46 protein-coding genes and 3 tRNA genes (1 of these 49 running past the window's edge) are annotated in these 57,671 nt (G+C 71.2%); 20 read left to right on the top strand and 29 right to left on the bottom strand.

Annotated elements, in window-relative coordinates:
- Window positions 1-1,381 carry the 5' portion of a trigger factor gene (gene tig, locus E8D37_RS12705; RefSeq protein ID WP_136570172.1) on the bottom strand. The gene continues 44 nt to the left of window position 1, outside the view, so the window shows 1,381 of its 1,425 coding nt (coding positions 1-1,381); its start codon is at window positions 1,379-1,381; its stop codon lies beyond the left edge, outside the window.
- Between the two features lie 199 nt (window positions 1,382-1,580).
- Window positions 1,581-2,771, bottom strand: coding sequence for a hypothetical protein (locus tag E8D37_RS12700; RefSeq protein ID WP_136570171.1), 1,191 nt, complete (start codon window positions 2,769-2,771; stop codon window positions 1,581-1,583).
- 192 nt (window positions 2,772-2,963) lie between these two features.
- Between E8D37_RS12700 and E8D37_RS12695 the strand changes: the two genes are divergently transcribed.
- The gene (locus tag E8D37_RS12695) at window positions 2,964-3,974 is read left to right on the top strand and encodes an ECF transporter S component (RefSeq protein ID WP_136570170.1); all 1,011 of its coding nucleotides are present in this window, start codon (window positions 2,964-2,966) and stop codon (window positions 3,972-3,974) included.
- Between the two features lie 40 nt (window positions 3,975-4,014).
- On the opposite strand, the gene E8D37_RS12690 is transcribed toward E8D37_RS12695, so the two are convergent.
- The 9 genes from E8D37_RS12690 to metG form a co-directional block, all read right to left on the bottom strand.
- Window positions 4,015-4,087 (bottom strand) — tRNA-Pro (locus tag E8D37_RS12690).
- Window positions 4,088-4,146: 59 nt separating this feature from the next.
- Window positions 4,147-4,217 (bottom strand) — tRNA-Gly (locus E8D37_RS12685).
- A gap of 65 nt (window positions 4,218-4,282) precedes the next feature.
- Window positions 4,283-6,202 carry an alkyl sulfatase dimerization domain-containing protein gene (locus E8D37_RS12680; protein WP_136570169.1) on the bottom strand — a complete coding sequence of 640 codons (1,920 nt, stop codon included), beginning with the start codon at window positions 6,200-6,202 and terminating at the stop codon, window positions 4,283-4,285.
- Window positions 6,203-6,344: 142 nt separating this feature from the next.
- Window positions 6,345-7,505 (bottom strand): PP2C family protein-serine/threonine phosphatase, encoded by a 1,161-nt coding sequence (locus E8D37_RS12675; protein ID WP_136570168.1) that lies wholly within the window; start codon window positions 7,503-7,505, stop codon window positions 6,345-6,347.
- Window positions 7,506-7,563: 58 nt separating this feature from the next.
- Window positions 7,564-8,427, bottom strand: a complete 864-nt coding sequence (locus E8D37_RS12670; protein WP_136570167.1) for a DNA-formamidopyrimidine glycosylase family protein — start codon at window positions 8,425-8,427, stop codon at window positions 7,564-7,566.
- 19 nt (window positions 8,428-8,446) lie between these two features.
- Window positions 8,447-8,956, bottom strand: coding sequence for a ribose-5-phosphate isomerase (locus tag E8D37_RS12665; protein WP_136570166.1), 510 nt, complete (start codon window positions 8,954-8,956; stop codon window positions 8,447-8,449).
- Between the two features lie 107 nt (window positions 8,957-9,063).
- Window positions 9,064-9,969, bottom strand: coding sequence for an alpha/beta hydrolase (locus tag E8D37_RS12660; protein ID WP_136570165.1), 906 nt, complete (start codon window positions 9,967-9,969; stop codon window positions 9,064-9,066).
- A 68-nt stretch (window positions 9,970-10,037) separates the two neighbouring features.
- Window positions 10,038-10,604 (bottom strand): hypothetical protein, encoded by a 567-nt coding sequence (locus tag E8D37_RS12655; RefSeq protein ID WP_240770393.1) that lies wholly within the window; start codon window positions 10,602-10,604, stop codon window positions 10,038-10,040.
- A gap of 84 nt (window positions 10,605-10,688) precedes the next feature.
- Entirely contained in the window at window positions 10,689-12,497 is a 1,809-nt protein-coding gene (gene metG, locus E8D37_RS12650; protein WP_136570164.1) for a methionine--tRNA ligase, read from the bottom strand.
- A 56-nt stretch (window positions 12,498-12,553) separates the two neighbouring features.
- Here metG and E8D37_RS12645 point away from each other — a divergent pair, with 56 nt between their 5' ends.
- A complete protein-coding gene (locus tag E8D37_RS12645) occupies window positions 12,554-13,273 on the top strand; it encodes a GPP34 family phosphoprotein (RefSeq protein WP_136570163.1) in 720 nt (239 codons plus the stop codon).
- A gap of 56 nt (window positions 13,274-13,329) precedes the next feature.
- On the top strand, window positions 13,330-14,688 hold the full coding sequence (locus E8D37_RS12640; protein ID WP_136570162.1) for a DUF2254 domain-containing protein: 1,359 nt from the start codon (window positions 13,330-13,332) through the stop codon (window positions 14,686-14,688).
- On the opposite strand, the gene E8D37_RS12635 is transcribed toward E8D37_RS12640, so the two are convergent.
- Window positions 14,681-15,289 carry a DsbA family protein gene (locus E8D37_RS12635; protein ID WP_136570502.1) on the bottom strand — a complete coding sequence of 203 codons (609 nt, stop codon included), beginning with the start codon at window positions 15,287-15,289 and terminating at the stop codon, window positions 14,681-14,683. The two genes, E8D37_RS12640 and E8D37_RS12635, sit on opposite strands and share 8 nt — an antisense overlap.
- 738 nt (window positions 15,290-16,027) lie before the next feature.
- A complete protein-coding gene (locus E8D37_RS12630; RefSeq protein ID WP_168929748.1) occupies window positions 16,028-17,737 on the bottom strand; it encodes a CHAP domain-containing protein in 1,710 nt (569 codons plus the stop codon).
- Between the two features lie 256 nt (window positions 17,738-17,993).
- On the opposite strand from E8D37_RS12630, the gene pepN reads away from it, so the two are divergent.
- On the top strand, window positions 17,994-20,537 hold the full coding sequence (gene pepN / locus E8D37_RS12625; protein WP_136570160.1) for an aminopeptidase N: 2,544 nt from the start codon (window positions 17,994-17,996) through the stop codon (window positions 20,535-20,537).
- Window positions 20,538-20,667: 130 nt separating this feature from the next.
- On the opposite strand, the gene E8D37_RS12620 is transcribed toward pepN, so the two are convergent.
- Together E8D37_RS12620 and E8D37_RS19890 are read right to left on the bottom strand one after the other, a co-directional pair.
- On the bottom strand, window positions 20,668-21,078 hold the full coding sequence (locus E8D37_RS12620) for a DUF5130 family protein (RefSeq protein ID WP_168929747.1): 411 nt from the start codon (window positions 21,076-21,078) through the stop codon (window positions 20,668-20,670).
- Window positions 21,065-21,427, bottom strand: a complete 363-nt coding sequence (locus tag E8D37_RS19890; protein WP_168929746.1) for a hypothetical protein — start codon at window positions 21,425-21,427, stop codon at window positions 21,065-21,067. The genes E8D37_RS12620 and E8D37_RS19890 overlap by 14 nt, the downstream gene beginning before the upstream one ends.
- 127 nt (window positions 21,428-21,554) lie before the next feature.
- Between E8D37_RS19890 and E8D37_RS12615 the strand changes: the two genes are divergently transcribed.
- Complete coding sequence (locus E8D37_RS12615; RefSeq protein WP_136570158.1) at window positions 21,555-22,604, top strand: mechanosensitive ion channel family protein; 1,050 nt, start codon at window positions 21,555-21,557, stop codon at window positions 22,602-22,604.
- A gap of 86 nt (window positions 22,605-22,690) precedes the next feature.
- Here E8D37_RS12615 and E8D37_RS12610 read toward each other — a convergent pair whose 3' ends face one another.
- Entirely contained in the window at window positions 22,691-23,116 is a 426-nt protein-coding gene (locus E8D37_RS12610) for an OsmC family peroxiredoxin (RefSeq protein ID WP_136570157.1), read from the bottom strand.
- A gap of 144 nt (window positions 23,117-23,260) precedes the next feature.
- On the opposite strand from E8D37_RS12610, the gene E8D37_RS12605 reads away from it, so the two are divergent.
- The 3 genes from E8D37_RS12605 (at window position 23,261) to E8D37_RS12595 (ending at window position 25,345) form a co-directional block, all read left to right on the top strand.
- Window positions 23,261-23,641, top strand: coding sequence for a globin (locus E8D37_RS12605; RefSeq protein ID WP_136570156.1), 381 nt, complete (start codon window positions 23,261-23,263; stop codon window positions 23,639-23,641).
- A 177-nt stretch (window positions 23,642-23,818) separates the two neighbouring features.
- A complete protein-coding gene (locus tag E8D37_RS12600; RefSeq protein ID WP_136570155.1) occupies window positions 23,819-24,775 on the top strand; it encodes a hypothetical protein in 957 nt (318 codons plus the stop codon).
- Between the two features lie 9 nt (window positions 24,776-24,784).
- Window positions 24,785-25,345 carry a sigma-70 family RNA polymerase sigma factor gene (locus E8D37_RS12595; protein WP_136570154.1) on the top strand — a complete coding sequence of 187 codons (561 nt, stop codon included), beginning with the start codon at window positions 24,785-24,787 and terminating at the stop codon, window positions 25,343-25,345.
- A gap of 28 nt (window positions 25,346-25,373) precedes the next feature.
- Here E8D37_RS12595 and E8D37_RS12590 read toward each other — a convergent pair whose 3' ends face one another.
- Window positions 25,374-26,282: a thioesterase family protein gene (locus E8D37_RS12590; RefSeq protein WP_136570153.1), complete on the bottom strand. Its 909-nt coding sequence runs from the start codon at window positions 26,280-26,282 to the stop codon at window positions 25,374-25,376.
- A 160-nt stretch (window positions 26,283-26,442) separates the two neighbouring features.
- On the opposite strand from E8D37_RS12590, the gene E8D37_RS12585 reads away from it, so the two are divergent.
- The gene (locus tag E8D37_RS12585) at window positions 26,443-27,657 is read left to right on the top strand and encodes an acetyl-CoA C-acetyltransferase (protein ID WP_136570152.1); all 1,215 of its coding nucleotides are present in this window, start codon (window positions 26,443-26,445) and stop codon (window positions 27,655-27,657) included.
- A 71-nt stretch (window positions 27,658-27,728) separates the two neighbouring features.
- Window positions 27,729-28,289 carry a MarR family transcriptional regulator gene (locus tag E8D37_RS12580; protein WP_346763591.1) on the top strand — a complete coding sequence of 187 codons (561 nt, stop codon included), beginning with the start codon at window positions 27,729-27,731 and terminating at the stop codon, window positions 28,287-28,289.
- 96 nt (window positions 28,290-28,385) lie between these two features.
- Here the strand turns inward: E8D37_RS12580 and ettA are convergent, their stop codons facing one another.
- The 5 genes from ettA to E8D37_RS12555 form a co-directional block, all read right to left on the bottom strand.
- Window positions 28,386-30,068 carry an energy-dependent translational throttle protein EttA gene (ettA, locus tag E8D37_RS12575; protein WP_136570151.1) on the bottom strand — a complete coding sequence of 561 codons (1,683 nt, stop codon included), beginning with the start codon at window positions 30,066-30,068 and terminating at the stop codon, window positions 28,386-28,388.
- Between the two features lie 69 nt (window positions 30,069-30,137).
- Window positions 30,138-30,611, bottom strand: a complete 474-nt coding sequence (gene ssb, locus E8D37_RS12570; RefSeq protein WP_136570150.1) for a single-stranded DNA-binding protein — start codon at window positions 30,609-30,611, stop codon at window positions 30,138-30,140.
- Between the two features lie 167 nt (window positions 30,612-30,778).
- Complete coding sequence (locus E8D37_RS12565) at window positions 30,779-32,416, bottom strand: GTPase (RefSeq protein WP_136570149.1); 1,638 nt, start codon at window positions 32,414-32,416, stop codon at window positions 30,779-30,781.
- Window positions 32,417-32,560: 144 nt separating this feature from the next.
- Complete coding sequence (locus E8D37_RS12560) at window positions 32,561-34,306, bottom strand: dynamin family protein (RefSeq protein WP_240770392.1); 1,746 nt, start codon at window positions 34,304-34,306, stop codon at window positions 32,561-32,563.
- A complete protein-coding gene (locus tag E8D37_RS12555) occupies window positions 34,303-35,424 on the bottom strand; it encodes a PrsW family intramembrane metalloprotease (RefSeq protein WP_136570148.1) in 1,122 nt (373 codons plus the stop codon). Before E8D37_RS12555 ends, E8D37_RS12560 begins: the two co-directional genes overlap by 4 nt.
- A 128-nt stretch (window positions 35,425-35,552) precedes the next feature.
- Between E8D37_RS12555 and E8D37_RS12550 the strand changes: the two genes are divergently transcribed.
- Window positions 35,553-36,977: an aminopeptidase P family protein gene (locus E8D37_RS12550; protein WP_136570147.1), complete on the top strand. Its 1,425-nt coding sequence runs from the start codon at window positions 35,553-35,555 to the stop codon at window positions 36,975-36,977.
- A gap of 65 nt (window positions 36,978-37,042) precedes the next feature.
- Complete coding sequence (locus E8D37_RS12545; protein ID WP_240770391.1) at window positions 37,043-38,416, top strand: YibE/F family protein; 1,374 nt, start codon at window positions 37,043-37,045, stop codon at window positions 38,414-38,416.
- A gap of 53 nt (window positions 38,417-38,469) precedes the next feature.
- Here the strand turns inward: E8D37_RS12545 and E8D37_RS20570 are convergent, their stop codons facing one another.
- A complete protein-coding gene (locus E8D37_RS20570; RefSeq protein WP_136570146.1) occupies window positions 38,470-40,806 on the bottom strand; it encodes a TPM domain-containing protein in 2,337 nt (778 codons plus the stop codon).
- Between the two features lie 292 nt (window positions 40,807-41,098).
- Here E8D37_RS20570 and E8D37_RS12535 point away from each other — a divergent pair.
- The 4 genes from E8D37_RS12535 (at window position 41,099) to E8D37_RS12515 (ending at window position 43,717) form a co-directional block, all read left to right on the top strand.
- Window positions 41,099-41,172: transfer RNA gene (locus E8D37_RS12535), tRNA-Arg, on the top strand.
- A gap of 719 nt (window positions 41,173-41,891) precedes the next feature.
- Window positions 41,892-42,452, top strand: coding sequence for a hypothetical protein (locus tag E8D37_RS12525; RefSeq protein ID WP_136570144.1), 561 nt, complete (start codon window positions 41,892-41,894; stop codon window positions 42,450-42,452).
- A 76-nt stretch (window positions 42,453-42,528) separates the two neighbouring features.
- On the top strand, window positions 42,529-42,876 hold the full coding sequence (locus tag E8D37_RS12520; RefSeq protein WP_136570143.1) for a hypothetical protein: 348 nt from the start codon (window positions 42,529-42,531) through the stop codon (window positions 42,874-42,876).
- A gap of 640 nt (window positions 42,877-43,516) precedes the next feature.
- On the top strand, window positions 43,517-43,717 hold the full coding sequence (locus E8D37_RS12515; protein WP_136570142.1) for a hypothetical protein: 201 nt from the start codon (window positions 43,517-43,519) through the stop codon (window positions 43,715-43,717).
- A gap of 102 nt (window positions 43,718-43,819) precedes the next feature.
- Here E8D37_RS12515 and E8D37_RS12510 read toward each other — a convergent pair whose 3' ends face one another.
- Complete coding sequence (locus E8D37_RS12510) at window positions 43,820-44,845, bottom strand: site-specific integrase (protein WP_168929745.1); 1,026 nt, start codon at window positions 44,843-44,845, stop codon at window positions 43,820-43,822.
- 134 nt (window positions 44,846-44,979) lie between these two features.
- Window positions 44,980-45,630, bottom strand: a complete 651-nt coding sequence (locus E8D37_RS12505; protein WP_136570140.1) for a hypothetical protein — start codon at window positions 45,628-45,630, stop codon at window positions 44,980-44,982.
- A gap of 157 nt (window positions 45,631-45,787) precedes the next feature.
- Between E8D37_RS12505 and E8D37_RS12500 the strand changes: the two genes are divergently transcribed.
- The 4 genes from E8D37_RS12500 to E8D37_RS12485 all read left to right on the top strand — a co-directional run bounded on the left by E8D37_RS12500 (window position 45,788) and on the right by E8D37_RS12485 (window position 54,109).
- Window positions 45,788-45,970, top strand: a complete 183-nt coding sequence (locus tag E8D37_RS12500; protein WP_136570139.1) for a helix-turn-helix domain-containing protein — start codon at window positions 45,788-45,790, stop codon at window positions 45,968-45,970.
- A complete protein-coding gene (locus E8D37_RS12495) occupies window positions 45,967-51,123 on the top strand; it encodes a hypothetical protein (protein ID WP_136570138.1) in 5,157 nt (1,718 codons plus the stop codon). Before E8D37_RS12500 ends, E8D37_RS12495 begins: the two co-directional genes overlap by 4 nt.
- A complete protein-coding gene (locus E8D37_RS19885) occupies window positions 51,120-52,601 on the top strand; it encodes a hypothetical protein (RefSeq protein ID WP_168929744.1) in 1,482 nt (493 codons plus the stop codon). Before E8D37_RS12495 ends, E8D37_RS19885 begins: the two co-directional genes overlap by 4 nt.
- Before the next feature lie 83 nt (window positions 52,602-52,684).
- Window positions 52,685-54,109, top strand: coding sequence for a DEAD/DEAH box helicase (locus E8D37_RS12485; protein WP_168929743.1), 1,425 nt, complete (start codon window positions 52,685-52,687; stop codon window positions 54,107-54,109).
- Between the two features lie 14 nt (window positions 54,110-54,123).
- Here the strand turns inward: E8D37_RS12485 and E8D37_RS12480 are convergent, their stop codons facing one another.
- The 4 genes from E8D37_RS12480 to E8D37_RS12465 form a co-directional block, all read right to left on the bottom strand.
- The gene (locus E8D37_RS12480; RefSeq protein WP_136570136.1) at window positions 54,124-55,272 is read right to left on the bottom strand and encodes a DUF5677 domain-containing protein; all 1,149 of its coding nucleotides are present in this window, start codon (window positions 55,270-55,272) and stop codon (window positions 54,124-54,126) included.
- Between the two features lie 19 nt (window positions 55,273-55,291).
- Window positions 55,292-55,717: a hypothetical protein gene (locus tag E8D37_RS12475; RefSeq protein ID WP_136570135.1), complete on the bottom strand. Its 426-nt coding sequence runs from the start codon at window positions 55,715-55,717 to the stop codon at window positions 55,292-55,294.
- The gene (locus E8D37_RS12470) at window positions 55,714-56,214 is read right to left on the bottom strand and encodes a hypothetical protein (protein WP_136570134.1); all 501 of its coding nucleotides are present in this window, start codon (window positions 56,212-56,214) and stop codon (window positions 55,714-55,716) included. The genes E8D37_RS12475 and E8D37_RS12470 overlap by 4 nt, the downstream gene beginning before the upstream one ends.
- A 486-nt stretch (window positions 56,215-56,700) precedes the next feature.
- On the bottom strand, window positions 56,701-57,150 hold the full coding sequence (locus E8D37_RS12465; RefSeq protein ID WP_136570133.1) for a hypothetical protein: 450 nt from the start codon (window positions 57,148-57,150) through the stop codon (window positions 56,701-56,703).
- Window positions 57,151-57,671 lie beyond the last annotated feature (521 nt).

Here is a 57,671-nt window from a genome sequence, read left to right as displayed (position 1 = left end):
CCTCGGCAGCGTCGGCCGCCTCGTCCTCGGCGGCCTCCTCCGCGACGGGCTCGGCGATGGTGCCGTCCGCCTGGAGGTTCTTCAGCTCGACCGGGTTGCCCGACTCGTCCGTGACGACGGCGGACTCGACCATGATCGCCAGGGCCTTGCCGCGCAGGATCTCCTGCACGAGCTCCGGGATGTGGTTGTGCTCGAACATGTGGTTGGCGAAGGACTGCGGGTCCTGGCCGGACTGCTGCGCGCGCTGGATGAGGTGCTGGGAGAGCTCGGCCTGGTCGATGCCGATCTCCTCCTTCTTCGCGATCTCGTCGAGCAGGAACTGCGCGGCGACGGCGTCGCGGACCCGACGGTCGAGGTCGGCCTCGAACTCGTCGACGGTCATCTCCTCGTCCTCGAGGTACTTCTCCATGGTGATGCCGGCCATGGCGAGCTGCTGCTCGATGTTCTGGCGGCGCGCGGCGAGCTCCTCGGTCACGAGGGACTCGGGCAGCGGCACGGAGACCTTGTCGAGGAGGGCCTCCAGCACGGCGTCCCGGGCGGCGGCGGCCTGCTCGAGGCGCTTGCCGTTGCCGAGGCGGGTGCGGATGTCCGCCTCGAACTCCTCGGCGGTGTCGAACTCCGAGGCGAGCTGGGCGAACTCGTCGTCGAACTCGGGGAGCTCCTGCTCCTGGACGCCGGTGACCTTGACGGTCACGTCGACGGCCTGGCCGGTCATGTCGCCACCGACCAGCTCGGAGCCGAAGGTCTTCTCCTCGCCGGCCGACAGGCCGACCAGGGCCTCGTCGAGGCCGTCGATCATGCCGCCGCGGCCGACCTGGTAGGAGGTGCCGGAGATCTCGGCGCCCTCGACGGTCTCGCCGTCCTGCTTGGCGACGAGGTCGATGGTCACGAAGTCGTCCTCGGCGGCGGGGCGCTCGACGTCGCGCAGGGTGCCGAAGCGGGCCTGGAGGGCCTTCTTCTGCTCGGCGACGTCCTCGTCGGAGACGACGGCGTCGTCCACGGAGGCCTCGAGGCCCTCGTAGGCGGGCAGGTCGATGGTCGGCTTGACGTCGACCTCGGCGGTGAACTCCAGGAGGTCGTTGTCCTCGAGCTTGGTCACCTCGATGTCGGGCTGGGCCAGCGGCTCCAGCTCGTTCTCGCGGAGGGCCTCGGTGTAGACCTTCGGGAGGGCGTCGTTGATCGCCTGGTCGAGGACCGCACCGCGGCCGACCTGACGGTCGATGACCATCGGCGGGACCTTGCCGCGGCGGAAGCCGGGGATGTTGATCTGCTTGGCGATCGCCTTGTAGGCCGCGTCGAGGCTCGGCTTGAGCTCCTCGAAGGGCACCTCGACGGTCAGCTTGGCCCGGGTCGGGCTCAAGGTCTCGACGGCGCTCTTCACAAAGGTCTCCTCGTGGTTCGTGGTGTCCCGGTGCGCCACTGCGCGCACCGACCCTCGATCGTAGCCGCGAGGCGCCCCGCCGCGCGAAACGGGTCGCCACCGCGGACGGGCCCGCCCCGACCGCTGGGCGGGGCGGGCCCGAGCTGAGGCGTGGGACCCTCGAGACGCGGGACACGCCGGACCGTCAGTAGCCGGACCGTCAGTAGTAGGTGCCGACGGTCACGGTGTGCGCAAGGAACCGGCGGGCATGGACGGTCGCCCGGAAGGTCACGAGGACCTGGACGTTGCCCCACTTCCGCACGTCCTCGCGGGTCAGTCGGTAGGACCTGCCGGTCGCACCGGCGATCCGTTCCGTGACCTCGCGGGAGCGCTCGTCGTCCCAGCGGACGCGCTGCCACCGGTAGGTCGCCTCGAACCCGTAGCGCTGCTGGTTCTCCTCGGACGTGTGCAGGACCGCCCGGACCCGGGCACCCACCCTCGGCTTCGCGGGGGCGTCCACCCCGACCCACCCCGGCTCGGCACCGGACAGCATGTAGCGCGCCCGGTCCTCTCCGGAGGCCACCACGGGGATGCCCCACTGCTCCGCGGGCGCCATCCAGCCCCAGGGGAGCCCCTCCGTCGTCTGTCCGTAGGCCCCGGTGAAGACGTAGGAGCCGACGGCCTTCGCGGGCACCTTGAAGGTGATCCCCTCGTTCGGGTCCCCCTTCCACGCGCCGTCCTCGTCCACCGTGCGTGCGACCAGGCTGCGCGACGACGTGCCGGAGCGCTTCCAGAGCTGGACCGCCGGGAACACCCGGTGGTCCGGACCCCACTCCCCGCGGAAGACGAGCTGGTAGGTCCGACCGGCCACGAAGGCGTGCACGCCGTTGGAGAGCTTCGTGCTGGTGAAGCCCATCGCGTCCGGGTGCTGGCCGTAGGCCGGCGTCCACTCGTAGGGCTCGCTGACGGCCACCGGCTCGCCGTCGAGGTACTTGGTGACCGTGAACGTGTAGGTGGTGCCGAGGAGCAGCCCGTCGCGTCCCACCGCGAACAGCCCGGTCGACTGAGTGCCGCCGTCGGAGACGTAGGGCTGGTAGTACGACTGGGCCTCGACGTCGTCCTCCGGGTCCGGGCTGACGTCGATGCCGTAGGTGTAGAGCGGGAGGTCGCTGTCACGATCCCAGCTGGACCGACCGGGCTCGAGGTCGGCATAGGTGATGGACGTGGCGCCCCACCCCCAGTACAGGCTGGTCCGGGAGAACCCGCCGCACTCGCAGGAGACCGTCACGGAGGTGATGGAGACGGTTCCGGTCGCCTCCTGCTCGGCGTGCGCGGGCACGACGGAGAGGACGGTCATCAGTGTCGTCGACAGCGCGAGCAGGACGCTCGCGAGGGCTCGATGGAGTCGCATGCCCCGAGGCTCGCGACGACAGGGCCGGCCTGACCCCGGAACGAGGCCTCCCGGACGATCCCGGATGTCCTCTCACTGTCTCTCCCGATCGCCCGGACGCGGACCCAGGGGCCCGATATCGTCAGGGCATCCTGCACGCCTCGGCGGTCGAGGCGGTCGGCAGGTTCAGAGCAGGAGAGGACCCGGGCGCAGGTGAGCACGGACAAGGCATCGATCAGCCCCGCACCGACCGACCAGCCCGGCCGGTGGGACCCGCTGGTCCTCGGGCTGCAGGACCTGCGGCGGCGCAGCGGGGAGCCCTCCTTCAACGAGATCGCACGACGCATCGGCCGTGCCCGGGTCGAGGCCGGTGCGGATGCCTACGCCGCGCACGTGGGCAAGTCGACCGTCCACGACGCCTTCCGGCTCGGGCGCACCCGGCTCAACCTGGATCTCGTGCGCGAGGTCGTCACCGTCCTCGGGCACGACCCGGCCCTGGTCGAGGACTGGCTGAACCCGCAGCCTCCCGCTCCCACCGACACCGTGGCCGGACGGGACGAGCCGGCTCCGGGACCCGACACGGACCCGGGGACCCACGCGCAGGAGACCACCGGGCCCGTCAGCGGCATCGACCCGCGGGACGCGGTGGTCCTGATGCTCGCGTGCCTGCTCCTGAACCTTCTGGGCCGCACGTTCGTCGACTTCTTCCGCTTCCCCGTCTACCTCGACATGGTCGGCACCGCGATCGCAGCGATCGCCCTCGGACCGTGGCGCGGGGCCGCGGTCGGGCTGGGCACCAACCTCATCGGCTTCCTGATCAGCGGCTGGGCCTCCGTCCCCCTCGCCGTGGTCAACGTCGCGGGCGCGCTGCTGTGGGGCTACGGCACCCACCGGTTCGGCCTCGGTCGCAGCCTGCCGCGCTACTTCGGCCTGAACGTGGCCACGGCAGTGATGTGCACAGCACTCGCGGTGCCCATCCTGCTGGCGCTCGACGGCCAGCAGCTGCGCGACGGCCACGACATGGTCACCGCCCTCGTGGACGACCGGGTGAACCCGTTCGTCCTGGCCACCACGTTCTCCAACCTGCTGACGTCCCTGGCCGACAAGCTGATCAGCGGGTTCGTGGCCCTGGTCGTGGTCCTCTCGCTCCCCGCGGCCTTCGGCCGCGCGATCGGCCCGGGCCTGGGTGGGGGCCGGCACAGCGGTCGCACCAGCACGGCCTGAGCCACTCGTCCACCTGGTCCTGGCCGGCAGGGGTGAGGGGTCGGGGCGACAGGACTCGAACCTGCGGTCTCCTGCTCCCAAAGCAGGCGCGCTAGCCACTACGCTACGCCCCGTCGACACCCCCGCTGACCAGCCCGTTCGTGACGAACGGGCCGGCCCGTGGCGGCCTCGGAGCGGATGACGGGAATCGAACCCGCGTAGCCAGTTTGGAAGACTGGGGCTCTACCATTGAGCTACATCCGCGTGCCCCGCCGTGGGCGAGTGCGTCGCACATCGTGCCACACGGCGGACGCGGTCACCGCACCGGCTCAGGGCGTCACGATGGCGAAGTCGGGGTCCGGCTCGTCGAGCACCGACGTCAGCCGCGCCAGCACGGCCAGGTCGCCGGTCGCCTCGACGCCGGCGTCCGCGAACCCCTCGGGCGGCAGCATCCCCGAGAAGAGTCGCGCGAGCGTGGGCAGGTCGAGGGTGAGGACGAGGTCGGCGTCCCCCTCCCCCACGTCGTCCACGGGCCGCGCGGAGCCGGACGTGAGCACGCCGTTGCCGAGCGTGAGGACGTAGGCCTCGCCCACGTCGGTGAGCCGCACCGCGAGGGAGAGCCGCAGGTGCCAGGCGCGCGGGCCGTCGACCCGGATGGCGAGCGCCGAGAACCACTGCTCGGGCGTGAGCTGCGCGTACAGGTCCGGCGAAGCGGTGGTCGCCGGGGTGCCGAACACCCCGTGCCGCAGCTCGTGCGCGCCGGAGAGGTAGACGCACCGCCACGTCCCGTTCTCCGAGCCGAAGCCGAGCTGCTCGAAGGTGTCCGCTAGCAGGTCGCGCGCCGGCTGGTGGTCGGGCTGGGCGAAGACGACGTGGCTGACGATCTCCGCGACCCACCGGAAGTCGCCCGCGTCGTACGCCTCCCGGGCCGCGGCCACCACGGCGTCCGCACCACCCATGAGCGCGACGTAGCGGCGGCCCGCCTCGGTGGGCGGGTGCTTCCACAGGTTCGCGGGGTTTCCGTCGTACCAGCCCATGTAGCGCTGGTAGATCGCCTTCACGTTGTGGCTGACCGAGCCGTAGTAGCCGCGGGCGTGCCAGGCGTTCTCCAGGGCCGGCGGCAGGGTGATCACCTCCGCGATCTCGCTGCCCACCAGGCCCGCGTTGAGCATCCGGAGGGTCTGGTCGTGCAGGTAGGCGTACAGGTCGCGCTGCTCGGAGAGGAAGCGGACGGCCTCGTCGTGGCCCCAGGTCGGCCAGTGGTGGCTGGCGAACACGACGTCCGTGTCGTCGGCGAACAGCTCGATGGCCTCGGTGAGGTAGCGGGCCCACTCGTGCGGGTCGCGGACGAGCGCGCCGCGCAGCGTGAGCAGGTTGTGGAGGACGTGGGTGGCGTTCTCGGCCATGCACAGCGCCCGCAGGTCGGGCAGCAGGAAGTGCATCTCGGCGGGCGCCTCGGAGCCGGGCGCCAGCTGGAAGACCATCCGGACGCCGTCGACGACCTCCTCCTGGCCGGTGCGGGTCACGTGCAGCGTCGGCGGCACCAGGGTCATCGACCCGGTCGAGGTGGTCTGGCCGAGGCCGGCCCCCACCTGGCCGAGCGGGCCGCGGTCCAGGGCAGCGCCGTACATGTAGCCCGCCCGGCGGGACATGGCCGTCCCCGCGAACACGTTCTCCGCGACGGCGTGCGCGGTGAAGCCCTCGGGCGCGAGGACGACGACGCGGCCGGCGTCCACGTCCTCCTGGTCGACGATCCCCCGGGCGCCGCCGAAGTGGTCGGCGTGGCTGTGGGTGTAGAGCAGGCCGGTCACCCGGCGCTCACCGCGGTGGGCGCGGTACAGGGCCATCGCGGCGGCGGCGGTCTCCACCGAGATCAGCGGGTCGACCACGACGACACCCTCGGTGCCCTCGATGAAGGACATCACCGAGAGGTCCAGCCCGCGCACCTGGTAGAGCCCGGGGACGACCTCGAACAACCCCTGGATCGCGTTGAGCTGCGACTGCCGCCACAGGCTCGGGTTCACCGTGTCGGGCGCCTCGCCGGCCAGGAAGTCGTAGGAGTCGTTGTCCCACACGACCCTGCCGCCGGCCGCCGTGACGACACCGGGCTCGAGCGCCGCCACGAAGCCCCGGCGGGCGTTCTCGAAGTCGGTGACGTCGTGGAACGGGAGGGTCTCGGTGAGGTGCCGGTGCTGGGCACGCACCGTCTCGCTCGCACCGGACGTCGGGGTGGACAGCACTTCGGTCATGACGGCTTCCTCGCCGCCCGTCGGCCTCTCCAGGCTCGGCCACCTGCCGCGCGCGGGCGGACGGGACGTCTCACGCTCCCGCCGTCGGCACGGCGGCCACGTCACCCGCGGTGGGTGACCCCGGGAAGGACTTCCGGCCCGGTCAGGACCGGTGCAGCCAGACGACGGCGCGGTCGTCGCCCGGCGTCCCGACCCGCTCGACCAGGCGACCGGCGACGCCGGGGACCCCGGACCGCAGGAGGCTCTCGGCCGCGCCGGTCAGCGCGTCCACCCCCAGCGAGATGTCGCGCCGCGGCTCCTCGACCATGCCGTCGGTGTAGAGCACGAGGGAGTCCCCGCGCGCCAGCCGGCCGCGCACCGAGGAGAACTGCGCCTCCTCCAGCAGCCCGAGCACCGGCCCGTCGCCCGTCACCGGCTGCCAGCGGCCGCTGCCCGCCACCCGCAGCAGCGCCGGCGGGTGGCCCGCCGTGGCCAGCTCGAAGGAGCCGTCGTCCAGGTCGACGCGCACGTGGACGGCGGTGGCGAAGCCCTCGCTCCACTGCTGGCGCAGCAGGTAGGCGTTGGCCGCGGGCAGGAAGTCGCAGGACGGCACCGAGCCGAGGATGCCGCCGAAGGCGCCGGAGAGCTGGAGCGCCCGGGTGCCGGCCTGGTCGCCCTTGCCCGAGACGTCCACGAGCACGAGCTCGAGCCGGTCGGGGTCCGCGAGACGGGTGGCCACCAGGAAGTCGCCGGCGAAACGCGTGCCGGACGCCGAGCGCAGGGCCAGCTCGGAGGACCAGCCGGCCGGCAGCGGCGGCACCGTGCCCTGGTTCAGGAGGCGGTCGCGCAGGTCCACGAACATCGCGTCGCCGGACAGGTGCGGGACCCCGAGGCGGGCGCGGCGCAGCGCGGTCGCCAGGACGATCCCGCACATCACCAGCTCGATCACCACGGCGCCCCCGATGCGCACCGTGACCTGGGGCTGCAGCAGCAGCGAGGCCGCCACCATCAGCACCATCCAGGCCACGAACGCCGGGACCTGGCGCGGCGGCAGCACGAGGCTGCCCAGCAGGAGGGGCACCATGAGCGTCGTCATCGGCACGGCGGAGGCGTTGACGCCCACGCCGACGACGAGGGCCAGCGCCGCGAGCGACAGGACGACGAGCCGGGCGACCCGCCGCACCTCCTCGCGGCGTCGCAGCCCGCTCAGCCCGCCGGAGGTCGGGCCGCCGAGGTGGCGTCCCCACCGGGCGAGGCGTGCCCCGCGCGAGCGCGCCGCGGCACCACGAACATCACCGGGCGCGTCACCGGAGGCGATCGTCATCCGTCCCCCTCGGGTGGTTGGCGGGTGGCTGTCTGGGGCTGCTGCGGGGCGGGACGGGTCAGCTGCCGCGCGGGACGAACCTACGCTGGCAGCGGGGGCACCAGAAGAGGTTCCTGCCTGCGAGCTCGATCGTCCTCACCTTGGCCGAGCAGACTAGACAGGGCTGGTCGGCGCGCCGGTAGACGTAGGAGAGCCCGCTGCGCCGCCGGCGACCGCCCTCGTAGAGCCGGGCGGCCTCCCGCGCGGCGTCCTCGTGCTCGGGGCGCACCGTCTCGATGCGGTTCTTCTCGACGCCGAGCGCCATCAGGTCGACGAGGTCGCCCCACATCTCGCTCCAGCGACCGGGGCGCAGGCTGCGGCCCTCCCGGAACGGGTCGATCCGGTGCCGGAACAGCAGCTCCGCCCGGTAGACGTTGCCGATGCCGGCCACCACGTCCTGCTGCATGAGCAGGGCGGCGATCGAGGTCCGGCTCCGTCCGATCCGGTCCCAGGCGCGCTCCGGCTCGGCGTCCTCGCGCAGGGGGTCGGGCCCCAGCCGGGCGACCAGCGACGCGTGCTCCTCGGGCGTGAGCAGCTCGCAGGCCGTGGCACCGCGCAGGTCCGCCCAGGTCAGGACGCCGTCCGCCGACGGCCCCGCGACGAGCCGCAGCCGCACCTGACCGACGGGGCCGGGCAGGTCGTCCGCGTGACGGATCGCCAGCTTGCCGTAGAGGCCGAGGTGCACGTGCAGGCGCAGCTCGGTGCCCTCGAAGGAGCAGAACAGGTGCTTGCCCCATGCGTCGGCGCCGACCAGCACGCGTCCGTCGAGCAGGCCCGCGCCGTCCTCGAAGCGCCCCTGCGGGCTGGAGGCGGCGACGGTGCGCCCGGCGAAGGCGTCGGTGAGGTCGAGCGCGAGGCGGTGGAGGGTGTGGCCCTCGGGCACGTCGGGGTGGTCCCCCGGCTCAGGCGTCGGGGCCGAGGCCCTGCGCGGACTCCGGCAGCGGCGGGAGGGTCCCGTCGGCGTCGTAGACGCTGAGCTGGCCGATGCGGCGGGCGTGGCGCTCGTCCTCGCTGAAGGGCTCGGCCAGGAACAGCTCGACGAAGCGGGTCATGTCGGAGAGCGAGTGCATCCGGCCACCGACGGAGACGACCTGCGCGTCGTTGTGCTGGCGGGCCAGCTTGGCGGTGTCCTCGCTCCAGGCCAGGGCGCAGCGGATGCCCTCGACCTTGTTGGCCGCGATCTGCTCGCCGTTGCCGGAGCCGCCGATGACGACGCCCAGGCTGTCGAGGCCGGCGTCGCGGTCCTTCTTCACGCCCTCGGCCGCCCGCAGGCAGAAGACCGGGTAGTCGTCGAGGGCGTCGTAGACGAACGGGCCGTGGTCGACCGGCTCGTAACCGTGCTCGGTGAGCCAGTCGACGAGGTGGTTCTTGAGGTCGAGGCCGGCGTGGTCGGAACCCAGGTGCACGCGCATGGCCACGATCCTCCCATCCCCGGTGCGACGCCGCTCACCCGGTGCGGCCCCTCCCCCGCAGCCCGTCAGGTGTCAGGGCTCCGGCGTCCGCCGTCCGCCGTCCGGCGTCAGACCAGGGCGCGCGGGCCCCGCAGCTGCTCGGCGAGGAACCCGGCGATCGCGGCGGTGTGCGGCGCGGCGGCGTCGAAGACGTCCCAGTGCCGCCAGTAGCCGTGGACCTGGCCCAGGTACCGCGTGCCCGTCACCGCCACGCCCGCCTCCGCCAGCCGGGTGACCAGGAGCTCCCCCTCGTCGCGCAGCGGGTCGTGCTCGGCGGTGGTGACCAGGGTGGGCGGGAGCGTGTGCAGCGACTCCGAGCGCAGCGGCGCCAGGTCGGGGTGGCGCAGGTCCTCCTCGGAGGCCGCGTACTGCTCCCAGTACCAGCGGGCCTCGGCCTCGTCGAAGCCGTCCGCGGCCGTGCGGTGGCTGGCGCCGGCGCACTCCGGGTCGAGGTACGGGTAGGTGAGCGCGAGGCCGACCAGTGCGCCGGGGTGCCGGAGCGCCGCGACCAGCGCCAGGTTGCCGCCGGCGGAGTCGCCGTGCGCGGCCACGGGGCCGCCCAGGCCCTCGGCGTCACCGTGCGCGGCCAGCCAGGCGAGCACGGTGCTGACGTCGTCCGGCGCCGCGGGGAAGCGGTGCTCGGGCGGACGCCGGTAGTCGACGCTGAGCACGGCGTGGCCGAGCCGGTTGGCCAGGCGCCGCACCGCCGCGTCGTGCACCTCGACGTCGTTGAACACGAACCCGCCGCCGTGCAGGTGCACGACGACCCCGGGCAGGGAGCCCTCGGGCCGGTACAGGCGGCACGGCACGCCCGCGGCGTCCAGGTCGCGCACCTCGGCCACCGCCTCCCGCGGCTGCCCGGCCGCCGCGCGGCGGGCCGCCTCGCGCGCGTCCGCCACGTCGTAGCCCTGCGCGTAGACCTTGGGCTCGTGGGCGTAGGCCTCGACGGCGGCGCGGGCCTGGGGGTGCAGCACGGTGTCTCCTGGTCTGGGTGCGGGTGTGCGGGTGGTGGCCGGGGTGGGGGCGGGACGTCGCGGGCCGCTCAGCGCTGGAGCAGCGCGTCGAGCCCGACCGCCATGGCGGCGGCCACGCGGAAGTCGAGCCGGTCGTCGGGCACGCGGACGACGTAGCGGTCGCGCAGCGTGAGCGTGCGGTCGACGTGCAGGAGCGGGGTGCCCTCGGCGCTGGTGAAGTCGAAGTGGATCGGCAGCGGCAGGGGCAGGACGCGACGCAGCAGCGCGAGGGCCTGGCTGCGCTCGGTGCCGGTCCCCCGGACCCCGGCGCCCTCGAGCTGGTAGGTGGTGCGCAGGAGGCTGGCCCCGAAGTCCTTCTTGAAGTAGCCGAGCGGCCGGCCCGACGCGTCCTGGACGTCGTAGCCGGCCCCGAGGTCGAGCCGCTGACGGGCCGTGAAGGAGAAGACCGGCTGCGTGCGCGCCTGGTCGGAGTAGAAGGTGACGTGCTCCCTGAGGGCGAGCCGCTTCTGCTGCGCGATGCCCATGCTGCGCCCCTCGGAACCGTCGGGGCGCAGCTCGACCAGCTCGTAGCGGTGCGCGGTCGCCGCGAAGCGCTGCTTGAGCACGAACGCGGGCAGGTACATCTGTGCCGTCACGTCCGCGACCCTACCGAGCGGGGCCGTCGCCGGCCCCGCTCCGAGGTGCGCTGCTCCGAGGTGCGCTGCTCCGAGCTGCGCTGCTCAGCTCCCCAGCCGGGCGAGCTCCTCGTCGATGACGGCGGTGTCGAGCTTGCGGAAGACCGGCGTCGGCTTGGCGACGGGCTGCCCGACGGTGATCGGGTGCCGCTGCCAGGACGGCGCGGTGGTGTAGTCGCCGGTGATGATCGGGTAGCCGGCGCCCCCGTCGAGGTCGTCCGCCTCGACGATCTGCGGCATCGGCGCGATCCCGCCGGCGCCACCGAAGGCCTTGTCGACCTCGTTGGCGCTGAACGGCAGGAACGGCGCGAGGACGAGGTTGAGGTCGGCCACGCACTGCGCGACGACGTGCAGCACGGTGCCGAGACGCTCGCGCTGGTCCTCGCCCTTCATCTTCCAGGGCTCGAGGTCGGAGACGTACTTGTTCACCTCGCCGACGGCCCGCATGGCCTCGCCGATCGCGGCCTTCTGCCGGTGGCGGCCGATGAGGTCGCCCACGGTGGTGAACGCGGCCTCCGCCGCGGCGAGCACCGCCTCGTCCTCGGGCTGGAGCGGCCCGGCGGCCGGGATCTCGCCGAAGTTCTTGGCGATCAGGTTCGCGGTGCGGTTGACCAGGTTGCCCCAGCCGGCGACGAGCTCGTCGTTGGTGCGGCGGACGAACTCCGACCAGGTGAAGTCGCTGTCCTGGTTCTCCGGGCCCGCGGAGGCCACGAAGTAGCGGAAGGCGTCCGGCTGGTAGCGGCTCAGCAGGTCGCGCACGTAGATGACGATCTTCTTCGAGGACGAGAACTTCTTGCCCTCCATCGTCAGGAACTCGCTCGAGACGACCTCGGTGGGCAGGTTCAGCACGCCCAGGGAGTGCTCGGTGCCGCCCTTGTCGCCCTTGCCCGAGTAGGCCAGCAGCTCCGCCGGCCAGATCTGGCTGTGGAACGTGATGTTGTCCTTGCCCATGAAGTAGTAGGACAGCGCCTCCTCCCCTCCCTCGGGTGCAGGGTTCCACCACTGGCGCCACGCGTCGGCGTCCCCGGTGCGGCGGGCCCACTCGATGGAGGCCGAGAGGTAGCCGATGACGGCGTCGAACCAGACGTAGAGCTTCTTGGTCGGGTTCTCGCGCCAGCCGTCCAGCGGGACGGCGATGCCCCAGTCGATGTCGCGCGTCATGGCGCGCGGACGGATCTCCTTGAGGATGTTCTGGCTGAACCGGATGACGTTGGGCCGCCACAGGCCGGTCTCGGCCCGCTCGTCCAGCCACACCGTCAGCGCCTCAGCCAGCGCGGGGAGGTCGAGGAAGAAGTGCTGGGTCTCGATGAACTCCGGCGTCTCGCCGTTGATCTTGGAGACCGGGTCGATGAGGTCGGCCGGGTCGAGCTGGTTGCCGCACGCGTCGCACTGGTCGCCGCGGGCGCCGGGGGTCTTGCAGATCGGGCAGGTGCCCTCGATGTAGCGGTCCGGCAGCGTGCGTCCGGTCGAGGGCGAGATGGCGCCGTAGGTCGTCTGCTCGACGAAGTAGCCGTTCTCGTAGACGCCCGTGAACATCTCCTGGACGACGGCGTGGTGGTTGCGCGTCGTCGTGCGGGTGTAGAGGTCGTAGCTGCAGCCCAGCGCGGCCAGGTCCTCGGCGATGACCCGGTGGTTCTTGTCGGCCAGCTGCTGCGGCGTCAGCCCGGCCTCGTCGGCGGCGATGAGGATGGGCGTGCCGTGCTCGTCCGAGCCCGACACCATGAGCACGTCGTGCCCGGCCATCCGCATGTACCGGCTGAAGACGTCGGAGGGCACGCCGAAACCGGCCACGTGGCCGATGTGGCGCGGGCCGTTGGCGTACGGCCAGGCGACTGCGGACAGGACTCTGCTCATGGGGCGATCCTAGAAGGCGCGACAGGTCCTTTACCTTCCGGCTACCGTCCACGGCCATGACCACCCTCCTCGCGGACGACCTGCTCCTGCTGCTGCTCGACCAGGAGCGGGGCACCGTGCCGGTCAGCACCACCGCGGACCTGGCCCTGGGCGGCGCCGTCCTCGTCGACCTCGCGCTCGGCGAGCACGTCGAGGCGCAGCGCAGGGAGGGGGTCTGGCGCACGGACGCCGTCCGGCCGACGGACGCCCCGCCGCCGACCGACCCGCTGCTGGCCGACGCGTTCCGCCTCGTCGCGGAGAAGGAACGGCGTCCTCAGGACGTCGTGGCGCGGCTGAGCAAGGGGCTGCGGCCGCGCCTCGCGGAGCGGCTGGCGGAGCGGGGCCTGGTGGAGCGGGTCGACGAGCGCGTGCTCGGCCTCTTCCCGCGCACCCGGTGGCCCGAGGTCGACTCCCGGCACGAGGAGGAGCTGCGCCGGACGCTGCACGAGGTGCTCGTGGACGGCCGCACCCCTGACCTGCGGACCGGCGCCCTGGTGGCGCTCCTCCACGTCGCCGACCGGGCCCACCGCCTGGTGGACGCCCCCGGGGTCTCCGACCGCGAGCTGCGCCGGCGGGCCAAGGCCGTGTCCGAGGGCCTGGTGGAAGGCGACTGGGCCGTCTCGGCCGCCTCGGCGGCCGTGGCGGCGGCGACCAGTGCCGCGGTCGCCGCCACGACCGCCGCGACCGTGACGGCCGCGACCGCAGCGTCCACGGGAGGCGTTTCCGGCGGCTGCTGAGCGGCCGACCCGGGCAGGTGTGCCGCCCGGCCCACGGGTCCGGGTAGGGAACACAGGTGACCCGCTCCACCACGCACGGCCGCGCCGTCCCCGTCGCCCCGCCGCCCACCCGAGGGCTGCCCAGCCGTGCCCGGCACCTGCTCCGCGTCCTGCTGCGCCCGTTCTGGGTGCTGCCCAGCGCCTGGTGCGCCCTCGCGCTCGCGCTGGGGCTGCTGACGCCGGAGCTGCCGCGGCTGGACACCGACGGCGTCCCCTGGCTCTTCCCCGGGGACGTCGAGGGCGCCCGATCGGTGCTCTCGACGATCGCCGGGGCGATGATCTCGGTGACCGGCCTGGTCTTCTCGAACACGATGGTCGTGCTGCAGCTGGCGTCGAGCCAGTACTCGCCCCGCGTGCTGCGCTCGTTCCTGGAGAACCGGACCACGCAGCACACGCTCGGGCTGTTCGCGGGCTCGTTCGTCTACGCGCTCACGGTGCTGCGCTCGCTCGAGGGCTCGGGCTCGGACGACGTGCCGCAGCTGGCGATCACGCTGGCCTACCTGTGGGTGCTCGCGGCGCTCGGGATGTTCCTGGCGTTCATCGACCACGTGACCGGGGCCGTCGGCGTGGACGCGGTGCTGGAGGAGACCACCCGGCAGACCCGGCGGCTGGTCGACGCGGTGCTCCGGGCGGGTGACGCCGCGGGCGGCACCACCCCGGACTGGGCGCCCGGCCCGTCCTCGCCCGACCCGTCCTCGCGTGGTCACGTCGTCACCGCCGACTGCAGCGGCTACCTCGACGGGCTGCTCCTCGACGAGCTCGTGGCGGCCTCGGCCCGGGCCGGCGTCCTGGTGGAGGTGCTGCACCCCCTGGGCACGTTCGTCGTCGCCGGTGACCCCTTGGCGCTGGTGCACCGCGAGCGCGAGGGAGGGGCGGTGGAGGCCGAGGACCTCGAGGCGCTGGACGCCCTGGTGCGGAAGCGGGCCGTCCTGGGCCGGGAGCGCTCGATGGAGCAGGACCTCGGCTTCGGGCTGCGGCGGCTGGTCGACATCGCCGACAAGGCGCTCTCCCCCGGTGTGAACGACCCGACGACCGCGGTGCAGGTGATCGACCGCCTGCACGAGCTGCTGCGGCCGCTCGTGGTGGCACCGCCGGTCTCGGGGCTGCACGTCGACGACGAGGGCGTCGCCCGGGTGCGGACCCGCGAGCCCGGCCTGGACGGCTGGCTCCGGCTCGCCGTCGAGGAGATCGCCCACTGGGGCGCCGACAGCGTGCAGGTGCCGAGGCGGCTGCGGTCAATGCTGGAGTCGCTGGCGGCGGCCGCCACGCCGGAGAACCGGACCGCGGTCGAGGCCCGACTGGCGGACCTCGACCGTCGGCTCGGGGCCGACCAGGGGGCCGGCCCCGGGGCCGGCCAGCAGGCGGGCGTCAGCTGAAGTCGAGGTCCCCGGTGCGGGTCCGCTTGAGCTCGAAGAAGTACGGGTAGCCGGCCAGCGCGACCGCGCCGTCCCAGACCTTCCCGGCCTCCTCGCCCTTCGGGATGGCGGTCATGACCGGGCCGAAGAACGCGGTGCCGTTGATGGCGATGGTCGGGGTGCCGACCTCGGTGCCCACCTGGTCCATGCCCTCGTGGTGGCTCTTGGCGATGGCCTCGTCGAGGCTCTCGTCGTCGCGGGCGTCCACGAGCTCGGCGGGCAGGCCGACCTCGGCGAGGGCCTCGGCCAGCACCTCGACGTCCTTCCACCCCCGACCCTGGGTGTGGATGCGGGTGCCCATGGCGGTGTAGAGCTCGGCGAGCTTCTCCTGGCCGTGCTCCTGGGAGACCTTCATGGCGATCCGGACCGGGCCCCAGGCACCCTCCAGGTGGGCCCGGTAGTCCTCGGGGAGGTCCTTGTCCTGGTTGAGGTACGCGAGGCTCATGATGTGCCACTCGACCTCGATGTCGCGCACCTTCTCGACCTCGAGGATGAATCGCGAGGTGATCCAGGCGAAGGGACAGAGGGGGTCGAACCAGAAGTCGGCCTTGTCAGCGCTCATGGTCACGACAAGTCCGTGCCGTCCCGGGGTATTCCGTCTGCGGCGGGGTGTTCCGTGCCGCTCTCTGCTGCCGCTGACTGGGCGTGACCCCGCCACACTGCCCGCGTTCGGTCCTCGTCGACACGAGGACCGACACCGCCCCGGCCGTCACCCACGAGGACCGAACGCGTCCCAGCCGACCGCCGCCACCACATCAGCCCAGGTGACAGCCCTGTGCCCCCGGCCGGCCGCTGCGTTCGGTCCTCGTGGGCACGAGGACCGAACGCCCCCCGCAGCCCGCCGCCGCCCCCAGCCACCCGGATCGAGCCGCCTCGCGGCCCCACCCACCGCCGACCGGCCGAGCCTGTCACCCACGAGGACCGAACGCGTCCCAGCCGACCGCCACCACCACATCAGCCCAGGTGACAGCCCTGCTCCGCCGCCGACTGCTGCGTTCGGTCCTCGTGGGCACGAGGACCGAACGCCCCCACAGCCGGCCGCCGCCCCCAGCCACCCGGATCGAGCCGCCTCGCGGCCCCACCGACCGCCGGCCGACCCCGCCCGTCACCCACGAGGACCCAACGCCGGACTCACGACCCACGCCACCGCATCACCGCAGGTCACAGCCCCACAACCACACCGGCCGGTGGCTTCGGTCCTCGTGGGCACGAGGACCGAAGCCACCGGCCGGCAGCAGCAGGAGCCACAGCAGCCACAGGGGCCACAGCAGAAGCAGGAAGCAGAAGGAAGCAGGCAGCCTCAGCTCGCAGGCACCCGCACGGTGGTGCGCGCGGAGCCGGCGGTCACGACGGTGGTGCCGAGGTAGTCGACCTGGACGGTCTGCTTACCGCGCGGGAGGTCGGTGACGGGGAGCCGGAGCTTCCCGTCCACGAGCCGCACGGTGGAGACCTGCTGCTCGCCGTCGGGCTGGGTCAGCGTTACCCGCACGCGTCCGTTGACGGTCCTGCGGCCGTAGGCGGTCACCCCGACGCGCACGATCACCTTCCGCTTCACCACGGTCTTCGTCTTCTTGGTGCCGGCGACCTTGACCGTCCTCGTCGTCACCTTCGGGGTGGCGGTGAGGTCGAGCACCGGCGTCGTGGTCACGATGGACGTCGCGGCGAGGTCCACCGTCCGCGTGGTGTAGCCGGCGCGGGCGATGGTGATGCGCACGCCCATCGTCTTGCCGACGTCCTTCGCGCCCAGCAGGTAGCTGAGGGAGTCGTTGCTCGCACCGGAACCGTCGCTGGAGGTGCTGGCCCGGGCGCCGGAGGCGGTCCCGCCGCGCAGCCACTGGTAGGTGACGGTCGCGTCGGTCGGCCACTCGACGACGCCCTCGCCGATCGCGAGCTTGTCGCCGACGCTGCTGGTGCCGCTCAGCGTGTAGTCCTTGCCGAGGCGGATGACACCGGGAGCGACGTTGGCGGTCGAGGTGGTGAGGGTCTTCTCGGCCTTGTACGCCTCCGTGGTGGCCGTGACCTTCGCGGTGATCTTGGTGTCGACGAGCTCCGGCGTGACCGCGAGCTTCTTCGACGTCTCCCCCTTGATGAGGGTGCCGTCCGCGTACCAGTGGATCGTCTTGTCGCTCACGGCCGGGCTGTAGGTGCCGGTCGTGGTGGTGAGGGTGCCGTCCACCTGCGCGGTGCCGGAGACGACGGGCTGGTTCTTCACCGCGAGCGTGCCCTTGCGCACCGCCACCGTCTTGTCGGTGTCGGTGACGGTGCGGGCGAACCCGCTCGCCTTGGCGGTGACCCGCACGCTCAGCCGCTTCTTCCACTGCTCGGTGGTCGGCTTGTAGGAGGCGCTGGTGGCGCCCTCGATCTTCTTGCCCGCGGCGTACCACTGGATCGAGACCTCGTCGGCGGCCGGCGTGTACGTGCCGGGGTCGACGGTGATCTTCTGGCCGACCGCCGGGGTGGCGGTCACGGTGGGCGCGGTGTCGACGGTGAGCGGGGTGTCGTTGACGTGGATGAAGCCGTCGGGCCAGCCGCTCGTGCCCTTCTCCACCACCCGGTAGTCGAAGTCGCCGCCCCAGTTGTCCTCGGAGACGATGATCTCCGTCGCGGAGACCACCTGCTCCACGTAGGCCACGTGGCCGCTGGAGCCTGCCCAGCCGCCGTTGGCCTTGTACCAGGCCACGGCACCCACGCGCGGGGTGCTGTCGGTGATGTCGCTGAGCTGGACGCCCCAGTTGTAGGCGTTGCCGCTGCCCGTCCACGGTCGCTCGCTGGAGGCGCCGGACTTCACCATCATGTAGGCCACGTAGTTGGTGCAGTTGTGGCCGGAGTACATGCGCCACCACATCTTGGAGCCGGCCTTCTTGTAGCCGTGATGGGTGTAGCCGGCCTGTGCACACGCCACGTACCCCGTGCAGAGGTAGGTGGTCGTGGCCGAGGCCGGAGAGGCGGTCTGGACGCCGACAGCCAGCAGCACTGCGGCCGTGACCAGCGAGATCACGCTCGCGAGCACGGCCGACAGGCGGGGAGCCAGAAGGTGTCGAGGGGGTTGCACGCGGAGCATGTAACCCGATGTCAAGCACCGACACGCCGTATGATCCAAAAATTTCACATTGGTCACATCGGCACCACGCGGGATCAGGACAGTACAACCGTCCCTCCCGTGACAGGACGACGAGGACGGCCGTCAGGATCGCCCGGGCATGCCGCCGCGTCCTCGCTCCTCCACCCGGGGTGGACGCCGGGGACGACGGTGAGAGGATCGCCGCATGCCTGGAACCAACCTCACCCGGGACGAGGCCGCCACCCGAGCCGCCCTCCTGGACGTCACGTCGTACACCATCGACCTGGACCTCACGACGGGCGACAAGACCTTCGCGTCCACCACGACGATCTCGTTCACCGCCACGACCCCCGGCGCCAGCACGTTCGCCGACCTGGTCGGGGCCGTCGTCCACGAGATCACCCTCAACGGCGAGAGCCTCGACCCGAGCACCGTCCACGTCGACGACCGGCTCGAGCTCACCGGCCTCCAGGCCGAGAACACGCTCGTCGTCCGCGCCGACTGCGCCTACTCGCACACGGGCGAGGGCCTGCACCGGTTCGTGGACCCGGCCGACGGCCGTGTCTACCTCTACTCCCAGTTCGAGGTGCCGGACGCCCGCCGCGTGTTCACCACCTTCGAGCAGCCCGACCTCAAGTCGGTCTTCACGTTCAACGTGACGGCGCCCGAGGACTGGAAGGTCGTCTCCAACTCCCCCTCCCCCGCGCCGCAGCCGCTGGGCGACGGCAAGGCCCTCTTCGCCTTCGCGCCGACGCAGCGGATGTCCACCTACATCACCGCGCTCGTCGCCGGCGAGTACCACGAGGTGCAGGACGTCTACGAGGGCAAGTACGGCACCATCCCGCTCGGCCACTACTGCCGGCAGTCGCTCGTCCCCTACCTCGACACCGAGGAGCTGGTGAAGCTCACCCGCCAGGGCTTCGCCTTCTTCGAGGAGGCCTTCGACTACCCCTACCCGTTCGGCAAGTACGACCAGCTCTACGTGCCGGAGTACAACATGGGCGCGATGGAGAACGCGGGCTGCGTGACCCTGCGCGACGAGTACCTGCCCCGCTCCCGCCAGCCCCGCTCGTTCTACGAGTTCCGCTGCTCGGTGATCCTGCACGAGATGGCCCACATGTGGTTCGGCGACCTCGTGACCATGAAGTGGTGGGACGACCTCTGGCTGAACGAGTCGTTCGCCGAGTGGGCCTGCTACCACGCCGAGGTCGAGGCCACCGAGTACACCGACTCCTGGACGGGCTTCGCCAACGCCCGCAAGCAGACCGGCTACCGCCAGGACCAGCTGCCCTCCACGCACCCCATCGCGGCCGACAACTTCGACCTGCACGCCGTCGAGGTCAACTTCGACATGATCACCTACGCCAAGGGCGCGTCGGTGCTCAAGCAGCTGGTGGCCTGGGTCGGCATCGACGACTTCATGGCCGGCCTGCGCCAGTACTTCAAGGACCACGCGTTCGGGAACTCCGAGTTCACCGACCTCCTCTCCGCGCTGGAGAAGGCCTCGGGCCGCGAGCTGGCCGGCTGGGCCGAGGAGTGGCTGCGCACCGCGGGCGTCAACACGCTGGCCCCCGAGTTCGAGCTGGACGCCGAGGGCGCGTACTCGCGCCTCGCGGTCCGCCAGACCGCCCACGCCGACTGGCCGACGCTGCGTCGCCACCGCATCGGCATCGGGCTCTACGACGAGGTGGGCGGCCGCCTCGTCCGCCGCACCTACGTCGAGACGGACGTCGAGGGCGCGCTCACCGAGGTGCCCGAGCTCGTCGGCGAGAAGCAGCCCGACCTGCTCCTCCTCAACGACTCCGACCACACCTACGCCAAGATCCGCCTCGACGAGCGCTCGCTGGCCACCGCTGTCTCCGGCCTGTCCAAGCTCGACGACTCCCTGGCCCGCGCGCTCGTGTGGGGCGCCGCCTGGGACATGACGCGGGACGCCGAGATGGCGGCCACCGACTACGTCGACCTGGTCCTGGCGAACATCGGCGCCGAGACGGACGCCTGGGGCGTGAGCCGCATCCCGTCCACCGCCTCGACAGCCGCCGCGCTCTACACGGCCCCCGAGCACCGCGAGGAGGTCCGCTCCCGCTGGGAGAAGGGGATGCACGCCCTCGCCCTTGCCGCCGAGCCGGGCTCGGACTCGCAGCTCACCTTCGTCCGCACCTGGGCCGCCTCGGCTCGCTCCGAGGAGTCGCTGGCGGCGCTCGAGAGCCTGCTGGACGGCGCGCCCTCGCTCGACGGCCTCGCCGTCGACCAGGACCTGCGCTGGTCGCTCGTCACCGCCCTCGCGGCCGCCGGCCGCGCCGGCACCCGGATCGACGACGAGCTCGCCGCCGACGCGACGATCTCCGGCCAGGAGCACGCCGCGGCCGCGCGGGCCTCGCAGCCGGACGCCGCCGCCAAGGCGGAGGCCTGGCGCGCGGGCATGCTGGACGCGTCCACGCCGAACGAGACGGCCCGCTCGATCGTGCTGGCCTTCATGCGCGCCGGGCAGGACGACGTCCTCGCGCCGTACGTGGCCGAGTACCTCGAGGTCGCCGGCAGCGTCTGGGAGAACCTGGGCACGCACCGCGCCTCGGTGGCGCTCAACTACGCCTTCCCGACGGTGCTGGCCTCCCCCGAGCTCGAGGCGAGCGTCCAGGAGTGGCTGGCCACCACCACCGCCCCGGTGCCGGCCGTCCGCTTCGTCCGCGAGGGCCTGGCCGACGTCCAGCGCGCCCTCGCCGCCCAGGCGCGGGACGCCCAGGCCTGAGCGAGCCCGCGCCGCCGCCGGTCACCGGCCGGCGGCGGCGCGGCCGCCCGACACCCGGGCCAGGACAGGAGAAGACCCCCGGGACCACACGGTCCCGGGGGTCTTGTCGCTCGAGTGCGCCGGCGCGGCCTCAGGCCTGCTCGTCCGCCTCGGGCGTCGCGGTGTGGAGCACGCGCTGGGGCTTGGCGTGCTCGGCCAGCATCGTCACGCAGCGGACGAGGCCGCCGGCGGCGTCCCCGGCCGCGAGGTCGGTGCGCAGGTGGAGCGCCGCGACCTCGATCTCGGTGTCGGTGATGCGCTGGCGCACCCACGACCCGACCACGATCTCGAGCGCCCGGCGGACCGGGTCGACGAGCACCAGGACGCTGCGCGCCGGCAGGGTGAGGTTGCGGTGGAGCAACCGCGCGAACGCGGCGGTGTCGTCGGCGCTGTTGCCGAGGTAGACCGAGAACTCCGCCCGGCTCAGCGTCTCGGCGTGCCGGATGGCCGCGTCGACGTGGGCGCGCTGCGAGGCGGTGAGGTTCAGGTCACCAGTGGGCACTGGTGCCGCCGGCCTCGTCGTCGGCCTTGCCGGCACCCAGCTTCGCGGGCTCGACCTCGGGGCCACCGATCCACTCGTGGTCGCCGGAGGCGGCACCCGGGAGGACGCGCTCACCGCGGGCGAGGGCGGGGCCCAGCACCAGCGCGGCGATCACCAGGGCGATCGCCGCCGGGATGATCAGGATCACGAGGAAGGCGTGCAGCGGGTCGACCGGGGCGGGGTCGGACCAGCCGGTCGGCACCTCGGCCGAGGCCGGGCCGGCGAGCAGGACAGCGGAGGTGCCGGCCACGCCGAGGACGGCGAGCACGGCCGCCGCACGGCGGGCGAGGGGGGCGATCAGCGTCGTCACGCCGACGAGGATACCGGGTGAGGGCCTCCTCACGCCCCACCGGGGCGCGCGTGCGCGCGAGGGCGCGCGAGGCGCGGACCGGACGGGTGGTTCGGCTCCGTGACCGCACCTCTGTTTACTGGGCGCCATGCTTGTCCACGTCTCGTCCTTCCACCTGTCCGCCTGCTCCGACGACTCAGCCGTGTGCGCGTGGCTCGAGGACCGGACCGGCAGCGCCACCGCCGGGAACGTCGGTGAGTGGCTGGTCGGGAAGCCGCTGTCGATCCTGCTGCTGCTGGTGGTCTTCGTGGTCGTCCGGTGGTTCCTGCACCGCGTGGTCGACCGGTTGGTCGCCGGGGCGCAGAACGGCGTCCTGCCCGACCGGGTCCCCCGGTTCGGCTTCGGCAAGGCCGCGCAGCAGGCGCAGGCCCGCGACGTCGCCACGGCCACCCGCCGCGTCCAGCGGGCCCAGACCATGGGCTCGCTGCTGAAGAGCATCGTCACGGGCATCCTCATCGCCGTCATCGGCACCATGGTCCTGAGCGAGATCGGCGTGAACATCGCGCCGATCATCGCCAGCGCGGGCATCGTGGGCGTCGCGGTCGGCTTCGGCGCCCAGTCGTTGGTGAAGGACTTCTTCTCCGGCGTCTTCATGATCTTCGAGGACCAGTTCGGCGTCGGCGACGTGGTCGACGTCGGGGACGCCTCGGGCACCGTCGAGGCGGTCACCCTGCGCGTCACGCGGCTGCGGTCGCTGGACGGCACCGTCTGGTACGTCCCCAACGGCGAGATCCTGCGGGTCGGGAACCTGTCCCAGAACTGGTCACGCGCCGTCGTGGACATCGGCGTGGCCTACGAGTCCGACGTCGACCGCTCCCTGGAGGTGCTGCGCGAGATCGGCGCGGAGCTGTACGCCGACGAGGAGTTCCGCGACCTGATGATCGAGGAGCCCGAGGTGACCGGCGTCGAGGGCCTCGGCGCCGACTCGATCGACCTGCGGATCATGGTCAAGACCGCGCCACTGCAGAACTGGACGATCGCGCGGCAGCTGCGCAAGCGGATCAAGGCCCGCTTCGACGAGGAGGGCATCGAGATCCCGTTCGCCCAGCGGGTCGTGTGGCACCGCAACGAGGAGGCCCGCGACTCCGCCGAGCTCCAGGCGTCCGAGGCCCGCACCGCTGGGGAGGCCACCGACTGAGCCCGGCCCGCGACGCACGACGGCCGCCGTCGCCCCTGGGGGCGGACGGCGGCCGTCGTGCGTGTGGGGCGCCGGGGCGCCCCGGCTCAGGCCAGCGAGGCCGTGAGCGTGATGGTGGTGCCGGCCAGCGCCTGGGAGACCGGGCAGCCCGCCTTGGCGCCCTCGGCGGCCTTGACGAAGTCCTCCTCCGAGATGCCCTCGACGGTGCCGACGACGGTGAGGGCGATGCCGGTGATGCCGGTGCCCGGGGTGAGCTCGACCTCGGCGGAGGTCTCGAGGGTGGTCGGCGGGGTGCCGGCCTTCGACAGGGCCGCGGAGAGGGCCATCGAGAAGCAGCTGGAGTGGGCGGCCGCGATGAGCTCCTCGGGGCTGGTCCGGCCGTTGGGCTCCTCGGCGCGCGAGGGCCAGGACACGTCGAACGTGCCGATGCCGGAGGACTTCATCTCCACCGAGCCGGAGCCCTCCATGAGGCTGCCGGTCCAGGTCGTCGTGGCGAGGCGGGTCGTGGGCATACGCGTTGTCTCCTGTGCGGGTCACTCGGGGTCGCACCCGCGGTCCGTGTCCGCGGGCGGGCGGCTGGGCCGCACCGCCACTCTTCCACGTCCCGCTCACGGGCCGCTCCCCCGACCGAGTGCGGCGCCGGACACCCCGGCACAATGGACGCCGTGACGTTCTACGACGAGATCGGCGGGGAGCAGACCATCCGCGCCGTGGTGGCCCGCTTCTACGAGGGCATCGCGACCGACGACGTCCTGCGCCCCATGTACCCGGAGGCCGACCTCGGCCCCGCCGAGGAGCGCCTGGCCCTGTTCCTCATGCAGTACTGGGGCGGCCCGACCACCTACTCGGACGAGCGCGGCCACCCGCGCCTGCGGATGCGGCACGCACCCTTCGCCGTGGACTCCCTGGCCCGCGACCGCTGGCTGCTGCACTTCCGCGCCGGCCTGGACAGCGTGGACCTCACGCCGGACCAGGACGCGCAGTTCTGGGGCTACGCGCAGCACGCGGCCCAGTTCATGATCAACACCCCCGGCTGACCGGCTCCTCCCGCGCGCCCTGCGCGGTCCGGGACGAGGGGTCGAAGGACGTCGGCGGGCCCGCCCGGTGCGGTAGCGTCGCCCAGGATCTGTGAAGATCGACACCACGCGTAACGCTGGCCGTCTCCGGTGACAGGTGAGCGCCGATCGCCCCCTTCCCCACGGAGACCACACACCATGCCCCAGGCCCCCCGCCGCACGCCGGAGCGCGGCCCCCTGCACGTGGACGTCCCGCCCGTCGAGCCGCCCGAGTGGTTCGTCGAGCAGCTCGCGCAGGTCGCCCGCGAGAGTGCCCCGCCGAGCCGTGCCCGCGCAGGTTGGCGCGTCGGGCTCGTCCTCGCCGGCACCGTCACCGCGGTGTCGGGCCTCGCCTGGGTCGGCAGCGCCGTGCCCGGCGTCCCCAGCCCGCTGGAGCTGCGGCACCGCCACAGCGAGACCTCGGTGAGCTCCTCGCCGACCGCCGGGGCCACCGGCTCCGCCGACGCCAGCGCCGAGGCCACCGGCGACGCCCAGACCTCGACGGACGCCTCGTCGGACGCCTCGACGGACGGCGCCTCCGACAGCGCCTCGGGCAGCCCCACGAGCGGGAGCACCGCCTCCGGCACGGCCGGGGCGGCGGCGACCGGCTCCGACGAGCACGGCACGGGCGACCAGGGTCGGACCACGTCCACGACGGACGCCGAGAGCGGCACGGACGACGACGAGGCCACCGACACCGGGACCGACCCGACGACGGGCGGCTCCTCCGCTCCCGACTCCACCGGCGCGGCCAACGGCAACGGCAACACCGGCAACGCCTCCTCGAACGGCAACGGCGCGAGCAACGGCACCGGGAACGCGAACGGCAACAGCAACGCCGGCGGCAACGGGAACGGGGCCGCTGCCTCGAACGGGAACGGTGCCGCCAACGGCAACGGGAACGCCGGCAACGCCTCCTCGAACGGCAATGGCGCGAGCAACGGCACCGGGAACGCGAACGGCAACAGCAACGCCGGCGGCAACGGGAACGGCAGCAGCAACGCCGGCGGCAACGGGAACGGCAACGGGAACGCGGGCGGCAACGGGAACGGCAACGGCGCCTCGGCGTCCCAGGACGACGTGACGACCGGCGACCTGACCACGACGGCAGGATGATCGGCGCAGGTGACGATCACTCGGGGGGAACGGGGCGAACGCACCCTGGTCCAGCAGGCCGCCGACGGCGACCCGTCGGCGTGGCGTGAGCTCTACCGCCGCCACCACGGACGCTTGGTGGTCTGGCTCAACAACCGGCCCACGGGCGACGCCGCGGTGGCCGCGGAGGACGTCGCGGCGGAAGCCTGGCTGACGGCGGCGCGCACGATCAGCGACTTCAAGGGCGACGACGACGACTTCGCCGGGTGGCTCTTCGGCGTCGCCCGTCGGGTCGGGCTCAACGTGCACCGTCGGGGCCAGCGTCGCCGCACCTCGCCCACCGACGAGATGCCGGAGGCGACGCCCGTCCAGGGTCCCGAGCCCGCGTCGGCCGACCTCGACTGGGCCCTCTCGGTCCTGCGGCACCTGCCCGACCGCGAGCGCGAGGTGCTCACGTGCATGGAGGTGCTCGGGCTCGACACCGCCGGGACCGCGGCCGCGCTGGGGATCAGCAGCACCGCCGTCCGGGTCGCCCGGCACCGTGGGCTGCGCAAGCTCCGGGACGCTCCCGCGGTGGTCCGCCCCGCCTGAGCCGGCGGACGGACGCAGGCCCGGCCCGTCAGCCGGCGCTGTCCAGCGCCGCCACCGACGCCTCGTGCAGCGCCACGAGGGGGGCGAGCTGCTCGGGCGAGGGGACGGTCGAGGCCTGGGTCTCGGTGTCGAAGAAGACGAGCACGCACCGAGCGCGGGCGCACACGACGTCCCCGTCGGTGAACTCCGTCTCCACGACCACGGACGTGCGCCCGACCCGGCTCACCCACGACCACGCGTCGTAGGTGTGCCCGCGGTGCAGGAGCGGGACGCGGTAGTCGACGTCGAGCCGGGCCACCACGACCTGGGCGTCCCCGGCACTCGCCAGGTCCCCGCCCCACAGCCGGGAGAGGACGACGATCCGCGACTCCTGCAGGTACTCCACGTACTTGACGTTGTTGACGTGCCCGTAGACGTCGACGTCGCTGAACCGGACGTGCAGCGGGAACCGGCCCTCGGGCAGGTGCACCGATGGGGTCCAGCGGACGCGCTCGAGGGCGCCGCCGGGCACGCCCAGCACGGGCTCGAGGTAGTCGCGCAGGGAGTCCTTCTCCTCCGCAGTGAGCCGGCGGGGGCGGTCGGCGTCGAAGCGGAACGGTGAGAGCACGGTGGTGGCGCGCAGGTAGACGGTGCGCGTGCCGTCCTCGTGCACGTCGGCGATCTCGTAGCCGAGCGTGAAGGACGCGGCGCGGATCTCCTCGACCCAGACCTCGATGCGCACGGGCCGCATACGGAACAGCAGCGGCGTGACGAACTGCAGGTCGTGGCGGACCACGACGAGCGCCTCGTCGAGGTCGCCCTCCCCCGGCCTGACGGCATGGCGCCGCATGAGGTCGACGCGGGCCTCCTGGAGGTAGTCGACGTAGACCACGTTGTTGACGTGACCCAGGGGGTCCAGGTCGGCCCAGCGCAGGGGGCACTCGTAGACGTGACGCACGGCTCGCACTCTGCCAGCAGACGCCGGACGGCCACGAGCCGGGTTCCGGCGCGGGGACACCGCACGCAGCGCCCACCGGGGACCTACCGGGGAGTAGCGTGTCGCCGTCCCACGCGCCGCGTCCCCCTGCGGCCGCCCACGACCCATCGAGGAGCCACCCATGCCCGAGGCCGTCATCGTCTCCGCCGCCCGCACGCCGATCGGCCGCGCGGGCAAGGGCTCGCTCAAGGACCTGCGTCCGGACGACCTCGCCGCCACCGCCGTGCGCGCGGCGCTGGACAAGGTCCCGGCGCTGGACCCGCACACCATCGACGACCTGCTGCTCGGCTGCGGCCTGCCCGGAGGCGAGTCCGGCCACAACATGGGCCGGGTGGTCGCCGTCCAGCTCGGTCTCGACGACGTGCCGGGCGCCACCGTCACCCGCTACTGCTCCTCCTCGGTGCAGACCACGCGCATGGCCTTCCACGCGATCAAGGCCGGTGAGGGGGACGTGTTCGTCTCGGCGGGCGTGGAGACGGTCTCGCGGTTCGGCCGCGGCACCAGCGACGACCCGGCGACCTACAACCCGGCCTTCGCCGACGCCATGGCCCGCACCGCCACCGCGGCCCAGGGCGGCGTCGACTGGCACGACCCGCGCGAGGACGGCCTGCTCCCCGACGCCTACATCGCGATGGGCCAGACGGCCGAGAACGTCGCCCGTCTGCGCGGCCTGGACCGTCGTGAGCTGGACGAGTTCGGCGTGCGCAGCCAGAACCTCGCCGAGAAGGCCGTGGCCGACGGCTTCTGGGCCCGCGAGATCACCCCGCTGACGCTGCCGGACGGCACGGTGGTCAGCGCGGACGACGGGCCGCGCGCCGGCGTCACCTACGAGGCCGTCAGCACCCTCCAGCCGGTCTTCCGGCCCGACGGCGTGGTGACGGCCGGCAACTGCTGCAGCCTGAACGACGGGGCCGCCGCGGTGGTCGTCATGTCGGACACCCGGGCGGCCGAGCTCGGGCTCCAGCCGCTCGCCCGGATCGTCTCCACCGGCGTCTCCGGGCTCTCGCCCGAGATCATGGGTCTCGGGCCCGTGGAGGCCACCCGTCAGGCCCTGCGCCACGCCGGCATGACCATCGACGACATCGACCTCGTCGAGATCAACGAGGCGTTCGCCGCGCAGGTCGTCCCCTCCTACCAGGACCTCGGCATCGACCTGGACCGGCTCAACGTCAACGGCGGCGCCATCGCCGTCGGCCACCCGTTCGGGATGACCGGCGCCCGCCTCCAGGCCACGATGCTCAACAGCCTCGACTGGCACGACCGCAGCACCGGCCTCATCACCATGTGCGTGGGCGGTGGGCAGGGCATGGCGCTCATCCTGGAGCGGCTGGCCTGAGGCCCGCCCCACACCGGGGCGTCCCGCGGGGCGCCCCGGTCGGGGAACCGCCTCGCCCTAGACTTCCCCGTGTGAGCGCAGGCAGCAGATCGGACCGTGGCCCGGCGCTGAGCGTCGTGCCGGACCTCCCCTCGCCCGAGGAGACCCGCTGGCTGGACGACGACCAGCAGGCGTCCTGGCGCGCGCTCGTGCTGGGCACGCAGCTGCTCATGGACCGCCTGGACGACGAGCTGCACGAGCACGGCCTCTCGCTGGCCGAGTACGAGATCATGGTCCGGCTCTCCGCCTCCGACGAGGGCTGCATGCGCATGGCCCGCCTCGCGGACTCGCTCGCCCACTCCCGCAGCCGTGTCACCCACACGATCGCCCGGATGGAGAAGGCGGGCCTGGTGCAGCGGAGCACGTCGCCGGAGGACGGCCGCGGCATCGTCGCCTCGCTGACGCCGGACGGCTGGGCGAGGCTGCGCGAGGCCGCACCGACCCACGTCACCGGCGTCCGCGGACACCTCGTGGACCTGGTCAGCGCCGAGGACCTGCAGGCCGTCGGCCGCGTCCTCAACGCCGTCGCCGACCACCTCATCGGCGACCACCCGGAGCGCGAGATCCGTCAGGGCTGCGACCAGGAGGCCTGAGCGCCTCCCCTGCACTCCCCGCTCCACCGCGCCACGACGACGCAGCCCCCGCCGGCCGAGGCCGACGGGGGCTGTGTGCTTCCCGGAGGGGGAGGCTCAGTCGCGGGTGAGGCGGCGGTGGGTGACCCGGTGCGGGCGGGCCGCCTCGAGGCCGAGGCGCTCGATCTTGTTCTCCTCGTAGGAGGCGAAGTTGCCCTCGAACCAGAACCAGGCGCCCTCGTCCTCCTCGGTGCCCTCCCAGGCGAGGATGTGGGTGGCGATCCGGTCGAGGAACCACCGGTCGTGGGAGGTCACGACGGCGCAGCCGGGGAAGTCGAGCAGCGCGTCCTCGAGCGAGGAGAGCGTCTCGACGTCCAGGTCGTTGGTCGGCTCGTCGAGCAGGAGCACGTTGCCGCCCTGCTTGAGGGTGAGGGCCAGGTTGAGCCGGTTGCGCTCACCGCCGGAGAGGACGCCGGCCTTCTTCTGCTGGTCCGGGCCCTTGAAGCCGAACGAGGCCACGTAGGCGCGGCTGTTCATCTCGAAGTTCGCGACCTTGATGAAGTCCAGGCCGTCGGAGACGACCTCCCAGACGTTCTTGTTGGGGTCGATGCCGCCGCGGCTCTGGTCGACGTAGGAGAGCTTCACCGTCTGGCCGACGGTGAGGGACCCGGTGTCGGGCACCTCGTTGCCGGTGATCATCCGGAAGAGCGTGGTCTTGCCGACGCCGTTGGGGCCGACGACGCCGACGATGCCCGCGCGGGGCAGCGTGAACGAGATGTCGTTCCACAGCGTCCGCCCCTCGAAGCCCTTGACCAGGCCCTTGGCCTCGAGGACGACGTCACCGAGCCGCGGGCCCGGCGGGATGTTGATGTCGGCGGTGTCGATCTTGCGGGCGCGGTCGGCCTCGGCCGCGAGCTCCTCGTAGCGCGCGAGGCGGGACTTGGACTTGGTCTGCCGCGCCTTGGCGTTGGAGCGGACCCACTCCAGCTCCTTCTCGAGCATCTTGGCGCGCTTGGCGTCCTTCTGCCCCTCGATCTTGAGGCGCTCCTTCTTGGTCTCCAGGTAGGTGGAGTAGTTGCCCTCGTAGGGGTGCGTCTTGCCGCGGTCCAGCTCGAGGATCCACTCGGCGACGTTGTCCAGGAAGTACCGGTCGTGGGTGATCGCCAGGACGGCGCCCGGGTAGGTCTTGAGGTGGCCCTCGAGCCACTGCACGGACTCGGCGTCCAGGTGGTTGGTGGGCTCGTCGAGCAGCAGCAGGTCGGGCTGCTGGAGCAGCAGCTTGCACAGCGCCACGCGGCGGCGCTCACCACCGGAGAGGTTGTCGACGATCGCGTCCGGCGGCGGGCAGCGCAGGGCGTCCATGGCCTGGTCGAGCCGGGAGTCGAGGTCCCACGCGTTCGCGTTGTCGAGGTCGGTCTGGAGGTCACCCATCTCGGCCATGAGGGCGTCGAAGTCGGCGTCGGGGTCGCCCATGAGCTCCCCGATCTCGTTGAACCGGTCCATCTTGGCCTTGATCTCGCCGACCGCCTCCTGGACGTTTTCCAGGACCGTCGCGCCCTCGGTCAGCGGGGGCTCCTGCTGGAGCATCCCGACCGTGGCCTCCGGGTCCTTGATCGCGTCACCGTTGTTGGCCTGGTCGAGGCCCGCCATGATCTTGAGCAGCGAGGACTTGCCGGTGCCGTTGGGACCCACCACGCCGATCTTCGCCCCGTGCAGGAACGACAGCGTGACGTTGTCGAGCACGACCTTGTCGCCGTGGGCCTTCCGCACGTTGCGCAGGGTGAAGACATATTCCGCCATGGTCCCCGAGCCTAGTCGCTCACCGGCCCGGGGACCCTGTCGGGAGCCCCCCTCCCCCGCACGGGCGGCTCAGGCGGCCGGGACGGCCTCCTGCTCGACGTCCCGTTCCCGGCGCTCGCCGGACCCTGCCTCGGACCCGGCCTCGGCCTCGACGGGCCGCTCGGGGGCGGGCGGCGCCGCCCTCCGGGTGCGCGTGAAGACGGCGCTGCCCCAGGTCAGGTCGTGGCCGACGACGGCGGCGTCGACCTCCATGGTCGTGGTCTCCACCCCGGCCATGGTGGTCCAGGTGCTCGACGTGAGCCGGCCGTGCACGAGCACCGGGTCGCCGCGGCGCAGCGAGGCCGAGCACGTCTCGGCCAGCCCGCGCCAGGCACTGACGGTGTACCACTGGGTCTCGCCGTCGCTCCACTCCCCCGTGCGCCGGCTGCGGCGGCGCGGCGTCACCGCCACGCGGAAGCTCGCCACCGCGTCGTCGCCGACGCGGCGGAGGGTGACGTCGCTGCCCAGCCATCCCTGGAGCGTGACGGTCGTGTCGTTGAGCATGGTTCCTCCTGCTGCCCGGCAGGGGCCCGTCGCCCCCGCGTCGCGACCACCCTCGCGGCAGGGGAAGGCGCACGGGGCCGCGCGGCACCGGACGGTGGAGGAGCCGACCCGGAGGGTCGCCTGTGGACGCCAGGTGGCCCCAGGACCAGCCCAGGACCAGCCCGGGATCAGCCCAGGACCTTGTCCACCCCGGCGCGCGTGCGGTGGTGCGCGGCCAGGACCGCGGAGACCGGCTGCGCGACGAGCGTCGACACGGTCTCGTGCACGACGCCGCGCAGGTTCTCCTCCGCCTTGGCCGCCCGGGTGTGAGCGGTGCCGGCCACCAGGCCACGGCACACCAGCCCGAGGACCAGCCCGAGGACCAGGGCGGCGACGAGGAGCACGAGCGGCAGCGCGATGCCCGCGACCTGCGGGGTCTCGTCGAGCGTGCCGGAGGCGGCGGTGAGCACCGTCCAGCCGGCGGCGCCCAGCGCGCCGAGGACGAGCAGCCACTGGAGGACGCCGACGAGCAGCGCCCACGCCGGGACGCGGGTGGCGTTGAGCTGGACGCGGGCCAGGCCGGCGTCCAGCGTGTCCCCGATCTCGCTGGTGCGGGACGTGGCGGCCTCGCGCACCGCGCGCGACCAGCCGGGGCCCATCCCCGAGGAGACCTCGTCGACGAGCGCCCGGACCTCGTGGTCCACGCGGGCACGCTCGACGGCGGCGGTCTCGGGGGCGGCCGTGGACGACCCGCGGAGCTGCTTGCCGGCGGTGCCCAGGTCGAGCTCGAGCTTCTTGGCGGGGTCGGGGCGCAGGCGCGAGACCCAGCTGATCAGCGGCCACCCGGTGGAGCGGGACGCCCGGACCCGGGCGGCGCGCTCGACGCCGTCCACGATGGTGGGGACGCCGGCGGCCTCGGAGACGGCCTGCTCCAGCGCCGTGACCCGGGCCTCGGGCAGCTCGCGGCCCGGGGCGGTGCCCGTCGCGTCGCGCAGCAGCGTGGCCTGGGCGGCCAGGTCGGCCTCGAAGCGGGCGACGGTGGAGTGCTTGTCGGCCACGCGGGCAGCGATCTCGGCGCGCAGGGCGTCGAGGCCCTGGCCCTGCCGGGCGCTGATCGGGATGACCGGCACGTCCGGCAGGCCGTCGTCGGCGAGCAGTCGCCGCACGTCGGCCACCATGGACTCGCGCCGCTCCTCGGGCACCGTGTCGATGTGGTTGAGGGCGACGACCATGATCTCGCTGTGGGTGCGCAGGGGCGCCAGGTAGCGGTCGTGGATCGCGGCGTCCGCGTACTTCTGCGGGTCCAGGACCCACACGAACATGTCCGCGAGCGCGACCAGCCGGTCGACCTCGAGGTGGTGCGCGACCTCGGTGGAGTCGTGGTCGGGCAGGTCCAGGAGGACGACGCCCTCGAGGTCGTGGGACTCACGGCGGGTGTCCAGCATGGAGTCGCGCGTGGTCTGGTGCCGCGGCGGGATGCCGAGCCAGCCGAGCAGCTCGCCGGCGCCGTCGGCGCCCCAGACGCAGGCCGTGGCCCACGAGGTGGTGGGACGCCGCACCCCGACCGCGGAGAGCTCCAGTCCGGTGAGCGCGTTGAAGGTCGAAGACTTGCCCGAGCCCGTCGCGCCGGCGATCGCCACGACGGTGTGCGTCGAGGACAGCCGCAGGCGACCCGCGGCCCTCTCGCAGACCGCCAGGGCGCCGTCGACGACCTCGTCGTCGACCACCCCGCGCGCAGCCTCGGCAGCATCGGAGAGCGCCTCGATGCGTCCGCCGATGTCCGTACCCCGGGTCAGGAGCTGCTTGGCTCCCTCGAGCAACGTCATGTTCTCCCGCTCACCGTGACAACAACTGGCTGTGCGACACCCTAGGGGGTCGCGGTGCGACATGCGCGAACGACGGCAGGACCGAGGGCTCCCTCACGTGACGGGGAGCCTCGGGCCGGCCGCGGTCGTTCATGGACGCCGGCCTCAGTTCTGCGCGGCCGCGAACCGCAGGTCGTCGACCCGGCGGACGGCCTCGCGCACCGCTCCGGCGGCCTCGGCGTCCACCCCGAGCCCGTCGACCAGTGTCGTGTAGCGGGCCTCCTCGGCGCCGAAGAGGTCGGCCACCCGGTCGTCGAGCATCCGCCGGGCCCGCTCGGCGAGGCCGCGGACGGCCTGGTCGCCGAAGACGGCCTCGAGGAGCTTCTGCCCGAGCACCGCGGACCCGCCGGCGATCCCGGCCTCCGCCCCGGTGACCCCGGCCGTCTGGCTGAACACGACGACCATGAGCGCCACGCCGAGCCCGTTCACCCCGAGGGCGAGGAACTTGGCGGTGGTGCGGCGGTCGGCACCTTCGGCACGGACGAGCTCCAGCACGTCGGTCTGCCACTCGCGGACGGCCTGCTCGGCCCGTCGGCGCAGGTCGCGCGAGGCACGGGACAGGTCGGCCGGGGCCGACTCCAGCAGCTCGACGCCCGCCGGCTGCTGCCGCCACGCCTCGGCGGCGCGCTCGGCGGCCTCCTCGGCCCGCTCGAGCACGAGCAGCTCGAGCCCGGACTCGACGGCCACGACCACGCGGTCGGCCTGCTGCGGCTTGCCCTTGACGGCGCTGACGAGCCGGTCGCGCAGGCGTCCGACCTTGTCCTCCAGCGAGCGGAGCAGCTCGCCGGTCCCGACGAACTCCTGCCAGCGGGCGAGCACCTCGCCGCGCATGAGGGTCCCGTCGGCGGTGGCGCGCTGGGTGTCGGCCAGCGCGAGGGCGTAGGCGCGCCTGCTGGTCTCGCGCAGGCCCTCGGCCACCTCCGCCTGCCGCACCACGGCGTCCGCGATGGGGTGGACGTGGTGGGAGATGGCCCGGACGGCGCCGTCGAGGGTCTGCTTGACCACGGCGGTGCGGGCCGCGGTGTCGGAGGCCAGGGACTCCAGCCAGCCACGGATGTCGCCGACGTGACCCGGCGGGAGCAGCCCGTCCTCGTCCACCTGGCCCTCGTGCACGATGAAGAGCGGGCAGTCCTTGAGACCGCGGCTGGAGAGCATCCGGGCGAGGTGGGTGGAGACCGTCTGGACGGCCTCGGCCGCCGTCCTGTCCAGGACGACGGCGACGGCCGTCGAGCGGTCGGCGGCCTGCCGCAGGAACTCCCACGGCACCTGGTCGGCGTAGCGCGCGGCGGAGGTGACGAACACCCACAGGTCCGCCGCGGCCAGCAGCTGCGCGGCGAGCTGGCGGTTGCGCTCCTCGACGGAGTCGACGTCGGGGGCGTCGAGGATCGCCAGGCCCTGGGGCACGGCCTCCGTGGCGACGAGCTGGAGGGAGTCCGGGTCGTCGGTGGCGTGGTCGACGCGCAGCAGGTCGGGCAGCAGCCTGTCCTGGCCGAACCAGTGCGCGTCGTCCGGGTGGTGCACCAGGACGGGCGAGCGGGTCGTCGGGCGCAGCAGCCCGGGCGTCGTCACGCGACTGCCCACCAGGCTGTTGACCAGGGTGGACTTGCCGGCACCGGTCGAGCCGCCGACGACGGCGAGCATCGGCGAGTCCAGCGTCATCACGCGCGGGATGACGTAGTCCTCGAGCTGGTCGAGCATCTGCTGACGCGACGTGCGCAGCTCCTCGCTCCCCGGCAGGTCCAGGGGCAGCGCGGCCTCCTGGAGGGCGCCCCGCAGGCGCACCAGGGCGGTGAGCATCTGCGCGTCCTGCCCACCGGGCACGGGCACGGCGTCGTCTGGCCTGGCTGTCATCGGGTCGGAACCACCTGTCCTGGGAATTCGACGGACGGTCGCACGGCGCCGATCCGTGCGACGTAGGCGCCTCCGCGGGAGGCGAAGTCAGCGGGTGCGGTGCCTCGCAGGTAGCGATGATGCAGGAAGCCCAGCTCGATCGCTGCCTGTTGGTACTCACGCATGCGGTCCTCCGCCTCCGGACCGCCGACGGCGCGGGCGTGCCGGCGGGCCAGCCGGCGGGCCCCGAGGTCGACCACCCAGCCGATGTCGGTGGCCGGGAGGAGCCCCCTGGCCGCCGCGTCCTGGAGGGCCGCGCCGAGCATCCGCCGCTCGGCCGTCCGGGCCCAGAGGCCGAGCCCGGCGACCAGCAGCAGCGCCGGGGCCATGATCAGCACGTAGACGGCGGCGAAGCCGCCGAGGCCGGCGAGGGTCGAGGCGTTCCACAACGCGTGCGCGGTCACGGCCAGCAGGTACCCCACGACGGGGGCGCCCAGCCGGACGAGACCGCTGCGCGAGGAGACCGCGAGGCCCACCCCGATGCCGGTGAAGGCGGTGAAGAAGGGGTGGGCGAAGGGGCTGGCCAGGCAGCGCACGACGAACGTGGCCGTGAGCGAGGTCGTCCCGCCCGGGCCGACCCCGTCCGTGCCGTCGTAGGCCGCGGCCAGGTAGAGGATGTTCTCGGTGAAGGCGAACCCGGTGCCGACCATGCCGGCGTACACGAGGCCGTCCAGGACGCCGTCCAGCTCGGCGCGACGCCACCACAGCAGCGCCACGAGGAAGGCGCCCTTGGCGGCCTCCTCCGTCACCGGCGCGAGGACGGCCAGGCCGCCCGCCGAGGTGACCGGCACCAGCAGGCCGCCGATGCCCTGCAGGAACAGGGCTGCGGCCACCGCGACGGCGGCGCCCCAGCCCAGCCCCAGGAGGAGCAGCGAGCGGGGCTCCGGCTCGTAGCGGTCCAGCCACAGGAAGCAGGAGACGACCGGCACGACCGGCAGCGCGGCCAGCACCGTGGCGAGCAGGACCGTCCCCGGCGCACCGGCGAGGGCGACCACCAGCAGCACCGGCAGGGCGCTCAGGACCACGACGATGCTCACGACCAGCGTGAACACCTTTCCGTCGGGTCCGCGGCGCTTCATGTCAGCACCCTATCCGTCGGGTGGCCCGCAGGTGTGTAGCACGGGGGTCAAGCGGGCGCGTCAGGCCTTCCTGCCGCCCGCCGACAGGCGGGGGCCCGGCGTCCGTGGGCGGGTCTAGAGTGGCCCGCATGAGCGACGCGAAGCCTGCCGACGGCGCCCCCGAGCCGAAGACCGAGTCCCACGACCCGGCCGTCCCGGAGGCCTACGCCGCGTTCATGCGGACGGGCTGGGGCGACCGCGACCTCGACCTGGCCCCGCAGGACGTCGCCGCCTCGGCGGCCGCCCGGCGCGCCCGGCTCGCCGAGGCCTTCCCGGGCGAGCGGCTCGTGCTGCCGGCCGGCACGTACAAGGTCCGCGCCAACGACACCGACTACCGGTTCCGCCCCGACACCGCGCACGCCTACTACTCGGGCAACCTCACCTCGGACGCCGTGCTCGTCGTCGAGGACGGCGACGCCGTGCTCTACGCGCGGCCGCGCTCCTCCCGCGAGACCGACGAGTTCTTCCGGGACCGGCAGTACGGGGAGCTGTGGGCAGGCCGGCGTCCCTCGCTCAAGGAGATCTCCGACTCCCTCGGGGTCGAGACCCGGCACATCGACGACCTCCCGGGCGACCTGGCCGGCACGACCAAGACCCGCGTCCACCGGGGCGTGTCGACGGCCGTCGACGGTCTCGTGGGCGGCGACGAGCAGCGCGACGCCGAGCTCGCGCGCGTCGCCTCGGAGCAGCGGCTGATCAAGGACGCGTGGGAGGTCGGGCAGCTCCAGGCGGCCTGCGACGCCACCACGCTCGGGTTCACCGACGTCGTCGAGGACTGGGAGAACGCCGTCCGCCACGGCGAGCGCTGGATCGAGGGCACCTTCTTCCGGCGCGCACGCACGATGGGCAACGACATCGGCTACGACTCGATCGTCGGCGGCGGCCGGCACGCCACGACCCTGCACTGGATCGAGAACTCCGGGCCCATCACGCCCGGCGAGATGGTCCTGCTGGACATGGGCGTGGAGGGCCACCACCTCTACACCGCCGACGTCACGCGCACGATCCCCGTCAGCGGCACCTACTCCCCCGTCCAGCGCGAGCTCTACGACCTCGTCCTGGCGGCGCAGGACGCCGGCATCGAGGCCGCCCGCCCGGGCGCCGCGTTCGCGGACATCCACGCCGCCTCCATGCGGGTCCTCGCGCACGGCCTCGCCGACCGTGGGCTCCTGCCGGTGAGCGCCGAGGAGGCGCTGCTGCCCGACAGCCGCGTGTACGCCCGCTGGACGCTCCACGGCACCAGCCACATGCTCGGCATGGACGTCCACGACTGCGGCATGGCCGCCCCCGAGTCCTACGCCAAGGGCACCCTTGCCGAGGGCATGGTCCTCACGGTCGAGCCGGGCCTGTACTTCCAGGAGGACGACCTCCTCGTGCCCGAGGAGCTGCGCGGCATCGGCATCCGGATCGAGGACGACGTGCTGATCACCGCGGGCGAGGCGGTCAACCTGTCCGCGGCGCTCCCCCGGGCCTCCGCCGACGTCGAGGCGTGGATGGCGCGGCACCGCCGCTGAGCGGGCCGAGCCGCACCCCGCCCCACCCCATCGCGAGCACCACGCACCACCAGGACGGAGACCACGTGGCCGGTCACCGGGCCGCCCCCCGGCGCCGGGGCGGACGACGGCGCGCCGAGACGACGCCGCAGGAGACGCCGACGCCCGTCGGCCACGGGCACTCGCACGGCCACTCGCACGGCCACTCGCACGGGCACGGACACTCGCACGGGCACGGCCACGGGGGACCAGAGCCGGACATCGCGCTCGGCACCCGGCTGACCATCCTCGGGATCGTCGTCGCGGCGGTGGCCGTCGCCCTGGCCGGCGTCGTCCTCCTCTGGCCGTCGGCCTCCGGGCTGGCGACGCTCGGGGACGTCTCGGGCTCCACGGCCAAGGGCGCCACGTACGTCGACGCGACCGTCACCACGGTCCAGTCGCCGTGCAAGGACCAGTCCGACATCGGCAACGGCTGCGGCGTCATCAAGGTGACCACGACCGGCGAGGACTCCGCCTTCGCCGTGCCGGTCTCCTCCGACGTCCTCACCTCGGGGCTGGCGGCCGGCGACACGGTCGAGCTGCTGCGGGTGCCGCTGTCCTCCACCGGGTCCAGCGACAGCTCCGCGCTCGGCAGCACCGACAAGGCCACCTACTCCTACTACGCCACCGACCGGGACGGCTCGCTGCTCCTGCTGCTCGCGCTGTTCGTCGTCGTCGCGGTCGCCGTGGCCCGGCTGCGCGGGCTCATGGCGCTGGTCGGGCTCGCGGTGAGCGGCGGCGTCCTGTGGGAGTTCACCCTGCCCGCGCTGCTCACCGGTGCGCCCGGCGTCCCCGTCGCCCTGTGCAGCGCCGTCCTGATCCTCGTGGTCGTCCTCTACACCACCCACGGCGTCTCCTGGCGCACGAGCGCGGCCCTGCTCGGCACGTTCGCGGGCGTCGGCCTGGTGACGCTGCTGGGCGAGCTCTGGGTCCACCTGGCCAGCCTGAGCGGCGTCTCCGACGAGTCCGCCTCCCTGCTCGGCGCGTACGCCCCGGACCTCGACTTCCGCGGGCTGCTGGCCTGCGCCCTCGTCATCGCCGGGCTCGGCATCCTCAACGACGTCACCATCACCCAGACCTCGGCCGTCTGGGAGCTGCGGGCCGCAGCCCCCGGCATGCGGCGCTCCGAGCTGTTCACCAGCGGCATGCGCATCGGCCGCGACCACATCGCCTCGACGATCTACACGATCGTCTTCGCCTACGCGGGCGGGGCGCTGGCCGTGCTCATGCTGCTCTACCTCTACGACCGGCCGCTGCTGCAGCTGGCCTCCACCGAGCAGCTGGCCGAGGAGATCGTCCGCACCCTCGTCGGCGCGATCGGCCTGATCCTCGCCGTCCCGGCCACCACCCTGCTGGCCGCGTTCCTGGCGGGCGGGGGCGTCGACCCCCTGGACGACGAGGACGAGCTCGAGCCGCTCTGACGGCCGGCGGCCGGCTCCCGCTGCCGCCACGAGGCCGGCCGGGACGGCCCGGGTCAGTGGCGACCGCCACCGCCGTGGCCGCCACCGAACCCGCCACCACCACCATGGCCGCCGCCGAACCCGCCGCCACCGCCGTGGCCGCCTCCGAACCCGCCACCGCCACCGCCACCGTGGTGGTGGCCTCCGCCCCCACCGAACCCGCTGGAACCTCCGAACCCGCCTCCCGGGCCACCCCGGCGCGACGAGCCGAGGAAGACGCCGGTCGTCACGGCGCTGCGCCGCCGCTGGGCCGCCGCGCGCTCCGAGCGGGCCGCGGAGAGCGCCGCGTCGCCCTGCCGTCGCGCCCGCTCCGCCTCGGCGAGGATCGCGCTCAGCGTCACGGCTGCAGCGGCCCCGGCCAGCGCGGCTGCCGCCTCGTCGGCCCGGGCCCGCGTGCGGGCGCTCACGTCACGCCCCGCGGCCGCGGACCGGGCCGCCGCCACCGTGGCCTCGGCGCGCGCGAGCGCCTCGAGGGCGCGGGTGTGCTCGGCCACCACCTCGTCCACGACGGAACGCAGCGTCCTCAGCCGTTCCACCAGCGGCGACAGAGCCGCCTCCACCGCCAGCAGCGGTGGCCGGGCCGCGGCGAGGTCGGACTCGAGTCGCCGCGCGTCGTCCAGCAGCGGGCCCACCGCGGGCGTCGGCCGAAGGTAGGCCACCGCGTCGACGTGCCCGGCGACGTCCGCCCGCAGGGCCTCGGCACCGGCGAGGACCTCGCGCACCCGGCCCGGCAGGTCGCGGGAGAGCCCGGCCAGCCGCGCCCGGCGCTCCTCCGGAGCCTTGGCCGCCTGCTCGGCCCGCCCGGCGTCCGCGCGGGCCTCGTCCAGCGTGCCCTGGGCCTGGTCGAACGCCTGGACCTCCATCGACGCCTGGTGCTCGCACGCGTCGAGGCGGGCGCCCAGCCCCGCACGGAGGCCGCGGGCCACCTCCAGCTCCGAGCGGACGTCGTCGTGGCAGCCGGGCTCGTAGGCACGCGCGAGCTCGTCGAGCACCGCCGCGGCCTGGGTCAGGTCGCCGTCGAGGGCGCCGAGCGAGGCCCGGAGCAGCGCGGCGTCGGCCAGGATCGCGTCGCGCCGACGGGGCAGCCCCTCCACGGCGTCCGCGTGCGTCGCCAGCCGCTGCTCGGCGGAGTCCAGCAGCGCGGACGCGTCGCCGTGCCGTCGAGCGCCGGCCAGCTCGCGGGCCTCCCCCGCCGACGCGCGCGCCCGCTGCGGCTCCGCCACGCTCTCGGTGCAGCGGAAGCCCTCGTCCTGCCGGGCCCGGACCGCGCGCTCCAGGTCGCCCGCGGCCTCCTCGAGCGTCGCGCACCGGCCGGGCACCGTCGCGGCCGCGGTGTCGAAGGCGTCCAGGAGCGCCGCGACCTCGTCCTGCCGGGCCCCGGCCTCCACCAGCCCGGCCCGCGCCTCCTCGACCGTCCGCTGCTCGGCGGCGGCCGCGGCGACGTCCAACCGGGCCACCGCGCGCGGCGAGAGCCGGTCGCTCACGTCCAGCCAGGTGCGCTCCCCCGCCTCGCGCAGGCGGGCGGCCTCCGCGTCCGTGGCCCGCACCTCGTCGAGCAGGACGTCGCGGGTGCCCGGCAGCGCCGCCACCCGGGCCGCCACGAGCTCGGAGCCCTCCTCGAGCGCCAGCCAGGCCTCGGCGAGGCCGTCGAGGGCCGTCGTGAGCCGGGCGCGCGCCTCGCGGCGGGACCGTCGCCGCCGGACGCCGACCACGGCGAGGTAGCCGCCGCCGGCCAGCGCCACGACGCCGAGGACCACAGCCAGCCCGACGCCGGGGTTGCCGGACTCCTCGGAGCCGTCGAGCGCGTCGGTGCGCCCCGTCCCCGTGCCGTAGCCCGAGGCGTTGCCCGTGCCGTTCGCGCTGCCGTTCGCACTGCCTGCACCGCTGCTCGACGACCGCTCCCGGGGCCAGGCGTCGTCGAACGCCTCGAGGCCCGCGACCATGCCGGCGGTCCAGCGGCCCGCGGCGAAGTGGCTGCGCATCTGCCGCTTCGCGGTGCCGGCGGCGGTGTCGAACGCGCTGATCGCCGCCCCGTCGTAGTGGTAGCGGAACTCCTCGTCCTCGGTCGCCACGGCCAGGAGCAGCAGCGAGCGGCCGCCGCCCCGGGTCCAGCCCCAGTCGTCGCACTCGGCGCGCAGGTCGGCGACCGCGTCCTCGAGCGAGCCCCCGGGCGACTGCTCGACCGCGATCACCTTGACCGTGACGTCGTCCGACTCCAGCGCCTTCGCCGCCTGCTCGACCTTCGCGTCGGCCAGGACGTCCGCCGGGTCGCTCACGACCGCGCGGGTGCACAGCCCGGAGCCGTCCGCGGCCTGCGCCGAGGGTGCGAGCGACGCCCAGACCAGCGCCATCGCCGGCAGGACCGCCGCGAGGGCGAGCGTGCGTCGGCCGGCACGCCCGGCCGGCCGCGCGGCGGGGCTCAGGGCTGGTGTCTGGGCGGGTCTCTGGGCTGGTGTCTGGGCCGGGTCAGCGAGCACGGTGGTCCTCCCGAGGGACGTGTCCGGCCTCGGGCCGGCTCGGGGAGCCGGGAGGCAGGTGGGGTGTCAGCGTCGGTGGGACGGTAGCCCGGACCGTCCGGTTCCGGGCCGGGACGCGTGGACCGGTATCCTCACCGGGCGTCGCGGCCACCGGCCGACGGCTCCCGCCTCCGTAGCTCAGCTGGATAGAGCAGCGGCCTTCTAATCCGCCGGTCGCAGGTTCGAATCCTGCCGGGGGCGCTCGAAGTCTCCGCAGGTCAGGCACTCGCCCTGGCCCGCGGAGCTGCGCCCATCCGCGCCGGCCGGTGCGTCCAGTCCGCAGAGAATCCGCACGCACAGAATTTTCGTGGTGCGCGCACGAAGACGCAGCCCTACTTCGTCAGGCAGAGAGTCGCGCTGTAGGCGATGCCACTCCGCGTGGGCAGGGAAGTGAACCCGACGAAGTGCGCACCGTCTGGACAGCCGAAGTTGGGATCACCGTCGACGGATGCAACGAGGACGTACGTGCCCGCCGGGGTACTCGAACTGGGCTCGAGCGCACTCAAGGCCTCCACCTGAGCGACGAGCCCGTCCAGGGTTTCGGCTTGCTGGGGTGAGAGCTTGCCGGGCGCCCCGGGCGCCCCGGGCGCCCCGGGAGCCCCTGGCGCCCCTGCCGGCCCCGCGCTCCCCGCTGGACCTGGCACTCCAGCGGCTCCCCTTTCTCCCTGCTCGCCTCGCAGTTGACCTCGCAGCAGGAACGCACCACCGGCCCCTCCGGCGAGGCCTGCGACAAGAGCTGTCGCGGCCACGGCAGCGACCATGCCGGCACTCGACTTCTGCACGGTCTCAGACTGTCAGTCCAGCCCTGTCTGGGAGGAGCACGTTTAGACAGGGGCTTGGTTGTTGCCCCTGCCCGATTTCACGACGGGGCACCCTCCCCTTGTGCCTTGGGCCTCGGCGCCGTGAGGCTGTCCGCGAGCATGAGCGAACGCAAGGAGGATGGCGCGGTGAAGGCGAGATACCTCGAGGCCGAGCAGCGGGGAATGCTGGTGGCCATGGCGATCCTCCGTCGGGAGTTCGACTCGGTCGAGGACATTTCCCCGGGCGGTTCGCCCGCTCTCTTCAACCTGGTGGCGTCAGTTTCCGGGGGCACACATTCCGGGGCCGTCTCCGCCGACCTTCTTGCCAGCCGCGGCGACCTACGAGTCGCCGCTGAGGTCAAGTCCCGTGGCGGCTATGGCGACGTCACCTTTGTCGACCGCGAGATGCGGACCGCCGCGGCACTTGGAGACCGGTGGCAGATGCTGTGCGTCTTCAACGTGACGCAGCCGCACCCAGTCGAAGTGTGGCGACTGAACGGACTGTACGGGACGAACTTGACGCTCACACGGGAGGAGACCCGGCCCCTCGGCGTGGCCCGAGGCGTCAGCGATGAGGCCCGGTTCTCGTTGTCCCTGGCCATGGTGCAGGCCCGGGGCCTTCGCTTGGACGTGGGAGGGCTCCTACCGGAACACGCGTGGATGGGCCCTTCGCGGGATTAGCCCATCCGTCGGAACTTCCTGGCACCGCCGCAACATCGGCCCCCCCGAGGGGCCAGCCTCTGATGTCATCTCCCACATGACGCGCGTCCCGCCTCTGCTGCTGCTCGCCCTGGTTCCCTGGGTCGTCAGCTGCGGCGGCAGCGACGAACCTGGAGTGAGTGAGCTGGCTGCCTTCTGCGACGCCGTACACGACCCGACTAATCAGGTTGCCGGGGTCACGGGCGCCGACGGCATTCTCAGCGTTCCGGCCGTTGGTGACGCCCTGACCGCCTTGGAGAACAGCGCGGCCACGGACCCCGAGTGGCAGAACAAGATCGACCTCATGGTGTCGCTTGCGAACGACCCGACCACCGCGACCGCCTTCCGGGACGGCGTCCTCCAAGTCGGATGCGAGAACGACTTCCCGAATCGCTATGGGGACTAGAGATGCGCGGGAGCCTCGCACGCGGCCGGCGCGCTGGTAGCGAAGGACTGGCGGCGAAATAGTGGGGCGTCGACCAAGGTCCAGGTCCCCTGCCTACTTGTTAGATCCACGAACAACGTGCCACTCGGAGACAAGCGCAACGTCCGCAAGCTCAGTCACGCGGCCCTAACGAGGTTTCGCGGACGATTCGACCGGGAGCGCGGGGCACATGTTCCGAGCGCGTCCGTAGCCTGCGGCCGAGGGGATGCCCAGCGAGTACCTGACCGCCGATGGTGAGCCGTTCGCCGCTCGGCTCGCCGGGTCTAGCGAGCCCCCAGTTTCGAGAGGTGGTGCCTCTGATACCCCATCCCTACGGCCAGGGAATGGGCGACAGATTCCGGCAGCACGCTGCTCATCCGGCCAAGCGGCCGAAGCGCCTCGCCGACAAGCCCGCCGTGTGACACCCCGGTATCACAAGTGGTGATGGGGATAGTCGACGCGACCCACCGGGACTCTGCGCCCAAGCGTGACCCGCGCCATAGTGCAACCGGGGAGGCCCAACACGGAGCTCGGGCACCGTCCACACGTGAGCGGCACCTCGAGAGTGTCGCCGCGAGACCCGGCCATCCATCCCTGGCCGACCACCCCGAAAGGTCCCACCATGCCCACCCTGCCCCACCTTCGTATCACCACGCCCAGAGCCGTCTCCGTCGCCGGCATCCTCGTCATGATCGGATGCTTCGCCTTCTTCTTCCACGACGCTCCTCAGACCGCGGAAGACTTCCAGGCCCCCGTCAAGAAGCAGGAGTGCATCGCCACGAACGACGAGCCGGGCTCCAACACCGACTGTCCGTCTGAGTGACGCCCTCCTCGGCCGGAGCCGGCGGGCAACACCTGTCCGCCGGCGCCGCCCGCCGGCCGGGAGCGGCCCCCCAAGCCCCTGACAGGGCACCAGGCGCCGGGCCTAGGAGCCCGGGAAACGCGAGACGGCGACACCACCCACAGCAAGGGCCTGGAGCGCGGCAACGTTCAGCCGCTCCGCGACTTGGTCCAGGTCGTCGTCGAACAGATCGGCGTACACGTCGAGCGTCATCGCTGCCGTCGAGTGCCCCAACATCCTCTGGACGGCCTTCACATTGGCTCCCGACTGCACGGCCAGCGAGGCGGCCGTGTGCCTCAGGTCGTGAATCCGAAGGCCCTCGAGCCCGACAGCCTTGAGAGCCGGGGCGTATCGCCTGGCCCTGAAGTTGCTGTTGCTCCACGGGCCGCCGTTCGGCGCGCTGAAGATGAGGTCGTCTGGGCCCTTGCCCGTCATCTGAGCCTCCAGCTCGGACACGACGAATGCTGGGATCGGAACGCTGCGGGTGGCGTGATTCTTTGGAGTGCTGACGGTCAACTTCCCGCCGATCTCGGAGAACGTCTGCCGCACGTGCAGCCGCGCCCGGAGGAGATCGACGTCCCGCAGGCGCAGGGCGGAGGCCTCGCTCCACCGCAGCCCTCCGTATGCGAGCACCAGGAAGAGCACCCGCGAGTCACCCATGTGACCCGCGAGGGCGTGCACCTGGGCGTGCGTCAGATACACGTGCGTACGGTTCTTGGGCGCCCTGGGAACCATCCCCTTGGTGCTGCCTGCGGCAGACTTGGCTGGGTTGCGGCTGAGCCGACCGTCCTCCACGGCCAGGTCCAGAATCGAGCAGAGAACCTGATAGGCCTGCTTCTTGCGCCCAGCGCTCATCGCACGGCGTTGTGTCGCAGACGCCGCCCCCTTGGCCGGCGCCACGGTGAGCCGAGACACCCAACCCTTGATGTCTGGGTAAGCCAGCCGGTCGAGCCGGACCTTCCCAAACCGCGGGCCGATATGGGTGTCGTACAGCGATCGATACCCGGCCAGCGTCTTCGGCTTCACATTGAGGGAGTCGAACCAAAGGGGCGCGAAGTCATCCAACGTCACGCGCCCACGAGACGGGTCCGTCCAGTCGTTGCTGCGCATCCGCAGCTCCTGCTGCTGAGCCCAGGCTGTCGCCTCGCCCTTCGTCTGGAAGGTACGCGTTCGCTCTCGACCGTCAGGACCCCGATAGCGACCTAGCCACTTTCCTGGACCTCGCTTCGTCGCACTGGCCATCTCTACGCCTCTCCTAGAATCCGTCTCCCGGTCGCCAGCTCAATCAGGTGCGCTCGGAGGGCGCGCGCTTCCGCTGTCAGCCCTCCGGACTTCTCGGCCGCCAGAAGCCCGGCCTTCCTGGCTCGGTTGACCCTTTGCATCGCGGCCGGTTGGCCGATCTGCCGCCGGGCCGCGATCAACTCGAGCGGCGCGACTCCGACGGCACGAGCCGCCGTGTAGTCGGAAGCGTCCTGGAGCATGTGCCATTGCGTCCGCTGAGACGGCGTCAGGCGCCCTGACTCCAGCTCAGCCATCGTCAGGCCGCTAGGCCGATCAAGTAGGGACATGAGCCGGCGGTCAGAGCGGTATTGCTTGGCCGCGGCAAGTGGGACCGAGCGCCAAGTGGATTGCGTGAGCGGGGCGACCTGGCCGAGAGCGAGGCAGTCAGCCAGGTACGCGAGCCTCTCCTTGAGCATCGCCAGTCGCCGCTGATCAAGCGTCGCCAAGTTCGCCCTTGGTTCCACCTCCACCCCGATCACCTCCCACGCGTTCAGTCGGCCGAACCAGATGGCCCCGAATTGCTCGACACCCTCCATCAGCACTGCCTCAACCTCGGGGCTTTCCTCGCTCGAGAGCAGGCCGCTCGGCTTCAGTGCCTCCGCCACACCATTCATGTTCGTACTGTAACAGTAGACAACAGTACGAGCCACTGCTAGCTTGGGCTTTGGAGCCAGAACAGGCAGCACTCGAAGCCAACACAGGAACGCGTCTCACAGAAACAGTTGCGCGGCCCAACCGGACCGCATTGACGCTTCGAGAGAGGTCAGGGCTATGCCCGTTGAACCGTTCGTGGACATCCGTGAAGTTGCCGAGTTCCTCGGCAAGGAACGCGCCTGGATCTATGACAACCAGGCACGACTTGGCATCCCCCGATGCCGGATTGGAAAGCACTACCGCTACCGGCTGACCGAGGTGGCGCGCTGGATGGAGCAGAACCGGGTGGCCGGCTCATGACTTCATTCTGGGAATCGCTCAAGCGCACCAGCAAGGCCCTCGGCGGCACTCTTGCTGCCCCCACTGGCGTGGTCCTCGACCTCGCCCAGATGCCGTTCGACGACAAGGACGACGACTTCGGGTCTGTCGTCAACGCCATCTCCAGCCGTGCGGCCGATGCCGCCGGCCTCATGACACTCCAAAGCACCCGCGCCACGGGCCTCGCGGTGGACGCCCTCAACGGCGCCAACTGGCTCCTAGACATGGGCCTGAACCGCCCGATCTCCACCCTCGCCACGATGAGCACGCACCAGGAGGCGGCTACCGCCGGCCTGGATCGGTTCAGCGCGGACGGCTTGCTTGCGTCTGCGGCTATCGCGGGCCACGTCTGGGCGAGCCCCGACGACTGGGCCGCCGCCTGGAAGCAGTCGGACGACCAGAACGCCGGCCAGTCCCTGGCGAACATGCTCGTCTACAGCAACGCAGACGGGTTCGACCCGCTGGACTACGGCAACGCCTACGACGAGCGCACCTCGCAGGAGCACCCCGGCCAGGCGGCCGGGATCTCCTGGGGCGCCAACATCGCGGGCATCCTGCTGCTCGACCCGACGGGCCTGGCCCTCAAGGCCGGAGGCGTGGCGGTCAACACCGCCCGCTTCGGCGAGCTGACGGCCGGCGAGCGGGCCGGCTTCCTGAAGGCCGTGACGGGCGGGGACTCCACCCTCACGTCGCGGACCGACAACTACCTCGGCTTCATCAACGGTGCCAACAGCCAGTCCCGGGCGCTGACCGCCCCCGAGATCCTGGCAGCCACCCCGGAGCTCAACCGGTACGGCACCAACCCCCAGGTGGTCGCCGGCCTGCTGGCCGACGCCCAGAAGCTGAAGGACCCGGCCCTGGTGCGCGACACCCAGCGCCGCGTGCTCGCCGTGGCGATGGGCGACCGTTCCCAGATCGCTCGGCTGGAGAGCGAGAAGATCGCTCCCGCCGAGATCACCGACGCCCTGAAGAACTACTCCAAGGGCTCGGTCCTCGACCTCACCACCACAACCCTGCGCCCGGAGCTGAAGAGCAACCCGGCATTCATCCAGCACCTCGAGAACCAGATCAAGAACCTCGACAACGAGGGATCGGTCCAGAAGTTCGTGGATGACTGGAACGGTCGCATCGACCTCCAGACCGGCACCGACTCCACCCTGCGCCACGCCCCCGCCTACCACGGCGTGGGTGCGCGTGCGCTCGGGCGCGAGAACAACCAGTCGCTGGCCCAGAAGCTCGCGGCCAAGCACGACGCCGTGGACGCCTGGGCCGCTCGGCGGGCCAAGGACGGCGCCTCTGCCTCCACCGTCTTCCAGAAGTCGGCCGCTCACGTCCCGCTGGTCGTGATGCGGACGGCCGGCGTGCCGATGAAGGTGTACACAAAGGCTCCTGCCACCGTCTCCAAGGCGCTGCGCCAGGCCCACTTCACCGGCGTGGTGAACCTTGATGAGTGGGGCCGGGCAGGCACTGAGCTCGACTCGATGATGCGCCTGTCGAGCGTGGCGGACGACACCCGACGAGCGATGCTCAACCGCGTCTTCCTGGCTCAGAACGAGACCGAGAAGATGAAGCTCATCGAGGAAGTGGAGCACCACTCCCTCCAGAGCCTGGCGGCGGAGTTCAACGCCAAGGCGGGCGAGAAGACCGGCACGATCATCGACTCCGACCTGATCCGTGCGGTGATGGAGAAGGGCTCGCGCACCCGCGCAGCCCGTACCTCCGCCATCCGTGGCCGGGCCTACGCCGCGACGGAGCAGACCCCCGAGCGCCAGGCCGTCCTCAACGACACCATGCGTGCGCGGAACGCGGCCAAGGTCGAGGACTCCACCTCGTCCTGGGGCGCGCCCGCCAAGGACCGCACCTGGCGTGTGGACGAGATCCCGGACGAGTCCGGGATGCCGGTCCACCTCCCGCTGCTGGAGACCCAGCTGGCGAACAAGGTCCCGCTGCTCGACATCCACACGGCCCGCAAGGCGATGGAGCGCGAGTTCGGCACCCTGGGGAAGCTCTCCAAGGCGTGGAAGCGTGACGCTGCCGAGTTCAACCGCCTGTGGCGGATGAAGAACGCCGGCGCCGAAGGGCTCGACCGTGCCATCACGGCTCGAGCCACGGCGATGGACATGCTGGTCGATAGCTTCGCCTCGCTGACCAGGCTGTGGAAGTTTTCCGTCCTGTTCCGCCTCGGCTACCCCGTCCGCGTCTTGATGGACGAGGAGGCCCGCATCTGGGCCCGCCTCGGCACGGCTGGCTTCATGGGACACGTCGGTCGCAACACCGGCGAGGCCCTGGGCAACCTCGGGTACAACGCCGTGGGCCGCAGGGTCGAGGCCGAGCGCGGCCTGCGCCGGCTCCAGACGGAGCACAGCGAGATCAAGGCCATGCTCGACGACGACCTCACCGAGGCGTGGCACGCTCGCTACGCCGACCTCACCAAGCTCCAGCGCTCGGTGGGCGGCATCCGTGGGCAGATCACCAAGTGGCGTGCCGCTGCGGAGGCCGGTGACGCCGGCGCTGCGGCGAAGGCGGACAAGGCTGAGCAGACGCTGGCCCAGAAGGAGGCCCACCTGGCCTACCTCCAGGAGAACCTGGGCGAGTCCCCGGAGCAGCTCACCCGGCGCAAGGCGCAGATCGAGGAAGCCCTCATGGCAGGGCGCAAGGGGCTCCTGGAGCCCAAGCGCCACCTCGGCGAGCAGGACATCACCATCGACGGGCAGACGCTCGAGGGCGCCTACGGCGGCCAGTACGGCGCGCTGACTCGCGATGCTGCTTCGTCGGCCGACACCTACGAGGCGCAGATGCGCGGCGTGGACGACCAGTCCGTGAAGCGCATGATGACCGGGGCCTACCGGACCATCCAGCCCACCGAGGCCGGCTACCTGGACGCCTGGGCGGACACGCTCAACTATCAGGTGCGGAACTCCCCGGCCGCGATGTTCTTCCTCAAGGGCGGCAGTGTCGAGGACTTCGCCGCCTGGGTCCGCTCCCCCGAGCAGGCCGCGCTGCGGCGGAGGCTTCCCCACTTCGCCGCAGACCCCGAGGACTGGGGCCACCGCATCCAGTCCATGCTCCTGGACTACGTGCCCAACGAGGGCGTGAGGGATGCTCTGGTCAAGGGTCGCGTCTCGGCTCGTCAGCTCAACAAGCTGACCGCCGAGGGCCTGCGTCCCGCCGTCCACGGCATGGCCGCTGGCGACACCCTGGGCTCCAACCAGGGTGTGCGGCTGGTGGGCAACGCGCTGAACAACGTCATGCGGTACCTCTCCGAGGTGCCCACCGACCAGCTCTCGCGGCACCCGTACTTCGTGTCGATGTACCGCACCCACGCCCAGGACGTCATGGACGTCCGCAAGGCTGCGGGGCAGACGCTGTTCAACCAGGCCGACCTGGACGACATCGCCCGCATCGCCCGGAAGCGGGCCATGACGGACGTGCGGAACACGCTGTTCGACCTCTCCGCCCACAGCCACGCCGCGCACGTCATGCGGTTCATCAGCCCGTTCTTCGCCGCCCACCAGGAGGCGCTGACGCGCTGGTGGCGGCTGAGCTCGGAGGACCCGTCGATCCTGCGCAAGATCGCTCTCGCCTTCGACGCGCCCCGCTACGCGGGCATCGTCATCGACTCCGAGACCGGCGAGCCGGTGAAGCCCGGCTCCCTGCCGAGCGTGAACCACCGCATCCTGCTCCAGATGCCCGGCAAGGACATCACCGAGGACCAGTCCAACTGGTACATCAACGAGGCTGCCTTCAACCTCATCATGCCCCAGGGGCCGACCAACCCCGGTCTGGGTCCGATTGCTCAGCTGCCCATCGACTACTTCGCCAAGAAGTACGCCGAGGAGCCTGACATTGCCCGGCTGGCAGCGGTCTTCAACCCCTACCCGTCGCAGTCGACGGTGGACTCCCTGATCCCTGCCACGATGAAGCGTGCGCTGGCCTACGGCGAGTCCGACGCAGCGCCGGGCGTGGTGAGCGACGTCCTCAAGACGCTCGACACCACGGGCATCGGGCTCCAGGAGTACAACTCCGCCCTGGCCCAGGAGACCCAGGACATGACTGTGGACTTCTGGGTGAAGAACGGGCGGGAGCCCACGCAGGCCGAGCGCAACCAGATCCTGGACGACGCCGCCAATGAGGCGTCCTCGCGGATGTTCCACCGTGTCCTGTGGAACAGCCTGTCCCCCGCCCCGGCCACCCCGCAGTCGCGGTACGCCGTGGTCCAGCAGGGCTGGTACCAGATCCAGGAGCAGGCCCGTGCCGAGGGCAAGGACTTCGACTGGGCCTACGACAGGTTCAAGTCCAAGTACGGCGAGGCGTACCTGCCCCTGATCTCCTCAGGGGCGGAGAACCCCGCCGGCATCAGCACCGCTGACTCGGCGTGGGTGGAGGCCATCAAGACCTACAAGCCGGTCCTCCAGAACGTCGACCCCGCCCTCACCAGGGCGGTGATCGGCGGGTATGCAGCCGAGATCGAGGCCAACGATCCCGAGTACGCCGAGTACAACCAAGTCGCTCGCAACTGGCTGCGGGACGAGCAGGTGCAGACCGGCTCGTCGGACACCTACTACTCCTACGCCGACCCTCGGGCGGCGATGGAGGACGCACAGGTGGCACGAGGGTGGAGCAAGTACAACGCCCTCACCTCGGGGCTGGAGAACGCTGCCGAGCAGATGGGGTTGTCGTCGTATGAAGACAGTCCCCCGCTTGTCGCCGTTAAGCGACAGGCCGTGGCTCAGCTCCAGGCCGAGAACGATGCCTGGGCGGCGGACTACGGCACGGTCGACTCGACCAAGTTCGACCGCTACATCGCCGACCTCACGACGATGACGCAGACCCCGAGCCTGGCGAACGACCCGACTCGCACGGACATACAGATGCTCGGCTTGTACCTCGCCGTTCGACAGCAGTTCGTGACCTACTTCGAGGCGTCGCTGGCCGCGGGCAACGGAGGACCCGACGCTGCCTCCCAGGCCGGCGTCCGGGCCTTCTACACCGAACTGGTGGACCGCATGGTCCGGGGCGACACTCAGTTCCAGTCGTACCTGTACGACGGGCTGCTCGAGAGAGACCCTCTGCTGCTGCGCTCATATCCACTGGTGACGGCGCCGATCAGCGCAGCACCGGATGGGTCCGAGTGAGCAGCCTGCCCAAGGCCGTGGAGATGGCCGGCGCCTTCGCGCTGGCCGTCTCCCGGTCGGGCGAGGCAATGTTCATCGGCGAAAGCAATAAGCGTCTGGGGTACGCGCCAGTGCACGAGGCTGCCGCGTCGGGGACCGCGTACGGGGTCGTGCCGGTGGACTCCGTCGCGGCGCTCGACCTGGATACCCCGGAGTTGCGCACCTGGGCTGCCCCAGTGCAGGCCTACTTGCAGTCTCAGGGCTGCCGAACTGTTCTGTGCAACAGCGGGCGGCCGGGGCACCAGCACCTATGGGTGCTGATGCCGCCCGGCTGGAGCTACGAGTACCTGAAGGCTCGACTCGAGACCGCTGGTATGACGCCGCCCCGATGGGACGTCGTCCGCGGCGGCATGACGAGACCCCCCTACGCGCCTCACAGACTCGGGGGGCGGTCGGAGATCGTTGATCTCGACCCCGCCGCGGCGCTCCGGTGGTTCCGGGAGCAGCGTCCGGGTCGAATACCGGACAAAGTCGAACAAATGTTGTGGTGGTTAGACCCCCAGCACGTGGTGTCCAAGCGAGGCGTCATCGACCGTGGGCGCACCGTCTACAAGGCGGCGGTCGTGCTGGTGAACCACCGCTGCACCTTCGAGGACTTCACGGGGCTGCTCGCCGCCAAGGAAACAGCGGTGACATCCAAGTTCCACGAGCTGCCACCGGCAAGACGCGCCGACTACGCCGACGAGGTCTGGAGGCGGGCCACCGCCTTCGTGCGAGAGAACCCGCCCTCAGCGGTCTCCCGACCCCGCGTACACGCGCTAAGAGCGCAGATGGGACTCCACGCCTGGAACGCGCGAACAGGCGCCTCGGACCGAGCCGTCTATGCAGCGCTGCTCGGCATCGCCGATGAAGCGTCCAGCCTGCTGGTGGACGCCTCACTACGGCGCCTCTCGGACGCTGCCGGGGTGTCGCCCGGCACCGTCAGCCAGTCGCTGCTCCGCCTCGGTGATCTTGCCCTGATCAGGCGACTCGCCGACAGGAGAACCGAGGCTGGGGCCTCGTTCTCCTATGAGCTTCTACAACCACGGGAAGCGAAATCTTTGCCAGTTACACACACATTGCCTTTACTACGGGGGCCGAAGGCTATGTGTGCAGAAGAGAGCAAGATTCTCGAGGATATCTTCTCGAACGGGAGCGGCCTCGGCCTGTCCTGTCGCGAAACCTGGGAGGCGGCGGCGGAATATCCGGCAACGGCCAAAGCGATATGTCAGATGCGCTGCACCCCAGTCGCTCACGCCACGGTCCTCAAACATCTGCGGACACTAAGAGACTCTGGCCTTGTGGAGAAGCGCGGACATACCTGGACGCGCGTGAACCCCACCCTCGAGCAGATGGATCGTCTCTCCCGGCTCTTGGGCGTGAAGAACAAGGCAGCTCGACGACGAGATCGGCATACCCGCGAGCGAACCGATTTCCGCCAGCGCTTCAACCGGCCCTAATCGGCCCTGCACCAATCAATAGCCAATCCGATTTACCCCTTGAATTGGGGTCAGTTTCGGGTACCCCGAAAGGCCACGCCAGAATGCCCTCTCAGAAGCCCCAGAATCGCCTCTCAGGCGCGAACACGACACTCGATAACCTCCCCTTCACCAGAAGCGCTCAAGGCCCGCAGAACGCGCTACAGGCCCACCAGCGCGATGGGGTGCTGTGGTTGACCAAGCAAGGAAATGAGCGCGCACTGCTGGCCGACGAGGTCGGGCTGGGGAAGACCGCCACGCTGATCGTCTCGATCCAGCTACTCCTGGATTCAGAGGAACTCCCCTTCGCCGGCCGCCACCCTCTGAGTCGTGTCCTGTGGGTGACGGACGTAAGCCTCATCGACCAGACCCTCGACGAGTTCGGACTATTCGCCCCGGGCATGGTCGTCATGACCGCCACCGCGAAGGAGATCGCCAGCAGCCGCTGGCAGCAGGAGATGCGGCGCCTAGGCCCGGCCGATGTGCTCATCGTCGGGTACGAGAGCGCGACCGCAAGGCAGGCCTGGCTCGGGACCCACGACTTCTCCATGCTGGTACTGGACGAGATCGGCAAGCTCCGCGGGGGCGGCAAGACGTGGGAGGCGATCAGAGGCTTCCAGACCGTCGCCACTCGACGAGTCGTCGGGGTAACAGCGACCCCCTTGGAGAATGAGCCCCGCGAGTTGCACCGCATCCTTGCTGCCATCGGGACACCGGGCCTGTGGAACACCCGGGAATTCGAGGACCTCGTCGAGTGGGAGCAGTTCGTGGACCCGCGGACGGGCGCCGTCTCACGAAGGCCGCTCGGATGGCTCAACGACTCAGCGGCGGCAGAAGTCCGCGCGTTCCTCAGCGGGTGCATGCTCCGCAGGACGGCGGAGGAGGTTGGGCTCCCCCTACCCCAGAACGCTACCGCCGAGCCCGTCGAGTGGGTGCCCCTCAACGAAGAGCAGCGGGCTGCGTACGACGCCGCCCGCCGACTGGCGCAGCCTGCCGCGACCTTCCACGCACGGCAGAAGGCTGGCCTGACCGCTCCCGAGTCGTCCGCGGTCTTGGACAGGCTGGTGGAGATCCTCCAGGAAAAGAACAGGCCAGCGATCGTGTTCAGCGAGTACCTGGACCTGCTCGACCGGATCGAGCAGCGACTCACCGGCGCCGGCATCACTTGGGCCACGGTGAGCGGCGAAGCGAAGGACGCCGCCAGAGCGTCCGCACTGGAGCGGTTCCGTACCGGTGAGGCTCAGGTCCTCATCGGCAATGTCGTCCTGGAGCGAGGTCTGAACCTCCAGCACTGCAACCTGCTCATCTCCGTGGGATCCAGCTGGAACCCCGCTCGAGAGGCACAACGCGAGGGACGCATCCGAAGGCTGGGGTCCGCACACAAGACGTACGAGCACGTCACTCTGATGCCGGCTACATCCCTGCATGGAGCCCAGAGCGCGGTGCTGCAACGCAAACGAGCAATTGCCGTCAACGTAGGACTCAGCTGAACTCACACCACGTGTCAGTCCAGGGGAACTTCTCCGTCGATCGGATCGAATCGGAGTCCCATTTTAGCCAATTCCGCCTGTAACTCCAGTTCGGCAGAAAGGACTCGCTCCTCGGCCTCAACAAAGGCCTCTGCGGAAGCTTTGCGAAGCGTCTCAACCACCGAACAGATAAAAACATCAAAGGCCGCCATTGGCATGACCGATGAGGTGAGCGAGACGTAGCACCGGTGCAGGTTGGACGCCGCGAACTCGGCGGGATCGGCGAGCATTATATTCGTCTGTCCAGTGAGAACCACAAAGCGCCCTCCTCGCTCAAGTTGATTAAGCCGAATGGCACGCGCATCTGCATGAATTAGATGACTCGACCATTTATAGTAGCCGCGCTCATGATCGAGCCCTGCGAACTTCTCTAGATCCACGAACTTTGGCTGGCGAGGAAGACCCGCCAGTGAGGCCGCCCATGCGTACGGACCCTGAGAAAATCCCTTGCCGTATGTTAGGGAATGCGCATCACTGGACTCCCGAAGTTCTCTCATTTGTTCATCCGACAGTGGATCGTAGCCCAAAGTTGCAGCATTCTTCTGGAAGGTCAAGGCGTCGACATACGCGAGACACTCTCCATGAGCCAGATATCTTTCAGCGACGACCTCCGAGCCCGTCTCCTCGTAAATCTTCGAAATCGTTCCAGCGCGGACCGCGATCTCGTGCATTGTTCTGGTCAGGCTCAGGGCGCCCAGTGGATACCCCGCAGAAAGAAGTTCATGTATTTCTCGCGCAAGTCGAATAGCATTCGCAGTGAATTGACCCAAAATCTCCGATACCAATGAAGGATCGCTCGACATTCGCGCCCGCTTCTCAAAGTGGCGACTAGCGTCCTCAACAATTTCGATCAATATCTCGAGAGTGTCGAGTGCCTGACCCCAATGCGCCCGCAGTCGGTGCCGAAAGGCCAACCTTTCACTCGCTGCGTCCGCCAAAGCGGGCCCTTCTTCAGCAACGACCGTCGACCCGTAGGCGACACCCTCTTTCCGGAGTGCGTGAACAACTGCCATGAATGCATCCTCTACCGCTTCTCGGTTATCGAGCAGGCCAGCTTCGGATAGGCGCTGAAAGGCCACTTCAAAGTAGGCGCCGAAGTGATCGTTCGGATCTTCTTGATGCACCTTCACAATCCTCCTGTCGCTATTCGAGTATCACCGACGGAAAGTCGCCGGATTCGCTCTTGCCGAGGAGTGTGACACTGTCGCCGACCTCAATATCTACGCCGGGAACATAACTCTTCCCATTCCTATTTATGCGCACCTTTCGAGTTTCGTATTTTGGTGGCTGAAGCGGGTTGCTGGCGGGCCAGATTCCGGCCGGAGGCAGAACCTGTGCCGTCTCAAACGTCCGGGCCACGCAAAACGCTTCGGAATGCTGAACGACTATCAACTTTGCTTTGACGCGACTGAAACGCCCAATGCTTTCAGCGTCATCCGGATCCGAGACGTTCTCGGGCGGCGACGTGACACCGAAAACTTGACCGTCGCGCACACCATGTCTGCCGCCGCGATTGATGATGACCTCCACATCGGAAGTTATCCGTGCAATCTTTCCTGTGATCTTCATTCGCCCAACTCATTCTCGGGTGGTGGTGACTGATTCCGGGCATTAAACATGTTCATTTCGACTGTCCGCGCTTCCGGCGAAAGATGCCCCCAGTCGTCGATGCTTGCCCAGATAGAATCAATCTCGTTCCTCTGCGACCTTCCGTACGCTTCGAGCCAGTCGGCGACAGCTGGTCCGTGAACTTGAAGCCTCTTTGCGCGTATGTCCACAGCGCGCCGCTCGGTCTGTATAATTTCTCGCTGCATTCGCTGAGCCTGGGCTAAGAGATGTCGGATTCCGGCTGACGCCTGTTGGGCTGCCACCGACTTCCCGCGGTCGGCAGTAAGGAGATTCCCGATGATCCCGCCCGCTAGAAGGGCAACGACCTGCAGGGCAACCTGTACGACCACGGGTGGCTCGAACGCGACGCCGAGCCAGATCGCTACGAATGCGATCGCGACCGTTACAAGCGCTCCCAGAATGCGCGCGGTGGTGACACGCGTCCACAGGCTTGGCACGGATGCATCTTGTCATGTCTCAGCACCGAGCGATGGTCCAGTTCGAACACTCACCAGGGCCGAGCTCGGACTGGGGCACTTCATCGAGGCCCCGTAAGGGGGATGGGCCCAATGAACAGTCAAGGGCTTCCGCGTCATCATGGCGTTCAAGGCCAATCGAAACCGCCTGAGCCGCCCCACAAGCCTGCCCCGAAAGCATCTGACCGAAATTTCGCCACCTAGGTAGATCTGGTGAGGAGTAGGGGTAGGGGTGGGCCGGCGTTTAAAGACCCCGGGTCAAGTTGCCACCGTGCCGCCCAGAATCACAGCCACTCGCCGGGGCAGTCGTTCGACCCCGCGGGAGTTCCGGCCGCCTAGGGGGCGTCTCGCGCCCGGATGGTGCCGGCACCCCGGCCGGAGCCGCCTCGGACCCACAAACTTCTACGTGGACAAGCCGCAGAGGCCCTACTCCGCAGAGGGAGTAGGGCCGTCCAGCTGGTAGCAGACTTACGCTGCCGTGGCAAAGGAGCGACGGAACACCCAACCCGTCGCTCCGCCCTCGAGCGGGAGACGCTGGAGCAACCGAGCGCCAGGCTCAACGTCCTGGCGGAATCGCTCTCGGATCTCCTGCTCGGTCATGGACTGCGGAGCCACTACCCAGGTCTCGTCTTGGTGGTCGTCGCTCCGATAGGCCTGGGGCTCCCGCACGAGCGGACTGAACGTCCACTCGTCGGAGTATCTGAAGCCGGCCGCGCGCTCCTCACGGGTCAGGGCCCCGACTCGGTGCTCCACGGGGGTGGCATCGTAATCCCCCATGTTGCGCCTGGACACCTCGTCGAACCGCAACAGGACTCTCCCGAGGTCCAGCAGCTGCTTGGCCCTCACGACCAACTTGAGGTCCCCGTCCGGGCACTCGACGACAGTGACCAGCAGGTCAGGCATACTCAGGTTCGGCATGGCTCGCTCCCTTTTAGCGTCCGTGTCCAGTGGCCCCCCTGGCGTGTCCGCGCCTCGGGGGCCTTCTTCTGTTGGGGCAGAAACCTAGACCTAGAATTCGGGTTTGCCAACGGCGTCCAGCAATGAATGGCTTGACAATCGCACATTGTTACTGCTAGGCGATTGCCATCGGGGCATTTGCCGAGGTCGCCCAGTCCGCAGCCAGTCCGCAGGAACCCTGCGCCTCACTGGACTAGTCCAGAAGATCTGAGTCCGCCAGAACCCTTTGTTTGAGCGGCTCGTCCGGGCGTCCGCAGGTCCCACCGAGTCCCCCGGATCGAGGGCGAACAATCTTCTAATCCGCCGGTCGCAGGTTCGAATCCTGCCGGGGGCGCCGTGGGATGTCGCAGACCCGGCGGACCGTCAGGTCCGCCGGGTCTCGTGCCTCCGGGTGGGCGGTGTGGCAGCAACCTTCTTCGCCCCTTGGGCTCAAGGCGTGTCTGCAACACCTCGACGATGGGCGGGGTTGGGGTGGGGCAGAG

The sequence above is a fragment of the Nocardioides sp. GY 10127 genome, assembly GCF_004919085.1.
Taxonomy (GTDB): domain Bacteria; phylum Actinomycetota; class Actinomycetes; order Propionibacteriales; family Nocardioidaceae; genus Nocardioides.
The sequence above is the reverse complement of the archived record's forward strand: the minus strand, read 5'-3'. Positions and strand labels throughout refer to the sequence as shown.

What these genes read in the sequence shown, in the direction of transcription:
- E8D37_RS12555 (WP_136570148.1), bottom strand. Translation starts at nt 35,424, where the DNA reads ATGAAGCGCCGCGGACCCGACGGAAAGGTGTTCACGCTGGTCGTGAGC.
- E8D37_RS12475 (WP_136570135.1), bottom strand. Translation starts at nt 55,717, where the DNA reads ATGAAGATCACAGGAAAGATTGCACGGATAACTTCCGATGTGGAGGTC.
- E8D37_RS12605 (WP_136570156.1), top strand. Translation starts at nt 23,261, where the DNA reads ATGGACGCCGTGACGTTCTACGACGAGATCGGCGGGGAGCAGACCATC.
- E8D37_RS12500 (WP_136570139.1), top strand. Translation starts at nt 45,788, where the DNA reads ATGCCCGTTGAACCGTTCGTGGACATCCGTGAAGTTGCCGAGTTCCTC.
- E8D37_RS12675 (WP_136570168.1), bottom strand. Translation starts at nt 7,505, where the DNA reads ATGACGATCGCCTCCGGTGACGCGCCCGGTGATGTTCGTGGTGCCGCG.
- E8D37_RS12520 (WP_136570143.1), top strand. Translation starts at nt 42,529, where the DNA reads ATGACGCGCGTCCCGCCTCTGCTGCTGCTCGCCCTGGTTCCCTGGGTC.
- E8D37_RS12585 (WP_136570152.1), top strand. Translation starts at nt 26,443, where the DNA reads ATGCCCGAGGCCGTCATCGTCTCCGCCGCCCGCACGCCGATCGGCCGC.
- E8D37_RS12550 (WP_136570147.1), top strand. Translation starts at nt 35,553, where the DNA reads ATGAGCGACGCGAAGCCTGCCGACGGCGCCCCCGAGCCGAAGACCGAG.
- E8D37_RS12610 (WP_136570157.1), bottom strand. Translation starts at nt 23,116, where the DNA reads ATGCCCACGACCCGCCTCGCCACGACGACCTGGACCGGCAGCCTCATG.
- E8D37_RS12700 (WP_136570171.1), bottom strand. Translation starts at nt 2,771, where the DNA reads ATGCGACTCCATCGAGCCCTCGCGAGCGTCCTGCTCGCGCTGTCGACG.
- pepN (WP_136570160.1), top strand. Translation starts at nt 17,994, where the DNA reads ATGCCTGGAACCAACCTCACCCGGGACGAGGCCGCCACCCGAGCCGCC.
- E8D37_RS12600 (WP_136570155.1), top strand. Translation starts at nt 23,819, where the DNA reads ATGCCCCAGGCCCCCCGCCGCACGCCGGAGCGCGGCCCCCTGCACGTG.
- E8D37_RS12505 (WP_136570140.1), bottom strand. Translation starts at nt 45,630, where the DNA reads ATGAATGGTGTGGCGGAGGCACTGAAGCCGAGCGGCCTGCTCTCGAGC.
- E8D37_RS12495 (WP_136570138.1), top strand. Translation starts at nt 45,967, where the DNA reads ATGACTTCATTCTGGGAATCGCTCAAGCGCACCAGCAAGGCCCTCGGC.
- E8D37_RS12615 (WP_136570158.1), top strand. Translation starts at nt 21,555, where the DNA reads ATGCTTGTCCACGTCTCGTCCTTCCACCTGTCCGCCTGCTCCGACGAC.
- ettA (WP_136570151.1), bottom strand. Translation starts at nt 30,068, where the DNA reads ATGGCGGAATATGTCTTCACCCTGCGCAACGTGCGGAAGGCCCACGGC.
- ssb (WP_136570150.1), bottom strand. Translation starts at nt 30,611, where the DNA reads ATGCTCAACGACACGACCGTCACGCTCCAGGGATGGCTGGGCAGCGAC.
- E8D37_RS12485 (WP_168929743.1), top strand. Translation starts at nt 52,685, where the DNA reads ATGCCCTCTCAGAAGCCCCAGAATCGCCTCTCAGGCGCGAACACGACA.
- metG (WP_136570164.1), bottom strand. Translation starts at nt 12,497, where the DNA reads ATGAGCAGAGTCCTGTCCGCAGTCGCCTGGCCGTACGCCAACGGCCCG.
- E8D37_RS12515 (WP_136570142.1), top strand. Translation starts at nt 43,517, where the DNA reads ATGCCCACCCTGCCCCACCTTCGTATCACCACGCCCAGAGCCGTCTCC.
- E8D37_RS12510 (WP_168929745.1), bottom strand. Translation starts at nt 44,845, where the DNA reads ATGCGCAGCAACGACTGGACGGACCCGTCTCGTGGGCGCGTGACGTTG.
- E8D37_RS20570 (WP_136570146.1), bottom strand. Translation starts at nt 40,806, where the DNA reads ATGGCGCTGGTCTGGGCGTCGCTCGCACCCTCGGCGCAGGCCGCGGAC.
- E8D37_RS12465 (WP_136570133.1), bottom strand. Translation starts at nt 57,150, where the DNA reads ATGCCGAACCTGAGTATGCCTGACCTGCTGGTCACTGTCGTCGAGTGC.
- E8D37_RS12680 (WP_136570169.1), bottom strand. Translation starts at nt 6,202, where the DNA reads ATGACCGAAGTGCTGTCCACCCCGACGTCCGGTGCGAGCGAGACGGTG.
- E8D37_RS12565 (WP_136570149.1), bottom strand. Translation starts at nt 32,416, where the DNA reads ATGACGTTGCTCGAGGGAGCCAAGCAGCTCCTGACCCGGGGTACGGAC.
- E8D37_RS12635 (WP_136570502.1), bottom strand. Translation starts at nt 15,289, where the DNA reads ATGAGCGCTGACAAGGCCGACTTCTGGTTCGACCCCCTCTGTCCCTTC.
- E8D37_RS12645 (WP_136570163.1), top strand. Translation starts at nt 12,554, where the DNA reads ATGACCACCCTCCTCGCGGACGACCTGCTCCTGCTGCTGCTCGACCAG.
- E8D37_RS12665 (WP_136570166.1), bottom strand. Translation starts at nt 8,956, where the DNA reads ATGCGCGTGCACCTGGGTTCCGACCACGCCGGCCTCGACCTCAAGAAC.
- E8D37_RS12560 (WP_240770392.1), bottom strand. Translation starts at nt 34,306, where the DNA reads ATGACAGCCAGGCCAGACGACGCCGTGCCCGTGCCCGGTGGGCAGGAC.
- E8D37_RS12525 (WP_136570144.1), top strand. Translation starts at nt 41,892, where the DNA reads ATGAGCGAACGCAAGGAGGATGGCGCGGTGAAGGCGAGATACCTCGAG.